The 57,671-nt window shown below is 44.2% G+C and carries 45 protein-coding genes and 2 tRNA genes (1 of these 47 running past the window's edge); 25 read left to right on the top strand and 22 right to left on the bottom strand.

All coding sequences use genetic code 11. The features are described from left to right. The 6 genes from JFC07_RS07195 to JFC07_RS07170 all read right to left on the bottom strand — a co-directional run. Nucleotides 1–1,646, bottom strand: partial view of an ABC transporter permease gene (locus tag JFC07_RS07195; protein WP_068404604.1) — the 5' portion only. 37 nt of this gene lie to the left of the window's left edge; only the first 1,646 of its 1,683 coding nucleotides appear in the window; the start codon lies at nt 1,644–1,646; its stop codon lies beyond the left edge, outside the window. A 97-nt stretch (nt 1,647–1,743) separates the two neighbouring features. Next, entirely contained in the window at nt 1,744–2,883 is a 1,140-nt protein-coding gene (locus tag JFC07_RS07190) for a Fe(3+) ABC transporter substrate-binding protein (protein ID WP_198328742.1), read from the bottom strand. A gap of 217 nt (nt 2,884–3,100) precedes the next feature. Further along, complete coding sequence (locus tag JFC07_RS07185) at nt 3,101–3,862, bottom strand: 16S rRNA (uracil(1498)-N(3))-methyltransferase (protein ID WP_198328741.1); 762 nt, start codon at nt 3,860–3,862, stop codon at nt 3,101–3,103. 20 nt (nt 3,863–3,882) lie between these two features. Beyond that, nucleotides 3,883–5,493: a 3-deoxy-D-manno-octulosonic acid transferase gene (locus JFC07_RS07180; RefSeq protein ID WP_198328740.1), complete on the bottom strand. Its 1,611-nt coding sequence runs from the start codon at nt 5,491–5,493 to the stop codon at nt 3,883–3,885. Between the two features lie 187 nt (nt 5,494–5,680). Further along, nucleotides 5,681–7,159 carry a tetratricopeptide repeat protein gene (locus JFC07_RS07175; RefSeq protein ID WP_198328739.1) on the bottom strand — a complete coding sequence of 493 codons (1,479 nt, stop codon included), beginning with the start codon at nt 7,157–7,159 and terminating at the stop codon, nt 5,681–5,683. 113 nt (nt 7,160–7,272) lie between these two features. Then, on the bottom strand, nt 7,273–8,925 hold the full coding sequence (locus JFC07_RS07170; RefSeq protein WP_198328738.1) for a cardiolipin synthase: 1,653 nt from the start codon (nt 8,923–8,925) through the stop codon (nt 7,273–7,275). Between the two features lie 291 nt (nt 8,926–9,216). Between JFC07_RS07170 and JFC07_RS07165 the strand changes: the two genes are divergently transcribed. Together JFC07_RS07165 and JFC07_RS07160 are read left to right on the top strand one after the other, a co-directional pair. Then, a tRNA-Val gene (locus JFC07_RS07165) sits at nt 9,217–9,292 on the top strand. 51 nt (nt 9,293–9,343) lie between these two features. After that, nucleotides 9,344–9,420: transfer RNA gene (locus JFC07_RS07160), tRNA-Asp, on the top strand. A gap of 146 nt (nt 9,421–9,566) precedes the next feature. Here JFC07_RS07160 and JFC07_RS07155 read toward each other — a convergent pair. After that, complete coding sequence (locus JFC07_RS07155; protein WP_068407421.1) at nt 9,567–10,004, bottom strand: CopD family protein; 438 nt, start codon at nt 10,002–10,004, stop codon at nt 9,567–9,569. Nucleotides 10,005–10,064: 60 nt separating this feature from the next. Between JFC07_RS07155 and JFC07_RS07150 the strand changes: the two genes are divergently transcribed. Continuing rightward, nucleotides 10,065–10,544: a hemerythrin domain-containing protein gene (locus JFC07_RS07150; RefSeq protein ID WP_068407424.1), complete on the top strand. Its 480-nt coding sequence runs from the start codon at nt 10,065–10,067 to the stop codon at nt 10,542–10,544. A 174-nt stretch (nt 10,545–10,718) separates the two neighbouring features. On the opposite strand, the gene orn is transcribed toward JFC07_RS07150, so the two are convergent. Beyond that, the gene (gene orn, locus JFC07_RS07145; protein ID WP_068407427.1) at nt 10,719–11,306 is read right to left on the bottom strand and encodes an oligoribonuclease; all 588 of its coding nucleotides are present in this window, start codon (nt 11,304–11,306) and stop codon (nt 10,719–10,721) included. 227 nt (nt 11,307–11,533) lie between these two features. On the opposite strand from orn, the gene rsgA reads away from it, so the two are divergent. The 4 genes from rsgA to secB all read left to right on the top strand — a co-directional run bounded on the left by rsgA (nt 11,534) and on the right by secB (nt 14,471). Then, nucleotides 11,534–12,637: a ribosome small subunit-dependent GTPase A gene (gene rsgA, locus JFC07_RS07140; protein WP_068407430.1), complete on the top strand. Its 1,104-nt coding sequence runs from the start codon at nt 11,534–11,536 to the stop codon at nt 12,635–12,637. 164 nt (nt 12,638–12,801) lie between these two features. Continuing rightward, nucleotides 12,802–13,257 (top strand): rhodanese-like domain-containing protein, encoded by a 456-nt coding sequence (locus tag JFC07_RS07135; RefSeq protein ID WP_068407433.1) that lies wholly within the window; start codon nt 12,802–12,804, stop codon nt 13,255–13,257. A gap of 293 nt (nt 13,258–13,550) precedes the next feature. Next, nucleotides 13,551–13,814 (top strand): glutaredoxin 3, encoded by a 264-nt coding sequence (gene grxC, locus JFC07_RS07130; protein WP_068407436.1) that lies wholly within the window; start codon nt 13,551–13,553, stop codon nt 13,812–13,814. A gap of 204 nt (nt 13,815–14,018) precedes the next feature. After that, nucleotides 14,019–14,471 (top strand): protein-export chaperone SecB, encoded by a 453-nt coding sequence (gene secB, locus JFC07_RS07125; RefSeq protein WP_068407439.1) that lies wholly within the window; start codon nt 14,019–14,021, stop codon nt 14,469–14,471. A gap of 207 nt (nt 14,472–14,678) precedes the next feature. Here secB and adk read toward each other — a convergent pair whose 3' ends face one another. From adk to JFC07_RS07095, 6 genes are all read right to left on the bottom strand, one after another. Continuing rightward, the gene (gene adk, locus JFC07_RS07120) at nt 14,679–15,335 is read right to left on the bottom strand and encodes an adenylate kinase (protein WP_068407441.1); all 657 of its coding nucleotides are present in this window, start codon (nt 15,333–15,335) and stop codon (nt 14,679–14,681) included. Nucleotides 15,336–15,563: 228 nt separating this feature from the next. Further along, complete coding sequence (gene ccmI, locus JFC07_RS07115; protein ID WP_068407443.1) at nt 15,564–16,844, bottom strand: c-type cytochrome biogenesis protein CcmI; 1,281 nt, start codon at nt 16,842–16,844, stop codon at nt 15,564–15,566. Continuing rightward, nucleotides 16,841–17,395: a cytochrome c-type biogenesis protein gene (locus JFC07_RS07110; RefSeq protein WP_227678272.1), complete on the bottom strand. Its 555-nt coding sequence runs from the start codon at nt 17,393–17,395 to the stop codon at nt 16,841–16,843. Before JFC07_RS07110 ends, ccmI begins: the two co-directional genes overlap by 4 nt. Before the next feature lie 86 nt (nt 17,396–17,481). Continuing rightward, nucleotides 17,482–18,150 carry a DsbE family thiol:disulfide interchange protein gene (locus JFC07_RS07105; RefSeq protein WP_102077371.1) on the bottom strand — a complete coding sequence of 223 codons (669 nt, stop codon included), beginning with the start codon at nt 18,148–18,150 and terminating at the stop codon, nt 17,482–17,484. Between the two features lies 1 nt (nt 18,151). Continuing rightward, entirely contained in the window at nt 18,152–20,161 is a 2,010-nt protein-coding gene (locus JFC07_RS07100) for a heme lyase CcmF/NrfE family subunit (protein ID WP_102077370.1), read from the bottom strand. A gap of 249 nt (nt 20,162–20,410) precedes the next feature. Continuing rightward, nucleotides 20,411–21,745: a DUF445 domain-containing protein gene (locus tag JFC07_RS07095; protein WP_068407450.1), complete on the bottom strand. Its 1,335-nt coding sequence runs from the start codon at nt 21,743–21,745 to the stop codon at nt 20,411–20,413. Between the two features lie 592 nt (nt 21,746–22,337). Here JFC07_RS07095 and mrdA point away from each other — a divergent pair. The 8 genes from mrdA to scpB all read left to right on the top strand — a co-directional run bounded on the left by mrdA (nt 22,338) and on the right by scpB (nt 30,435). After that, nucleotides 22,338–24,329 (top strand): penicillin-binding protein 2, encoded by a 1,992-nt coding sequence (gene mrdA, locus JFC07_RS07090; RefSeq protein ID WP_198328737.1) that lies wholly within the window; start codon nt 22,338–22,340, stop codon nt 24,327–24,329. A gap of 79 nt (nt 24,330–24,408) precedes the next feature. Further along, entirely contained in the window at nt 24,409–25,095 is a 687-nt protein-coding gene (gene rsmD, locus JFC07_RS07085; protein ID WP_198328736.1) for a 16S rRNA (guanine(966)-N(2))-methyltransferase RsmD, read from the top strand. Nucleotides 25,096–25,306: 211 nt separating this feature from the next. Then, a complete protein-coding gene (gene rplM, locus JFC07_RS07080; protein ID WP_068407459.1) occupies nt 25,307–25,735 on the top strand; it encodes a 50S ribosomal protein L13 in 429 nt (142 codons plus the stop codon). A gap of 10 nt (nt 25,736–25,745) precedes the next feature. Next, a complete protein-coding gene (gene rpsI / locus JFC07_RS07075) occupies nt 25,746–26,132 on the top strand; it encodes a 30S ribosomal protein S9 (RefSeq protein WP_191689735.1) in 387 nt (128 codons plus the stop codon). A 533-nt stretch (nt 26,133–26,665) separates the two neighbouring features. Further along, entirely contained in the window at nt 26,666–27,652 is a 987-nt protein-coding gene (locus JFC07_RS07070; protein WP_444428285.1) for an LpxL/LpxP family acyltransferase, read from the top strand. Nucleotides 27,653–27,810: 158 nt separating this feature from the next. Next, nucleotides 27,811–28,890, top strand: coding sequence for a tryptophan--tRNA ligase (gene trpS, locus JFC07_RS07065; RefSeq protein ID WP_191689739.1), 1,080 nt, complete (start codon nt 27,811–27,813; stop codon nt 28,888–28,890). Between the two features lie 126 nt (nt 28,891–29,016). Further along, the gene (locus JFC07_RS07060; RefSeq protein WP_191689792.1) at nt 29,017–29,865 is read left to right on the top strand and encodes a segregation and condensation protein A; all 849 of its coding nucleotides are present in this window, start codon (nt 29,017–29,019) and stop codon (nt 29,863–29,865) included. A gap of 24 nt (nt 29,866–29,889) precedes the next feature. Further along, complete coding sequence (gene scpB / locus JFC07_RS07055; protein WP_191689741.1) at nt 29,890–30,435, top strand: SMC-Scp complex subunit ScpB; 546 nt, start codon at nt 29,890–29,892, stop codon at nt 30,433–30,435. A 119-nt stretch (nt 30,436–30,554) separates the two neighbouring features. Here the strand turns inward: scpB and lolA are convergent, their stop codons facing one another. From lolA to rplU, 3 genes are all read right to left on the bottom strand, one after another. Further along, nucleotides 30,555–31,256, bottom strand: coding sequence for an outer membrane lipoprotein periplasmic chaperone LolA (gene lolA, locus JFC07_RS07050; protein WP_198328735.1), 702 nt, complete (start codon nt 31,254–31,256; stop codon nt 30,555–30,557). A 341-nt stretch (nt 31,257–31,597) separates the two neighbouring features. Then, nucleotides 31,598–31,855 (bottom strand): 50S ribosomal protein L27, encoded by a 258-nt coding sequence (gene rpmA / locus JFC07_RS07045; RefSeq protein WP_055123782.1) that lies wholly within the window; start codon nt 31,853–31,855, stop codon nt 31,598–31,600. A 91-nt stretch (nt 31,856–31,946) separates the two neighbouring features. Further along, on the bottom strand, nt 31,947–32,258 hold the full coding sequence (rplU, locus tag JFC07_RS07040) for a 50S ribosomal protein L21 (protein WP_144297745.1): 312 nt from the start codon (nt 32,256–32,258) through the stop codon (nt 31,947–31,949). 743 nt (nt 32,259–33,001) lie between these two features. Between rplU and JFC07_RS07035 the strand changes: the two genes are divergently transcribed. The 5 genes from JFC07_RS07035 (at nt 33,002) to hemB (ending at nt 42,360) form a co-directional block, all read left to right on the top strand. Further along, a complete protein-coding gene (locus JFC07_RS07035; RefSeq protein ID WP_198328746.1) occupies nt 33,002–33,931 on the top strand; it encodes a polyprenyl synthetase family protein in 930 nt (309 codons plus the stop codon). Nucleotides 33,932–34,614: 683 nt separating this feature from the next. Next, nucleotides 34,615–36,009 carry an efflux RND transporter periplasmic adaptor subunit gene (locus tag JFC07_RS07030; RefSeq protein WP_068406062.1) on the top strand — a complete coding sequence of 465 codons (1,395 nt, stop codon included), beginning with the start codon at nt 34,615–34,617 and terminating at the stop codon, nt 36,007–36,009. A gap of 34 nt (nt 36,010–36,043) precedes the next feature. Then, entirely contained in the window at nt 36,044–39,292 is a 3,249-nt protein-coding gene (locus tag JFC07_RS07025) for an efflux RND transporter permease subunit (RefSeq protein ID WP_198328734.1), read from the top strand. Further along, on the top strand, nt 39,289–41,100 hold the full coding sequence (locus JFC07_RS07020) for an efflux transporter outer membrane subunit (RefSeq protein WP_198328733.1): 1,812 nt from the start codon (nt 39,289–39,291) through the stop codon (nt 41,098–41,100). Before JFC07_RS07025 ends, JFC07_RS07020 begins: the two co-directional genes overlap by 4 nt. Nucleotides 41,101–41,352: 252 nt before the next feature. Beyond that, the gene (gene hemB / locus JFC07_RS07015) at nt 41,353–42,360 is read left to right on the top strand and encodes a porphobilinogen synthase (protein ID WP_102076928.1); all 1,008 of its coding nucleotides are present in this window, start codon (nt 41,353–41,355) and stop codon (nt 42,358–42,360) included. Nucleotides 42,361–42,453: 93 nt separating this feature from the next. On the opposite strand, the gene JFC07_RS07010 is transcribed toward hemB, so the two are convergent. Next, a complete protein-coding gene (locus JFC07_RS07010; protein ID WP_198328732.1) occupies nt 42,454–43,431 on the bottom strand; it encodes a glutathione S-transferase family protein in 978 nt (325 codons plus the stop codon). Nucleotides 43,432–43,856: 425 nt separating this feature from the next. On the opposite strand from JFC07_RS07010, the gene JFC07_RS07005 reads away from it, so the two are divergent. Beyond that, complete coding sequence (locus tag JFC07_RS07005; protein ID WP_180952535.1) at nt 43,857–44,630, top strand: sulfite exporter TauE/SafE family protein; 774 nt, start codon at nt 43,857–43,859, stop codon at nt 44,628–44,630. Between the two features lie 37 nt (nt 44,631–44,667). On the opposite strand, the gene JFC07_RS07000 is transcribed toward JFC07_RS07005, so the two are convergent. Further along, nucleotides 44,668–45,393, bottom strand: coding sequence for a GntR family transcriptional regulator (locus JFC07_RS07000; RefSeq protein ID WP_068406079.1), 726 nt, complete (start codon nt 45,391–45,393; stop codon nt 44,668–44,670). A 297-nt stretch (nt 45,394–45,690) separates the two neighbouring features. Here JFC07_RS07000 and JFC07_RS06995 point away from each other — a divergent pair, with 297 nt between their 5' ends. The 4 genes from JFC07_RS06995 to JFC07_RS06980 all read left to right on the top strand — a co-directional run bounded on the left by JFC07_RS06995 (nt 45,691) and on the right by JFC07_RS06980 (nt 50,399). Further along, nucleotides 45,691–46,980 (top strand): SLC13 family permease, encoded by a 1,290-nt coding sequence (locus JFC07_RS06995; RefSeq protein ID WP_198328731.1) that lies wholly within the window; start codon nt 45,691–45,693, stop codon nt 46,978–46,980. Between the two features lie 300 nt (nt 46,981–47,280). Next, nucleotides 47,281–48,318, top strand: a complete 1,038-nt coding sequence (locus JFC07_RS06990; RefSeq protein ID WP_068406035.1) for a Bug family tripartite tricarboxylate transporter substrate binding protein — start codon at nt 47,281–47,283, stop codon at nt 48,316–48,318. A 117-nt stretch (nt 48,319–48,435) separates the two neighbouring features. After that, nucleotides 48,436–48,891 carry a tripartite tricarboxylate transporter TctB family protein gene (locus tag JFC07_RS06985; protein ID WP_068406033.1) on the top strand — a complete coding sequence of 152 codons (456 nt, stop codon included), beginning with the start codon at nt 48,436–48,438 and terminating at the stop codon, nt 48,889–48,891. A 5-nt stretch (nt 48,892–48,896) separates the two neighbouring features. After that, complete coding sequence (locus JFC07_RS06980; protein WP_068406030.1) at nt 48,897–50,399, top strand: tripartite tricarboxylate transporter permease; 1,503 nt, start codon at nt 48,897–48,899, stop codon at nt 50,397–50,399. A gap of 1,169 nt (nt 50,400–51,568) precedes the next feature. Here JFC07_RS06980 and JFC07_RS06975 read toward each other — a convergent pair. The 3 genes from JFC07_RS06975 to JFC07_RS06965 form a co-directional block, all read right to left on the bottom strand. Continuing rightward, nucleotides 51,569–51,991 carry a rhodanese-like domain-containing protein gene (locus tag JFC07_RS06975; RefSeq protein ID WP_227678270.1) on the bottom strand — a complete coding sequence of 141 codons (423 nt, stop codon included), beginning with the start codon at nt 51,989–51,991 and terminating at the stop codon, nt 51,569–51,571. 91 nt (nt 51,992–52,082) lie between these two features. Beyond that, nucleotides 52,083–52,433, bottom strand: a complete 351-nt coding sequence (locus tag JFC07_RS06970) for an IS630 transposase-related protein (RefSeq protein WP_198328729.1) — start codon at nt 52,431–52,433, stop codon at nt 52,083–52,085. 311 nt (nt 52,434–52,744) lie between these two features. Further along, on the bottom strand, nt 52,745–57,671 hold a 4,927-nt coding region (locus JFC07_RS06965; protein WP_198328728.1), incomplete at its 5' end, for a BapA/Bap/LapF family large adhesin.

Genomic DNA, 57,671 nt, shown 5'->3' with positions numbered 1-57,671 from the left:
ACAGGAATAAGACCAACCAGTACAATCAACAAACTTGGCAAGGCGGCGCGTCCCCACATGCCTTCACTGGTCATCTCAAACACTCGTACTGCCAGTGTATCCCAGCCTTGTCGCCGCGTCATCAAAGTAATCGGCATCTCTTTCATAACTTCGACAAAACCCATTAATAACCCAGTTAACACCCCAGGGCTAAGTACGGGTAGCATCACTTGCCGCCAGCGCTGATATGGGCTATCACTGAGTAATTTCGCTGCCGCTTCTTGATTGACGGTCAAGCGTTGTAGCTGACGGTCGACCGGCTGAAAGCTTACTGTCATAAAGCGTGTCGACAAGGCGAGCAGCATCACAATCACGCTGCCAGAAAAAAACTGCGTTGAGGTAATACCAAAAGCTATCAGCTGATTATCAAGCCACGCAATCGGAATAAATATCCCAACCGCCAAGACCGTACCCGGCACCACATAGCCCAAATTGGCTAAAGTAGTCATGAGTTTGGTCGATTTATCCGGATATTGACGCTTGACCCACGCAATAATAATCGCCAAAAATGCGATAAATATCGTCGTCATACTGGCAACCATAAGACTATTGCTAACAAAATCAATATAACGCGCGTCAAAGTCTTGCTGGAAGTTTAAAGCGGTCCAATAAAGCAGCTGCAAAAATGGAATCAAAAACGCTATTAAAAATACCAGCGTACAAAGTAGCGCCATGCCCCACTTCGCAGGTTTACTGGCTTCAAAACGCTGGCTACTACCTTGCGTCACCGTATTACCACGCTTGGTTTGCCAATACTGCTCAAACAAGACGACGATAAAAACCACGCCGATTAATAATGCGGCCAACTGCGCGGCAGTGGTTAGACTAAAAAATCCAAACCATGCTTTATAAATCGCCGTGGTAAAAGTATCGACATTAAAGACCGATACCGCACCAAAATCTGCCAGCGTTTCCATGCTAGCAAGCAGCAAACCACCAATGACCCAAGGCAGCGCCTGTGGTAATGCCAGCCGAAAAAACACCTTACTACGAGTTAAGCCAAGCATCTGCCCCGCTTCAATCGCGCGCCTGCCTTGCGATAAAAACGCTTGGCGTGCCAGCAAATAGACATAAGGATAAAATGCCAACGACAATACCAAACCTGCGCCCCAAACATTACGTACCGAGGGAATAGCGGTGGTAAAACCAAACTCCCTTAACGCCGTTTGCAGCGGTCCACTAAAGTCAACGATACCGACAGTGACAAATGCTAAGACATAAGCGGGCATCGCTAATGGCAGCATCAGCGCCCACGCAAAAAACCGCTGTCCCGGGAAGCGGTACATACTGGTCACCCACGCAAGTGCCGTGCCGATAATGCCAGAAATCAGTGTCACCATCAGCAATAAAATGACGGTATTTTTTAACACTTGCGGCAACACATATTGACGCATGTGGGTCCAAATATCAGCGACCGGCTGCGTCCACGATAATAGTACGATTAAAATCGGTACTAGCATAAACAACGAAATCAGTCCTAAGACTGATTTCGAGATAATACGTTTGCGGACGACATGGTCTTGACTGATAGACGGGCTATTATTGTCGTTATTAGCTTCATTGACAGTATTGTCTTGTTTAGCAGACGCTTCTGGCATTGTTATCATAAATTGTTACCGAGTCATACGCATAATGACGCGATTAGATGCTAGATGACTAAACATCTAATCGCTAAAAACCAACCGCTCAGCGACTTGTAGCCTGTTATTTATAACCCGCTTTATCCATCATTTGAATGGCTTGGGTTTGTAGCTCACCAAACTTCTGCACGCTGATACTGTCTTGTTTAAACGGACCCCAAGATCTGAGTAGCTCTGACTCATCGATACCTACTTTTACAGGATACTCTTTATCAGAACTGGCATAAAGACCTTGCGCCTCATCAGAAGATAACCACTCCATCAATTTAAGCGCACCATTTGGATTGTCTGAGTTAGCGATAACCCCAGCGCCAGAGATGTTGACATGAGTACCAGTCGTACCTTGGTTCGCCCAAAATATTTTTACAGGGAAATTTGGTTTTTCATCAAGCAGGCGACCATAATAATAGCTGTTAGCAATACCCACTTCACACTGACCAGCGGCAATCGCCTCTAACATACTGGTATCATCACTAAAGACGTCTGTTGCTAAGTTAGCTACCCAACCACGAATAATTTCTTCTGTTTTTTCTTCGCCCAGATTTTCCATCATGCTTGCAACCAATGATTGGTTATAAACAGCTTTTGATGAACGCAGACAAAGTTTGCCTTTCCATTTTGGATCGGCCAAATCTGCATAAGTAGATAGTTGGTCGGCGCTAACTTTGCTTGGATCATAAAAAATTGTACGCGCGCGCAAAGACAGACCTGTCCACTGACCTTTTGGATCACGGTATTTAGCAGGAACATTGGTTTCTAAAATAGTAGAAGACACAGGTTGCAATAAGCCCTGCTCCGCTGCTTGCCATAAATTACCCGCGTCAACGGTTAATAACATATCCGCAGGCGTGTTTTTACCTTCCGCTTGCAGACGCGCCATCAATGGGCCGGTTTTATCGGTGACCAGCTCAATTTTAACGCCTGTTTTTTCGGTATATTTATCCAATAACGGTTTAATCAACTGCTCATTACGTGATGAGTAAATAGTAACGGTTTGCCCACCAGCGGCCGTTGCGTCATCATTTTTCGCCACTTCTTGCTCAGTGCCAGATTGTTCAGCAGTGGTTGTAGTGTCAGCATCTACGTTTTCTTCTGGCGTCGATGAGTTACTACAGCCCGCAAGACCCAACATCATGCTAAATACAGCAATAGGTAAAGTAAGCTTACTAGAAGATAGATTTGCACTGATAGCAGTTAATGACATGGCATTCCCCATAATGGTGCTACGGATAAGTGAGATAAGACGACATTAAAATCATTAGAAAATGATTAAACAGCGGGATTAATAAGACCTTAATATCTAAGACACATTATACTAATAGAAATGAGATTAATTATCAATACATTTATCTGGCCCTGCTGTGCCGATAAACTGGTCTAATTTTTAACAAGATATCAATGATTTATGTATCTGCCTGAGCTTAATCTCGACCTTGTAGCAGCCATTGTCCCAAAATGACATTGACCGCCGCTTCGGTACGTAAGATGCGTGGCCCGATATTAACTAGCGTACATCCTTGCTCAGCAAGCAACTCAATCTCATAATCATTCCAGCCACCTTCAGCACCGATAAATACCATACTTGGTAAAACCGATTCATGAGCTGTCTTAGGTTTTGCCAGTGGTTGCTGGACATATTGCGCAAATGACAGCGCGCTATAAGGATGAGCAACGATAGCGCGATTGGTGATTAAACTTGCAAGCTTATCTTCGACAAAGGGTTTAAAGCGTTTTTGCAGGCTAATGCGCGGCGCAATTGTGTCCACGCCTTGTTGCAACCCTTCTAACACAAACTCGTCAAGGCGAGCTAGCATTGGACTTTGCCAATAGCTTTTTTGCGTACGGTAGCTATTGATAAGAATAATATCGTTAACGCCGAGTGCGGTCATATCCATGATTAGGCGGCGTAACACCTTTGGCCGTGGCAATGCCAACACCACCGTAAGATTAAGCTTTGGTGGCGGATTGATGATCAGCTTTATATCACTTAGCTGAATACTGTCAGGCGTAATATTTTTAATGATAGCGCTACCAAGCTGACCACCAAGCTGACCAATTTTCAACCTATCGCCTACTTGGGCATTTAGCACTTTATTCACATGAGCAATTTGCGCCAAATCACTGATATACGCAGACGCGTTATCATGTTGAAAGTTGGTCGCTGGTAATAATATACAGTTCATAGCGTCACTTATATCCGCTGTTAATTCACGTCTTGGCTCAGGTCTTGCTCAAAAGATGGTTGAGCGTATTGTTCAATAACACCTTCAATCATCGATAGCTGCCGATGCAAGACTGCTTGCTGCTGCTCGGTCATTGCTGCACCCGCTCGCCCTGCCTGTTTTGCTAAGGATAGATGACTGAGCCAATACTTTAGCTGCTGATAAAGAAGATTGTCATCATCATCTGAAGAAGATTGTTTACTCTCAGAGCGATGCGGCTGTAATAGCGGCTGAGATACTTGGCCATTCGCACTAATCGCGCTATAAAACACATTATTTGGTTGATATAACGCTCCAACGCTAGCAAGCTTATCAACCACACTTTGACAAGATTGGGTATAAGCACCCATCAATACTGGCGTTGCTACGCTTGCCGGCTCAACGGGATTATGTCCGCCAATATCGACTAATGAGCCGCCTACCAATGCCACATCGGCAAGCGCATACCAGCGCATCAACTCACCCATACTATCAGCGAGATAGACTTGAGTATTTGCGCTAATGGCATCTTCAGCACTACGCCGCGCCATCGCCAATCCTGATTTTTCAATCAGCTCTGCCACTTCATCAAAACGCTCTGGATGTCTTGGCACGATAATCAGCAAACTATTAGCTAATAAAGGGTTAGATAGGATTTGCTGCTGCCATGATAATACGATCTCTTCCTCACCGCTATGGGTGCTTGCTGCCACCCAAATCGGACGATCTGCTATGCCTAAATCTAAGTCCAAGTCTGCGCCATCGTTTATTATTTCAGCTGTTTTTATATTATCGTCATTGTTATTGTCATTTTTTGGCTTTGGCGTATTGATTACCCATTTTAGCGAACCTGCCACCCGAATTTGCGCGCTATGAGCGCCCAATTGCCGAAAGCGTTTTGCCGATTCATTATCCTGCGCAATAATCAAACTCAAATTCTTCATCATACTGGCACTGACAGCGCCAATTTTTTGATAGCTTTTAAAAGAAGACGCCGACAGCCGTCCATTGACCAAAACACTTGGAATATGATGCTCGGACAGTTTGGTTAAGATATTGGCCCAAAGCTCGGTTTCTACAAACAGGGCGGCGACGGGTTGTACATGTCCTAAAAATGTCTCAATCACCGCAGGGCTATCGACAGGAACATAGCTATGGCTTAAGCGACCTTGGGCAATATCATCGGCAAAGCGGCTGGCACCGCGCGCATATCCAGTCTGCGTGGTATTGGTCAACCATATCTGATAGCCTTTTGCCAATAGCGCATCCAGCAAAGGCGCGACAGTATTGGTCTCGCCTAAAGAGACCGCATGGCACCAAATGACTTTTTTGCCATTGCTCTCTTTAAGATTGCCATTTTCGTTGGCAGTCGCATTAGGTTTAACTTTGGCATTAGGTACAGGCGGCGCAGGATAGCGCTTACCAAAACGCTGCTCGACTTCTTGCTGATAATTATCACGCTTATGCGAGCGGCGCCATACTTGCAGACGATAGAGCGGTTTTAGCAACCCAATCGTTACTTGGTAATAAACAGGCGGCTTATAAACAGCTCGGCTTTGTATCGGCTGAGTCGACTTATCAAAAGAGGGTAAGGAATTATCAGAAGATGGCATGAAGAAGCCCAGATTAGTAATGGATCGGACGATAGGAGGTGACGTTATAAAATGACAATAAAAAATGCCAATAAAAAACGCGCCAATTCTACCTGAATTTAATGCTAAACAATAGTTTTAAAGCACTTGCTATCAGAAACAAAGATTTAAAAACGAGGATTTAAGAGCTAGAATTTAAAATAAGTATTTAGACAATAATGAAGATTAATATAGCAATAACAATGATTACCGCAAACAATAGCTGATAACGTTTGAGGCTATGCTGCTCTTGTTTTTGTGTGCTGATTAACGTTTGCGCTTGCCGCCATTGGCTCATCAAACTGGCCGCTTCTGGATGACCATTTTTGGCCGCTTGCTCAAGCCAGTATTTCCCATTAGTCATATCTTGCGGCACGCCAAATCCTTGATAGTAGAGCTTACTTAATAGGCGCTGGGCACGGCTGTCGTTTTTGCTCGCGGCTTTCTGAACCCATTCTACGCCTACTTCCATACCAGCCACTTTATCCGTATTTATTCCTTCACTAAGCAGCTCATACATCGCCAAACGTAGCATCGCCGCGCTATTACCTGCATGGGCAGCGTCTTGCAATCTTGTTAGGGCTTGCTGCTTTGCTACCAAATGCTTTGCTGAAAACATAACTTGCGCGCGCGGTTTCTCTTGCTTAGCAATATGCTGCTCAAATTGATCTAAAACTTTACGGGCTTGCTCATACTCTGTCTTGCCAGCGCTTTGGGCGACGTCTATTTCATCAAGCTCTATCAGCAATTGAGTAAAAAGTTCTGGAGTTGGTGCGGGTTTTACTGTTGGTTTTACTGCAACTTCTTTTAACGCTGCTTGTGAAGATGCTACTGACGCAGTTTCTGCCGTTATAGTTTGTACAGTGGAGCTTTCTAATGAAGCGGTCGATAAATTAGGCTTTGCTGATACCGCCTCTGTTTGGACAACTTCAGGTATTGTTTGCAGCCCGTTATCAGCATTACTATTAACACGATTTGTATAAATGTCTTGTCTGTTATGCTGAGTCGTTCCTACTTCAGTCACGTTTTTATCAGCAGGTGGTGCGCTGTCTACGGGTAATATATGGGTATTATCAATGGCGTTTGGTAGTCTTGCACTCACTGCTTGATATAGCCCGCTTGCCACTTGACCACCTTGCACTGCTTGAAACGCTCTATCAATATGACCAAACAGCCGCAGTCCTATCGGCTCTAAAGCAAAAAATAGCGAGTCAGTCATATTAAACTGATTATTAACCTCACCATCATCGCGATAAACCACGGCCATATGCTGATAAAAATCATCGGTCAGTAGCGGTAAGGCCGGATAGCGCTTACGTAGCTCAAACTCACCGAACCAATGCGGCGTATTTTGCCATTGCTGTGCCAATACGCGCCCGGCATAAAATGCCAAAAATACCATAAAATTACGATAGCGCTCATCTATTAATAGCGCCGCTTCATCCCAGCTGCCCGACCTAACCATATCGCGGCGTATCTGCGACAGCAAAGTATCTACGCGCTGTAAACTTGCCAGCGACTCATCGAGTGTGCATCGATGCAATTCCGTTTCATAAGCCATGCCGCCGGCAACAAAACGGCCAGCTAAAAAATCTTGCCAATAGCCTGCTGCGATGTAATCAAGCGGTGTTAAGGGCGATGCAGACATAAGGCGAGCCTATCTTTTAAAGTTGAGCGTTTTGAAAACCAACATTTCAAATCATAATAAAAATAAGATGGTAATAAAAATAAGTAGTTTACCTTAACCTAAAATCAAAAGCGCTACAATAAAGGACTAAATAAGCGCACCACATTATCAAATAAGCGCTCTGCCCCGTGGCGCTCTTGCCATTCTTCTAAGCTTAAAAACCGACAACTCTGCAAGTAAACTTCTTGGCAATCAGCAACCTGCGCGACCATTTCTGGCGTATAAATCGCTAAGCTGACCTCCATATTTAAATAAAAACTGCGCATATCAATATTTACCGTACCAAACAGACAATAATCATCGTCAATAACCACGGTTTTAGCATGCAGCAGTCCACCTTTAAATAAAGCAATGGTTACCCCGGCTTCGAGTAGCTCTTGATAATACGCTTGCGAGGCATGCTGCACCAAAAATGAATCTACCTTTTCGGGCACAATAATCGTCACCTCAACCCCACGTTTAGCCGCCGTAGTCAACGCCCCTGACAAGGCTTCATCGGGGACAAAATACGGCGTGGTAATGCGAATGCGTTTATTGGCGCGATGAATCACCGTCATCAAGGTATTATAAATCACGTGCGCCGTCACTTGCGGCGCCGAAGGTATCAGCTGCGCTAACACATTCTCAACGACTGGCATACGCGGTATCACAATCGATGTCGACCCAATCTCGGGTAGCTCATCTGTATCGCTAATCTCGTCTAATACTTTAACGCGGCTATTGATATCATTAATAGTCGGACTCATGACATAAAGCTTACGCGTATAGTTATTCACGCGGTGATTGAGCGCATCGAGATTGTCTTTATTTTCTGCGCCAATATCGGTGACCACTACTTTTGCCATCGCTGTGGCAATATTTATCGGCTCTTGACTGACGCTGCGTATCGCCACATCAATCCATTGACCGACATTTTTATTTTGTTTAAAAAACTTTGGATCTACCAAGTTAAAGCTACCGATATAGCCTATATGTTCGTCAATGACGATAATTTTGCGATGATTACGCAAATCTGAGCGTTTAAATAGGGTTTTAAACAAACCAACCGGTAGCGACTGATGCACAAAAACCCCGGCTTCTTCTAACATGCGATGCTGTTTACTATTAAAAAAGCTAAAACTGCCCACACTATCCGCCAAAATATGGCACTCTATGCCGCGCCGCGCCGCTGCCATCAGCGCATCCATGACGTCGAGTATCTGACCTTTTGGATAAATAATATAAAACTCCATCAGGATAATGCGCTGAGCGGCATTAATATCTTCAATCAAGCGCCCAAAGATCGCACTCGGTGTGGTCAATAATTGCATTTGATGGCCGGGAAACACCCCAAAACCTGTCCAGCGCGTACCGATTTTACTGACCCCACGATAATTATCGGGTAGCAGCTCTTGACCTTCATCAAACACCATTTGCTCACGCTTAGCCATATCATTCATTAGTAGCCGCGCCTGATTCATACGCGCACGATAACGCCGCCCAATCATCGGCTCACCCAATAAGATATAAGCAATAAAGCCAACCAAAGGCAAAGTATAAAGCACGGCAACCCAAGCAATCGATACCCCGATATTGCGCTGTACCGAGACGATACGCAGGGTCATGACGATCATCAAAATCACGTGCAATATCAAACCCAATCCCGCAAAGTCTCCTACCGACCATGTCGTAAAGTAGTCTTCAATAGACAGAGCTTCTATATTAAAATTATCTATGCTCACCTCCATGACCCTATATCACTCAAATCATTCATCTATTAATTAGTTATTAGCCCGCTGTTTTATTAAGTAGACGCCCTATAAGTAGACGTATTGTTCGTTAGATGCAAAAAGCTTTATCAGTATAGTGGCTTTTAGCGAGCACGCAATAGCCAACTATGTAGCGGTTATATGGTCTATAAACACCCTAATTACGGCTTAATGTGACGGTTAATAAAATTTATTAGCCATAATTTTAAAAATACTTAAAATAATATTTGACAGCCATGTGTAAATGTATATAATACACACCCACAGCAAGGGTGATTAGCTCAGTTGGTAGAGCGTCTGCCTTACACGCAGAATGTCGGCGGTTCGAATCCGTCATCACCCACCACTCATTTAGCGAGTGGGTCTTTTAGAAGACGACATGCTAAAGACGACCTAAGCAGCGGTAGTTCAGTTGGTTAGAATACCGGCCTGTCACGCCGGGGGTCGCGGGTTCGAGTCCCGTCCGCTGCGCCATATTTAAAACTTGGTTTTTAATTGCATTATTAAGTACAAAGTTTCAACCTCAAGTATTCATTTACTTGAGGTTTTTTTGTGTTTGTTGATTTGTATTAGCTATTAATTGCTACTTAGCCTATATCATTTTATCTAAAAACTTCTCTTTAAAATCCCGTACGGAACAGCGTACCAACCACGACGAACGCCACTGAAAATAACGTCACCAGAATAATATTGATGGCAAACCCATTCAAATTATTAGCGGATAAGCGTGGTATGACCCAAAAGCGCGCATGCATCGCGACTAGTGCCGTCAGTAATAACAAACTCAGCTTTATACCAATCAAGACACTGATGTCATTATCAAAGGCAAACCACATCTCTATGTTAGGTAATATCTTATATACCATCCATAATCCAGTGATGATTTGAATGGCTAATGCCGGCATACCAATTTTTTCAAACTGCCCCTCAAATTGTAACAATGCGTCTAAATTACGTGAAGATAGCACTTTTGGCAACACCACTAATGCTAGTATTAAATGACCACCTGTCCAAATTGCAGCCCCGAGTAAATGCAAAATTAAAAGATAGTTGAACATAGAGTATTACTCCAAATAATTAATCAATCATGACTTCTCGAAGCATTAAGGTATTTAATTATGAAACGCGCCAATCAATTGCAGCCGCTGTCACGCCAACACCATCTTGGGCTTAATCTGTCTCGCCATGCCAAAGAAAGCTTGGATGAACCCAAAGAAATTGCCAAACATTGGGACAATCTCACCTCTTATATTAACGATATGGCTTATCACTTCCAAATTGAAGACAATTTAATTGCTAATGCGCTAGAGCCGTACCGCGCTACTGAATCCGATGTGGCGTCAGTACTCAATACCCTTGATGGACAGCATAAGCAATTACATCAACTGATAAATATGGTCGAACAATCGCAAAAATCTGGCAATAAAGAGGTCAGCGTGGCACAAGTTCATGAGCTTGGCACCCTATTATACGACCATATTCGCTTTGAAGAGCGCGAGTTATACCCGACGGTAGAAAAATATTTGTCGGAAGCAGAATTAGATGCGGTTTATGAAGCCAGCCCTGATAGCATTAAGCGACCTGATGAGAGTCGCTAATATACTCTTAAAGGATTATCCCAATAAGCTTTCATTCAAAGTATCATTGAAACAAAAAGCCCGCAAAGAAACGAGCCATATTTCGGCTTTCGTTTCGTTAACGGGCTTTTTACTTGTTCTTAAATGGTTATTTCTAAAGATTGATTTTTAAGGCACCAATCTTTAAACATGACGTTAAGGCATCAACTTAAAGAAATGCTGACGATAATGTTTTAGTTCGCGAATAGAATCGCGAATATCATCTAAGGCTAAATGGCTGCCGCCTTTTTCAAAGTTCCTTAAAATATCTGGACGCCAGCGGAAACACAGCTCTTTAATCGACGACACATCAAGGTTGCGATAATGGAAGAAGCGCTCAAGCTCGGGCATTTGGCGGGCTAAAAAGCGGCGATCTTGGCAGATTGAGTTACCACACATCGGCGACTTGCCACTATCGACCCATTTATTCAAAAACTTAATGGTTTCCGCTTCTGCTTCTGCTAAGGTCACGGTACTACGGCGCACGCGGTCGACCAAGCCTGACTGGCCATGCTGCTTGGTATTCCAGTCATCCATTTTATTTAACACTTGATCGGATACCTTGATTGCGAAAACAGGTCCTTCGGCAAGGACGTTTAAATCCTCATCGGTCACTACGGTCGCAATCTCGATAATCTCATCATTTAAGGTATCAAGTCCGGTCATTTCTAGGTCAATCCACACCAACCCTTTTTTACCTTGGTTTTTGATTTTAATTTTATTGGGATGGTCGTCGGTACTCATAAAATATCCTATGGTCAATAAACTTTGGCACAACTTATGAGCCTTGTTAATCAATTAAACTGACTCTAAATGGTCAGGCTAAAATCATATGCTTTGCACTTGGTTGGCTATAATGCCTAATAAAACGAAAACATTACAAAACCACTATCTGCTAGCGGCGCTTTAGGCTGTATGTTAGCAAATTTTCACGCTACACTTAGCAATATTTTTCTAATAGGTCACAACCCATGGCATTAATCCGGCAACGCAAACTGACTAAACAACAGATTCGTCGCATCGACAAACAACAGCTTGATAGCCAAGACAGCATCGATGACAGTTTGATGGATGGCGTGGTCATGGCGCATTATGGTAAGCAGCTAGAAGTACAAGTGACCAGCTTGCCGGCAGTAATTCCTGTGCAGCCGGAGATTGCGCCTGATGATCCTGAGCCGTTTTGGCAGGAATTAACGTTAGGCGATATTTGGCGCTGTCATGTGCGTACCAATCTGCCCATGCTAGCAGCGGGCGACCAAGTACGCTGGACTGCAGACCCTAATACCGGCTTTGGACGTATCGAATCCGTCAAGCCCCGCACCTCGCTCGTTTCGCGTCCTGACCGTTATCATAAGCTCAAACCTGTCGCCGCCAATGTTGATATTTTGGCCATTGTATTTGCACCCTTGCCTGCCGCTGCGCCGACATTGATTGATCGCTATTTGGTCGTTTGTCATCATGCGGGCGTAAAGCCACTATTGGTACTTAATAAAGCTGATCTACTGGCGCAAGAAAACGGCGTCGATACCAGTGAATTATTGGCACAATACGCGGCGCTTGGTTACGAGAGCGTACTGACCTCGGTTGCATGCCCTGAAAACATCGCTGATAGTGACGAGCAAAAAGGGCTTGATGAGCTAAAGCGCTATATCGATAAAAAACTGGTTATTTTTGCTGGTCAGTCAGGCGTCGGTAAAAGCAGCTTAATTAATGCCTTATTACCTGAATCAGCACAAAGCGTCAATATTATCTCTGAAAACTCAAAGCTCGGTCAACATACCACCACCACCAGTCGCTTATTACCATTTAATCCAGATGACTTAACCCAAGGCGGCATTGTCGACACCCCTGGTATTCGTGAGTACGGTATTTGGCATTTAACGCCTGATGATATTATCTCAGGCTTTATCGAGCTTGCGCCACTGGCAGGTGATTGCCAGTTCCGCGATTGTCGCCATACCCATAACAGTAAAGGCTGCGCCTTGTGGCAAGCGGTTGCGGACGGCGAAGTGTTGCAGCGCCGGGTCGAAAACCTTGTCACGCTAACAGAAGAGGCGGATACTAAGCCTTATTAGCAGATATGTCTAAAGGTTACTGATAAAGGAACGACGAGATAAAGTAACGACGAAGCCATCGCCCGTTTACTATAGATGACCTTATCGGTATAATAGCGCCTTGTTCACCATCGTTGGGCTGTTATCTCAGTTTGACCGAACACTTATATTTTTGGAGGTATGGTTTGGATCGTGCGCTGGAATTTGTGGGCAACCACCCGTTTTTATTTGGTATATTAGCCGTGCTTGCCGTGCTGTTTTTTGCTATTGAAAACAAACGTAGTGGCAGAAAAATATCGCCCAACACCTTGGGTATGATGGTCAACTCGCAAAATGCGCAGCTGATCGATATTCGCGCCAAAAAGAAATTTGAAACTGGTTATATCCAAGGCAGCCGCAACATACCTTTTACTGAACTCAAAGACCGCATTGAGGAAATTCGTGCGATTGAGCAGCCAGTCATCATCGTCTGTGATATGGGTATCCAAGCAGGTGCTGCTGTCCAAATGATTGGCAAAGACAATGTCTATCGCCTAGAGGGCGGTATCGGCGGCTGGCAAGGCGCTGGTATGCCATTGGTTGGGTTAAAAGATACTAAGTCTAAAAACAAAGGCAAAGCCAAGCCAAGTTTGCATAAGTAAGACAATATTAATAGCTGGTCTTATTGACCAGCAGTACCAATTAAAAAGACACCTCTTTATCAGGTGTCTTTTTTTATACGCTAACTATGCTACCGTCAGCACTTTTTAACCAACACTGCTTGAATTTGCCATAGCCATCCCCATTTTATACGGAGCAGCAGCAAATATAGGGGTTATTTACGTATTGATAACGGATTATATTAATGACTACCCTATAATTTTTTTATCTTACTATTTATCCTATTACTTATAACAAAATTGCTCCCCCATAAATTTATAAATAAGGAATGACCATGACTGTTTCTGTGCAAGTTTATACCACTCCAATGTGCCCATACTGCTCAAACGCTAAGCAATTATTACAATCTAAAGGCGTTGATTACGAAGAAATCGGCATGCATGACATCAGCCGCGAAGAGCGCCAAGCTTTGATGCAAAAGACCAATAACTATCGCACTGTGCCGCAAATTTTCATCGGTGATACCTTTGTCGGTGGTTTTGACGAGCTTAACCAAATGAACCAACAAGGCAAGCTTGACGAGCTATTAGCCGGTTAATTTGCTATTGTCCTTTTCTGTCTATTTTTATTGTGTAAAAATAGACAGCGTTAAGAATAAAGCGTTGTGATAAAAAACATTTAAAAAAACTGCGTAAAAGACCTTGAGATAAATCTCAAACCTTAGTCTGCATTTATATTACAATGATATGTTGTTACAATGACAATCTGCCCCATTATTTGATTAACTTTTAGAGGAATGACCATGGCTGAAGAACAAGCACAACCACAATTGGCACTAGAACGCATTTATGTAAAAGACATGTCACTTGAAGTCCCAGGCGCCGCTGTATTTACTAAAGAATGGAACCCTGAGCTTGATATCAATCTATCAAGCAACGCTGAAAAGCTTGATGACGATCATTATCAAGTAGTATTGACGGTCAGTGTCAACGCCAAAAACGCTGAAGAAGCGGCATTTATCGCCGAAGTGCATCAAGCGGGCATTTTCTTATTAAAAGACATTCCAGAAGACCAAATCGGTCAAATCTTGGGTGCTTATTGCCCGAATGTATTGTTCCCATATGCACGCGAAGTGATTAGCGACATCGTTACGCGTGGTAGCTTCCCGCAGTTATTGCTTGCACCAGTCAACTTTGACCAAGCATACGCGCAAAGCCAGCAGCAAGCGCAAGTTGATGCCCAAGGTAACGCGTAAGTTTTAATCTGCTAAAGTATGAGCTAAGCTGCATTTAAACAATAGTATCTAAAAGCCGTTTACTGAATTTAAGTAAGCGGCTTTTTTATGGACGTTTTTTAGTATTTGCTTTTACGCACTAAAAAACCCTGCTGCTATTAATAACAAGCGGCAGGGTTTTGAATATAACGGTTAATCAACACGTCTATCGGCGACGTTTAAAAAACTTTAGCCTTTTAGTGCCGATAATATTTGCTGCTTAACATCATCAATGCCTTGGGTGCCATCGAATTTGTCATATTTAGGAGCATCGCCGCCCTCAGCTGCTTTTTCTTGATAGTAACCAACCAAAGCAGAGGTCTGCTGTTGATAGGTCGCTAAACGATCACGAATGGTCGCTTCTTTATCGTCCTCGCGTTGAATCAACGGCTCGCCCGTCACATCATCGATACCTTCGACCTTAGGTGGATTGTGGTCGATATGATAAACACGACCAGAACCAGCATGCTGACGACGGCCTGATAGGCGCTTAACGATTTCATCATCAGGCACGCTGATTTCAATCACATGGTCAATCGCTACGTTGGCATCAGCAAGCGCTTGGGCTTGTGGAATGGTACGCGGAAAACCATCTAAAATACAGCCGTTGACACAATCAGGCTTGGCGATGCGTTCTTGCACGAGGTTAATGATAAGATCATCAGAAACCAAACCACCAGCGTTCATCACATCTTTTGCTTGTTTGCCAAGTTCAGTACCTTCTTTGATGGCGGCACGTAGCATATCACCTGTTGAGATTTGCGGGATATCATACTCTTTAGAGATGAACTGGGCTTGGGTACCTTTACCGGCGCCTGGTGGACCTAGCAAAATAATACGCATCATTATACGACTCTCCTTAATAGATAGGATTTTGGGACTAATAAAACTTAGGGATTGGTGGGTTGCAGAGCTTACCTTACCTTGTGGCTTTCAAAAGCTCAAGTATTTTTAGTCTTGATGCGGCAAGTTACGATGACTTATCTGTTCATCAGATAAGATTGTGCGGGTTGTGCGCCGCCAAAAGTATGACGGCGCACATTTACTAAGTATTCAATTTTTACAATATATCTATCAAGGAACTTGTTGATTAATCGCCACATTGACCTGATTTTGGTCAGCGCTAATGACAACAGGATTACCGGTTAAATCACCGGATTCAGCATCGGCGGTGCCGCTATGGCTAATACGCGCAATGACAGCAAGCTGGACTTTATCGCCTCGAGCAGACGCAAGCGTACGTTCAGGCATCATGGCGTCTAAATCACTTAGGCTAATAGTCGCCTCTCCCTGTTTAATGACGCTAATCGGTAAACGCTTGGCAGCGAACGGTGGCCCACCTTTGACATCACGAATAGCGACAAATAACACATCGTCTGCTTTTACTAATGGTAGCAAACTTGCATTAATAGAGACCGTAACCTCAACGCCCTCAGATGCCTGCTGCTGCTGAGCGCTGACATTGGCGCTCAATTCATCAAGGCTTGCCAGCGCTTGGCTATGGTCGCCCGGTTTGGCGGCAATACTGGCGCGCAAACGCTTAATCCATCCTTGTGCTTGCTCAAAGTTATTGCCACGCGCCTCACCCATTGCCATCAGCATTTGGGCGCCTTCATGCTGTGGATTTTTTGCCAGTACGTCTTGTAAGACGCGGCGGCTATTGGCATCGAGCTGGCCTTTATTGGCAAAAAAGCTGATTTGCGCATAAGTGGTGGCGATCTCTTCATTGCCTGGCGACAAACGATAAGCACGCGATAAGGCTTCAAGCGCTGAGTCGGTTGCTTCTAATGATAAAAACAGCTCAGACAGACGCATCCAGCGATCAGGATCATCAGCATGACGATAGACGTTGGTCTGCATGGCACTGATAAGCTGCGTACCGTCTTCAATCGCCCAAGCAGGCGGCTGATCGATTTTACCAGTCAATAAGTCATCTGCCACTTGTCCGACTTTATCTTCAGCCACCCATAAGTCAAATACTGACGTACGGTCACTGATTAAAAAATAAGCCAATCCTGCCAATACCGGCACCCATATCATGATAATCAAACGACTTTTGTAACTTGGCGCTACCATGGGCGTGACTGTGCGCTGCGCGTCCAGTAATTGGCGCTCAAGCTCGAGCTTTTGATTGCGGTAATGGACGTCATCGATGGTGCCGCTGTCTTTATCGGTTTGCAGCTCTGTTAGACGCTCACGGAATACGGCAACGTTGATGTCTAGCAGTTGGTTGTCAACGGGCTTGTCGCGCAAGCGTGAGGCGCGTAGCCATGGCATGATAGCGATAACGGCCAGTAGCAGCGCAATAAATAAGCTTAGGGCAATAAATAAGCCAAAAGTAGAAGATAGGGTCATTTTTTGTCCTCTGTACTGGTGATAACAGCTTCGCTTTTAGCATTGCTATTGCTATTGCTATTGCTACGCGACAATAAACGATCAAGCTCCGCTTTTTCTGCCGCCGATAACGCTGCGGCGCTGTCTATATTAATCGCACTTTCACCGCGCGCCACGCGCTGGCTACGTTTACTTTGCCAAAACCAGCCAATGATTAGCACAATCAATAATAATGGCGGAAAAAACCACAGTATCCAAGTCGATGGGCGCACAGGCGGCTTGTAAGTAATAAAGTCGCCATAACGCTCTTGCATATAAGCGCGTATCTCAGCATCACTACGACCCTCTTTGATCATGTCGTACGTTTTTTGCTTTAAATCTTGTGCGATGGGCGCATCAGAACCTGCCAAATTTTGGTTTTGGCATTTGGGGCAACGCAGCTCCTCGATAAGTCCGCGATACTGCGCTTCTTGCTGCGGCGAATCGAAGTCATAAACGTCAATGGCAGCATGCGCACTGAAACTGAGGATAAAACTAAGCAAGCACGCAAGCATTAAGCCGGCTAACTTTATTATAAAATTTGCTGGTTTTATGCTTTGTGCTGACAGGCTTTTTGATGACGTGCTTTTTGATGACATCACTGTTAAAGGTATGGCGTTCATTTACACACCTCCTGAACCTGACTAGGATCGGGACTGACATTTTTCTTATCCGCTTCATTGAGCACCATCAGACAGGGCATGATGCGGCTTTGCCAGTTGCTTTCATTAATCTCACCAACAATATGCTGACGAATAATACCTTGCCCATCAACCACAAAGGTTTCAGGCGCGCCAGTTAAGCCTAAATCTAAAGCAAATTGCCCAGATAAATCCTGAATAGACATGGAGAATGGATCGCCGCCACGATTTAAATATCCTAGCGCATCACCGATGTCATCTTTGTAATTAACGCCAACCAAATTGACCCCGCGTTCCTCTAATTGCATTAAAAAAGGATGCTCAATGATACAAGTTGGACACCACGAGCCCCAAATATTCATCAAAAATGGTTGTTCGGGCAAATTGTCATTGGTCATCATACGGCTAGTATCGGACAATAATGGCAACTCAAATGACGGTACCGGCCGCTCAAGCGCAGTATTGGTGACGATATCCGTCGGCTGACCCAAACGCAGGTACAGCATAATAATAAAACCAACAAACACAATCAGCGGAATCAAAAACCATATCTTTATTTGGCTTTTTTTCATGGTCTTGGTCGTTTTGTGGTTTGCATCACCTTTATTGTCAGGCGCTTTTTGGGAAGAATTATTTGACTGACTCATGTTACTTCTCCCCTACGTGAGCTTCGGTAATAAATCCTGCTTTGTTGGCTGCCGTTTGCGTTGATGCCTTAGCCTTTTTAAAACGATAACGGCTATCGAGCATACTTAGCAGACCGCCTAAGGCCATGATAATCGCCCCAAGCCATATCCAGCGCACCAGCGGCTTGACATAAATACGTACCGCCCACTTATTACTGTCTTCTGCGATAGGCTCGCCCAGCGCTACATAGACATCACGCATGAGACTGGCATCAATTGCCGCCTCGGTCATTGGCATACCACTAATAATATAAGTACGTTTTTCCGGATACAAAGTTGTCACCGCGCGACCTTCTTTGGTCACCTCAACCTGTGCTTGCATACCATCAAAATTGCTGCCCCTGACTTCATGAAAATCTTTGACCTCAAAGTCGTAGCCTTGTACGTGCACAGTTTCATTTTCACCCAATGCCACATCGCGCTCGACACTCAAGGTGCTGGTAAACGCCACCCCGATGACGGCGACGATTACGCCAATATGAGCAGTTTGCTGCCCCCAGTAGCTCAAACGTAGCTGACGTAGTCCTTTAAAGAAACTTGGGGCGTTTTTGGTTTTGTCTTTAAAATCGACTGCCATCCAAAGTAAAACCCAAAAGCTAACCGCCAGCGTCACGCCAATATTTAACATATCAGACGGGCTAACAAAGTAGGCAATAATCGCTGCTAATAATAAACTGCTGACCGCAATGACCATACCGGCGCCTAAGAGCGGACGGCTGTCTTTTTTCCAGCGAATATTAGAACCCATGCCCATCGCTACTAATAACAGCCAAGCCAAAGGTACAAATAGCGCATTAAAGTACGGAGGACCAACAGAGACCTGACCTAAATTAAAGGAGTCAGCGATGATAGGATATAGCGTACCAAGCAGTACGACTAAGGTTGAGATTAAAATAATCACGTTATTAATGACTAAAAATGATTCACGCGATATCAGCTGATACTGACTTTCAACCGTCAGACGCCAACCGCGTACGGCAAACATCAACAGCCCGCCACCGACGATAATACCCAGAATGACTAAAATAACCAGACCGCGCGTTGGGTCGGCAGCGAACGAATGCACCGAAGTAATGACGCCTGAGCGCACAAGGAAGGTGCCCAAAAGACTCAAGGCAAAAGCAAAAATGGCCAGCATAATGGTCCACGCTTTAAAGACCCCGCGCTTTTCGGTCACGGCTAATGAATGCAGTAAAGCTAAGCCAGCTAACCAAGGCATCAATGAGGCGTTCTCTACTGGATCCCAAAACCACCAACCGCCCCAGCCAAGCTCATAATAAGCCCACCAAGAACCAAGTGCGATACCAACGGTCAAAAAGCCCCATGCAGCCAGTGCCCATGGACGCGACCAGCGGGTCCAGACAGCGTCCAAACGTCCTTCCCATAATGCTGCCATACAAAATGCAAATGGCACAGCCATACCCACATAGCCCATATACAGCATCGGCGGGTGGATAACCAAACCAAAATCCTGTAGCAGAGGGTTTAAATCGGCGCCATCGACGGGTAAATTTGGTAAAGTGCGATCAAACGGTGATGAGGTAAAGATTAACATCGCCAGCATCATCACTTGCACGCCAGCCAATATTACCAGTACGCGGGCGCGCATGGTCAATGGTAAGCCACGGCTAAAGTAGGAGACCAGCGCACACCAAGTGGCCATAATGGTCATCCATAGTAGCAGCGAACCTTCATGTCCGCCCCATGTCGCCGACAATTTATAATACCAAGGTAACAAGGTATTAGAGTGCTGGGTGACATAAACCAAGCTAAAATCATTAAAATAAAAGCCTGCCATCAATGACCCAAACGAGACAATCATGGCCGCAAACTGCGCCCACGCTAAACTCGGAGCAAGGCGCTGCCAGGCAACGTGGTCGTTCATGACACCCATGGTTGGTAATACCACCTGCAAAATCGCCAATACAAAGGCGGCCAGCAAGGCAAAATAACCCAATTCTGTGATTAACATACGGTCTAACCTTGTTTACCTTAATACGGTCATTGTTTATTTTAGAAAGCAGTATTTTTAATGCGTCTGAGAATAGTCAATAGTCGTTACTTTTAGACATTACGCCGTCATTGTCATGCTTTTTTCTGCATCTGTAGCTATCAGCCATTGTAGCTTAGAAGACTTACAGCATGGTACATTAGCGTCAACTTGTCACGTTTCTGTATCCACTCTGTAGGCGATATGTGTAAAGAACATAAAAACCCTTTCTCACTGCATGGCAGGGAAAAACACCAAGACCAGATGCAACCAACCTGCCAAGAAACCTGTCAAACCGCCGAGTATAATCAGCGTCATCTCATCTTCGCGAAAAGCGGGACGCAATAGGTTTTGAAACTCATCAGGGGATAGCGCGCGAATACGATCGCGAAATAGCCCAAATATTTTACTGGCACGGCTTTCATTAAGTTCAGGGTCTCGCAGTGGCACCATAGTCGCGACGATGGATTTGTCGATAATGGTATTTTTCAATTGCCCAAACTCGCGGCGACCCAGTCCAACCCGCAATGTGGTACTAATGACCGGCGATTCTAACACTTTATACAAATGCGATTTCATCAACTCACGCGTTTCGGCGGCGCGGTCACCATACATCATCTCATTCATGATGTTTTCTAAAGTGACCAAATCTTTGACCACAATCTCAGCAAAAACCTCAGACACTTCCTCTTGGCGCTTCATAAAACCGCCTTGGAAACGGTACTGCGCGATATGCGGCAGTTGCGGCTTAATAAATGGGAAACGGCTTTGTAGCACAAAAAACTTCACATACGGAATAAAACGTGGCTCAACTGGGTTAAACACCATCCAAATCGCAATCCAGTTGGTCAAAAATCCCCAAATAGCGGCAAAAAACGGTACCGTCCAATGCTGCGGTACCACCAAAAATATAAACATTTGGATAATACCGAATACAAGGCCAATCAAAGCACTGATATGCCAGATAAAATCAATCTCTTTTTGCCCAACTTTTAAAAACATATTGACCATCAAACGCCGGTCACTTTCCATTTTATTGACAATCATTTTGCGCATATCGACCAAATCTTCGACGTGATAGGTCAAATCGGTCACCAAGGATTGCATGATATTTGGCAACTCTTGATGCGCTTGGGCATAGACGCGGCGCTTTAACGCATAAGGCAGATTGCCCCACAGCGCTGGCGAATGGTCAAGCATAATCTCATCAATCAAACTCTCAAGGTTTTCATCGACCGTATCGGTGATAAATACCGCCATCTGTTCTGGCTCCATCGCCTGAAAAAACTCATCGAGCGAACCCAGCTTTGAGAGCGTCTGATCAACAATCACGCCCGATATCTTGCCTGCCTTACGTGGCACAATCCCTTGCCAACCCAATCCCGGCAAACCAAAGAATGGAAAGTTTGGAATCCGAATACCCCAAAATTTAATCGGATAAAATAGCATCTTGAGTGCCATCCACACGTGTATCCAAGTGACAAATGCAGTCACTGGTGGAATGGTCAACATAGCAAAAAACTCGGGGTGTTCCGCTATCGTCTGCCACAATGAATTTGCATCCATGACTCTAATTATCCTTGAGGTGATGATGGTCGTTGTTAAGCAAATATCCTTAGTCGATTAAGAACGCTCAATAAAAACGCTCTATCCTCAATAACCACTAAATTAAATAACGCTATAGATGCGATAAGTGGCTAAAATAAATCGCCTGATTTTAGCATACTTGCTATTTATTAGCACATATCAAGCCTTGGCAAGTTGTGACTAGCGATGACACGTTTTGCGCCCTACTCACCACCCTAAACCTTTACTATCATTTAATGATGTTAAAAATGGCTAAAGAACACTGTCGATCATGGCAATAACGATCCTCACAAAATAGACGACTGCCTACTGCGCGCAAGTGTTTGTTCTGTTATAATTTGCGGTTGCTTAATGCTACTGGCTAGCTGAAGACGGTAAGTAAATTATTTGACCTTTTTATTGATAAATCATCGCGCTATGTTATTGAAATACTTTGTCTTATCCTTTATGCTCACCCCGCTTTAGATAAACAAAAAAATGACTGTATCTTTCTTGGCTTTATTTATCTGTGCTTAATCAACCATCACTTTATCAACGACCGTTTTACTGATCGTCTGGGTACTGACTTTATATGAACAAACCGCTCGCGTCCGATACTGAACAGGTCAATCGTATTTTTACCAGCCGCATTATTATCCTTGGGCTGTTTATGTTTGTGGGCTTGTTGGGTTTGATCGCGCGGTACGGTTATCTGCAAGTGTATGCTCATGATAAGTACACTACCCAAGCCGATAACAATCGCATCAAGCTCATCTCTGCGCCGCCCAGTCGCGGTTATATTTACGACCGTAACGGTGTGATTCTCGCTGACAATCAGCCCGTATTTACCGCTATGCTCAGCCCTGACGAAGTCGAAGATCCAGAGCGCACGCTAAATCTGCTCGCGCCCATTTTTGATCTTACCGAAAAAGACATTACCGATATTTTGGCACGGGTTAGCAAAACCAAAAACGACCCGGTGACCATCAAAATTGATTTGACCGAAGCGCAATTGGCGCAGTTTAGTGAGCGTCAGCCTTTTTTTCGTGGTATCAGTATTCAGAGTAAACTCACGCGCTCGTACCCTTACGATGAGCTATTTGCCCACGTGATTGGCTATGTCGGACGTATTAACGATAAAGAATCCAAGCAAATTAATAAGGATCGCTACGCGGGCACCGATCTTATCGGTAAGATTGGTATTGAAGATTTTTATGAAGATATCTTGCTCGGACAGCCCGGTTATCAGTCGGTAGAAACCGATGCCCATGGCAATATTCTACGTCAACTTGATACCAAAGCGCCCATTGCGGGCAATGACATCACGCTTAGTCTAGATTATGGCTTACAAACCATTGCGCAGCAGCAGCTTGATGGTCGCCGCGGCGCGATCGTCGCTATCGACCCAAAAAACGGCGATGTTTTGGCTTTTGTTAGTAACCCAAGCTACGATCCCAATCCTTTTATTTCGGGCATCTCTTTTAAGGACTACGGCGCTCTGCGTGATGACCTTGATCAGCCTCTTTATAACCGCGCGCTACAAGGGACGTATCCGCCCGGCTCGACCATTAAACCTTTTGAGGGTTTGGGCGGTATTCATTACGGCCTACGAGATTGGGAAACGACCATTTATGACCCGGGTTATTTCAGTCTACCCGGCGATTCGCACCGTTTTCGCGATTGGAAACGCGGTGGCCACGGTACGGTAGATTTAAAGAAATCCATCATGATGTCGGTCGATACCTATTATTATAAGTTGGCGTATGAGATGGGCATTCAGCGCCTTCATGACTGGATGGTGCGCTTTGGTTTTGGTGAGCAGACCGGTATTGACTTACCCAATGAAAAACCAGGCGTTATGCCGTCACCAAAATGGAAAAGAGACACCTATGATAAAGGCTGGTTACCGGGTGAAACCATCTCTGTCAGTATCGGCCAAGGGTATTTTTTAGCGACGCCATTACAGATTGCCAATGCCACCGCCATGACCGCCAATAAAGGCTATCACATCACCCCGCATTTATTAAAAAGCAGCGATGGCGCGGCGGCCGTTAACGTGATTAGCAAGCCTGATGGCAAAATTGACTACAATGGCAAACCTTCTGACTGGACGCGTATGCACGATGCGATGGAACAAACGATCAAGGCGGGTACAGGGCGTGGCATTTATACCCCGCGCTATCGCATCGCTGGTAAAACCGGTACCGCACAGGTCAAATCAATTGCCCAAGGTAAAAGCTATAATAAAGCGGCCCTCGATAAACGTCACTGGGATCACGCTTGGTTTAATGGTTTTGCGCCTGTAGAAGAGCCAGAAATCGCCCTGTCGGTACTGGTCGAAAATGGTGGCGGCGGTAGTGCTGTCGCCGCGCCTATTGGTCGTGCCTTATTTGATTATTGGATGCTACAGCGTAAAACCGACCCTATTTTGCCGCCAACCGCCGATGAGTTAAGAGCTATCAAGCGCCAAAAGGCCTTTGAAAAAGCCATGCGTGACGCCCTACGTGATAAAGAACAAGCACTCGCTGAGCAAAAAGAAGCGCAAAGCGCGGCAGCCACAACCGGCGCTGCCACTGCTGAGTAATGACAAAGCTAAACAATAAAAAGTTCAGCAATAAAATACTTCAGAATAAATGAACGAAAGGCAATACCTAAAAAACATTATGAAAAAATCTTCAAAACATCGTGAGCAAAAAAACAACCATCATGCGAAACAGGCCGCAGCAGGCGACGTACGTATCATTGGCGGGCAGTTTAAACGCCGCATTGTGAGTTTTATCGATGCCGAAGGTTTGCGCCCGACACCAGATCGCCTGCGTGAGACCTTGTTTAATTGGTTGATTGCCGATATTCATGACGCTCAAGTACTTGATAGCTGCGCTGGTAGCGGCGTTTTAGGCTTTGAAGCGTTATCACGTGGCGCCGCGCACGCTACCTTTATCGAAGTAAGTTCGGCGCAAGTCACTATGCTGCGCAAAAGTGCGGAGAACTTACGCTTAGACGCCCGTAACTATCAGATTATTCAAGGCACCGCCGAGCAAGTACTGACGCAAAACCAAACGATAAAGCAGCATTTTGATATCGTCTTTATCGACCCGCCGTATGCGCAAGATTTATGGCAGCCGATTTTGACAGCACTTATTAAACAGTCTTTAATCAACACAAAAACGCTGATTTATTTAGAGGCGGATAAAGATTTAACCCTGCAACTGGATCAATTGGTAGCAAGTATCAACGAAAGCGCTGAGCCGCAAATAGAGATAACGCAAGGCTTGATACGTTTTGAGTGCCTAAAACAAACCAAAGTTGGGCAAGTTGTCGCTGGACTTTATCAGCTTTCAGCATCATAATTGTCGGGTTAATAAAAGCCATTAACAAATTTCATCAATGTTTAAAACCGCTAAAAAACTGGCCAACGCTGCAGTTTAATGTATATAAGGCGAAAATAAACCCCAATGCAGCTTGCAAGCGTAGGCGCTACTGCTTATAATGTGCAGTCTGTTTTTTGAGAGCCCCGTTCCCAGCTAAACTCTCAACGAATTCTAATTTTAAGGTTTTATCATGAAAACACTTAGTGCAAAACCAGCTGAAGTGACCCATGACTGGTATGTCGTAGATGCTGACGGCAAAACCCTTGGTCGCTTAGCTACTGAAATCGCTAGTCGCTTACGTGGCAAGCACAAGACTTGTTATACGCCGCACGTAGATACTGGTGATTTTATCGTTGTTATCAACGCAGAAAAAATCGCGGTAACGGGCAAAAAAGCGCAAGACAAAAAGTACTATCGTCACAGTGGTTACCCAGGTGGTATTAAAGAAACCAACTTCACCAAGCTGATTGCACATAAGCCTGAAGATGTTCTACATAAAGCGGTTAAGGGTATGCTTCCAAAAGGTCCTCTTGGCTACGCGATGATCAAAAAGCTGAAACTATATGCGGGTACAGAACATCCACATGAAGCTCAGCAACCTAAAGAACTAGACATCTAAGGATATACTTATGGAACGCAATTACGGAACTGGTCGTCGCAAAACTTCTACCGCTCGTGTCTTTTTAGCGAAAGGTACTGGTACTATCGTTGTTAACGGCAAACCACTTGATGAGTACTTCAGCCGCGAAACATCGCGCATGGTTGTTCGTCAGCCTTTAGAACTCCTTGAATCACCTACTGCTTATGACCTATACATCACTGTAAAAGGTGGCGGTATCAGTGGTCAAGCGGGCGCAATCCGTCACGGCATCACGCGTGCATTGATTGAGCTTGACGAAGCCAACAAACCTGCTCTAAAAGCAGCTGGCTTTGTTACTCGTGACTCACGTCAAGTTGAACGTAAGAAATTGGGTCTACGTAAAGCACGTAAACGTCCACAATTCTCAAAACGTTAATCAAAGCTATCTCTTTGGCTTTTACTGCTGGCGTCTTTTTCTCAGAGTCGCTGCAGCCGTATTAAGCAAAAGAGTAGATTTGCAAAACCTTATAAGCTGGTCACAGTTTATAAGGTTTTTTTATGGCTGTTTTTTAGCGCTGCTGTTTTAATTCTATAGTGAGTGAAAAGTAATATCGATACATCATGCCCTGCTGATATCAATTTTTCTTGCTTGCTGTGCCTGCGCAGACAGAGGCTAAAAAAAATTGATATCAGCAGTACCGTAGTGTTTTTAGGATATTTTGACTATATTGTTTAAATGCCTAATAGTTTAAAAGTCCTTAGCTCTCGTTGTCGTTAGTTTATTAAAACTTGCTTGCAAACTTGGACGCGCTCCCCCATCATAATAATAACTTTTATTACACTGTGCTCATTATGAAAGCCCCCGAACAATACGATCCTAGTAACCCATCAAAAATGGGTATGCCGCCGCCTACAGGTAAGCATGATAAACAAAACGACATGGTTAAGTCGCCCGCCATTCCTGCTGGCATGCCTACAATTACGCAAACGCATAAGCAAACAGCGCAAGCAGAAAAAAAACCCTTTCAGTGGCAGTTTTTATTGCCGCAATATTGGGGCATCTGGCTGTTATTGGCAATTATCATGCCGATGATATATCTGCCGCTGCGTTGGCAGTTTTGGTTGGGTCGTAAACTGGGTATTTCAATCTATAAACTGGCCGGCTCGCGCAGACGTGATACCTTAATTAATTTAAGATTGGCTTTTCCAGAAAAGACCGAAGCTGAGCGCGAGTTGATGGCAAAGCAAGTGTTTGTCAATCAAGGTATCGGTGTGTTTGAAACCTTGTGCGCTTGGTATCGTCCCAATATTTTTACCCGTACGGTGTCTATCTCGGGCTTACAGCACCTAGTGAATGCCCAAAACCAAGGTCGTCCAGTGATTTTACTTGGGGCGCATTATACAATGCTCGATCTTGGCGGCATGCTCTGTACGCAGTTTTTTGCCACCGATTGTATGTACCGCCCGCAAAACAATCCGCTTCTTGATTGGTTCATTTATAACGGACGTACTAAGATTTTTGGCAAGCAGATTGCCAGCCGTGACATGCGTAGCCTTGTTAATTCTATTAAAGCTAAGCACGTGATTTGGTACTCACCTGACCAAGATTATGGTTTAAAACAAGGTGTCATGGCGCCGTTCTTTGGTGTGCCCGCTGCTACTATTACCGCATCTCGGCGGATGGCAAAATTGGGTGACAAGCAAAACCCACCCGCACTCATGGCGCTGCATACTTATCGGCAAACACCTGATAACCTGCCCAAAGGCAAACGTCCGCATTATCATCTGACCATCACACCAGAGCTAGACAATTATCCAAGCGATGATGAGGTTGCTGACGCGACCCGCGTTAATGAGGTGCTAGAAGGCTTGATTCGTATCGATCCTACCCAATGGATGTGGTTCCATCGTCGCTTTAAAAACGGCCCTAACGGTCGTACCGATATTTATAAGTAGGTTTTGATTCCCCAAAAAATAGCTGCGAAATTTGCTATACTTTGCAGCTGGTATTTTATCAGCCCTATTACTTACCTCGATAACTTATTAATAACTCACTCATATCAATAACTCATCTGCATAAATAACGATGTGAGAAATAAAATAACGGATTTTTCATGAGTACTCAAACTGACGCAGCTGTAGACAGTTCTAAACAAGAAAGTAAACGTATCCTAACCGGCATCAAACCGACGGGCATTCCTCATTTAGGTAATTACGTTGGTGCTATTCGCCCAGCCATTCAATCTATTCAAGATAGTAATGATGAGGCGTTTTTCTTTTTGGCCGATTATCATGGCATTATCGGCTGTTATGACCCTGCTGTCATTCATGAATCGACCAAAATCATTGCCGCGACTTGGATTGCTTGCGGTCTTGACCCTGAACGTGTGACCTTTTATCGTCAGTCAGATGTGCCAGAGATTCCAGAATTGGCTTGGATTTTAAATTGCTCATGCGCCAAAGGGCTGATGAACCGCGCGCACGCTTATAAGGCGGCAGTCGATATCAATACCGAAAAAGCCGACGTTGATCCAGATCAAGGTATTAATATGGGTCTATTTGGCTATCCAGTGCTGATGGCGGCTGATATCTTGATGTTCAATGCGACTCATGTACCCGTCGGTCGTGACCAAGTACAGCATATCGAGATGGCACGTGATATCGCTGGTACATTTAACCATCGTTATAAACCTCTCTTTACGTTACCGTCAGCGGTTGTTGATGAAGATATCCCACTATTAACAGGGCTTGATGGCCGTAAAATGAGTAAGAGCTATGGCAATACCATTCCTTTATTTGGTGAGCCTAATCCGCAAGTCAGCCCTGAAAAGCAGATGTATAAAGCCATCATGAAAATTGTGACTAACTCGCAGTTGCCTGCTGAGCCAAAAGACCCTGATGATTCTGCCCTCTTTGAGATTTATAAAGCTTTTGCGACGCCTGCAGAGATTATTGATATGCGTGATCAATATGCAGCTGGCATTGGCTGGGGTGATGCCAAGCAAGCATTGTTTGATAAAATCAATAGCGAGATTGCCCCATTCCGTGCTCGTTACGAAGCGCTAATGGCCAATCCAAAAGAGCTAGAAGAAATCTTACAAATGGGCGCAGAAAAAGCCCGTCGCCATAGCCGTAAACAGCTCGATAAAACTCGCCGTGCTATTGGCATTCGCCCCCTCGCTAAGCTTAAGTAAGTCTTTGATTGCTTTTACTCACAGTAATCAGGGCGGTTGCTAAAGGTGCAGACAGTATTGAAAAATAAAACAGCGGCTTTACCAAAGGCCGCATTTTCCGTAAGCGTGGATGAAAACGCTAAGTTTATGGATAACAATAGCAAACATCGTATTTCAATCAATAATGATATGGCGCTGCGTATTTATCAGACGCCGGTGCAGCATCTACCAGAAGATCTCTATGTACCACCGCAAGCCTTTGCCATTTGGCTTGAGCAATTTGCTGGACCCTTAGATTTTTTATTATATCTGGTCAAAAAGAACAATGTCGATCTCACCCAAATGCCGATATTGCCGATTACTGAGCAGTATTTGGCTTATATCGGTGAGCTGGATACCGAACATTTTGAATTGGCCGGTGACTATCTGCTGATGGCGTCGACCTTGATTGCCATTAAAACCGAGCTGCTGCTACCAAAGCCTGAAACGCCAAGCGATGAGCGCGACCCAAAAGCTGAGCTGATTGAACGCCTTGAAGAGTATGCGCAAATCAAAGTGGCCAGTCAGCGTTTGGACAATCTCGTGCGTCTTGAGCGCGATGTATTTTTAGCGCTGGTCAGTATGCCAAGTCAAGACGTTATGAATGCCGAATTACCCAATTATTCGCCAAACCTTTTGATTGATAGCTTATTTAAAATGCAGCTACAGCCCGACTATCAAATGCATACCATTAAAGTTGATGCCGTACCCCTTTCTGATCGTATCGCCAGTATTAGCAGACAACTAAGCACGGATGGTGCGCGCTCGTTTTATGAGCTACTGGATAAATCCCAAGGTAAAGTAGGCGTCGTAGTCAGTTTTGTCGCGGTACTTGAGCTAATGAAACGGCAGTTGGTTGGTGTCGTGAATAATAACCCAGAAAGCCAATCAGCTGCCCATAATGAAACCGCAGCAGACCGCCATATAGGACAATTAACGTTACAGTGGCTAGCTTAATGGTTTTAACAGAGAATACGTGCAATGACAGATAAGCAAAATCAAGATTTAGAAGAAATCAGCAAGCATATCGAAGTACTCCTGCACGCTTCAGAAGCGCCTCTGACTGCCAGTATTTTAAAAAAATATCTGTCATTAAACACTAAAGAGCTTACGCAAGCGTTAGCGCTATTACAACAACGTTTAGATACTGGTGTGCTGACCTTACATGAAACGGCTAGCGGCTATCGACTGCAAGTTGCCGACGACTATAGTGCATTAATCCAGCGTGTCTTTCCTCAGCGTCAAGAGCGCCTGAGCCAAGCCCTGCTTGAAACCTTGAGTGTCATCGCCTATAAGCAGCCGGTGACCCGTAGTGACATCGAGCATGTGCGCGGTGTGACGCTATCAAGTAATATCTTGCGTCAACTGTTTGATAAAGGCTGGATTGAAGAGAAAGGTTATAAAGAAACCTTGGGACGCCCTGCATTGCTACATACCACAGCGCAATTTTTAGATGCGTTTGGATTGACCAATTTAGATGAGCTACCGCCACTGCCCGATATGGAAGCCATCAAAGCTTTGTCTTAGTACCAAGTCGTTATTTCCTATTGATTAAAGTAAAATCTGTATATCTTGGACTTATAGCAATAAAAAAGGACAGGCTTTATAAGCGTGTCCTTTTTTTATAGGCTTAATCAGTAAAAGAATTATTGATTAATAATATCAACGCCCTTTGGCGGCGTGAATTTAAACTGACTGCTATTGATACTTGGGTTCATTTTAATACCGCTAAACTTAATCGTCGTGGTCTGTCCTAGCGTATCATTCAGCACCATCATCACAGGTTTGCCACCACTAAAGCTCATCGATAAGCTCTTAAAGCTGGCGCTATCTGATTTTGGATAGAGCACATAGTAGTTTTTATTGGCATAAGGTTGGGTGATTTTAAAGTTTTTATCAATCTTACTTGGGTCACCTGATAACAATAACGCTGGCGTGTTACCTACTTGGCTATCGACATTTTGCTTGGTCGCTTGTTCCAAGTCTTTGTCATAAACCCACATTGAGCTGCCATTCGCTACAATAAGCTGCTCTGACGGTGATTTGGTTTCCCAGCGGAAGTTATTTGGACGCTGAACACTCATGGTGCCACTAAAAGTACCGCTATTCGCACCTTTGGTGGTTTGGCTAAAATTAGCAGACATGCTTTTGGTGTTGCTTAGTAGCTTATTTAAGCGTTTAGCAGCCGTTAAATTATCCGCAGGAGCAGCGCTTGCTGTTTGGGTCAATGCTACCATCGGCGCTGCCACCCCAAGTGCAGTCATCAATACGCCCGTTAAAGCACCGCCCATTAATTTTTGTTTTAAAGTGATCTTTTTAGTAAGTGGCTTTTTCGTTAATACAGTCATTATAAATCCTCTCTCAAATGCAAAGTTGCATAAAAATAATACGTGTTAATTAAATTTTTTGTTTTCAATAAGTGCTTATCTCGCGCCAAAAAATCGACGTCAGTAAACAATGCAGACAGTGTGCCAGTTTTTTTATTACACGCCTAGTCATGATTTGCAATCATTACTACCGCTGCCATACACGCTTGTAACCGATAGCGTTACACGGCATATGGCGCTGTTTATTCTTTACTTTTCGTATAAATGAGCGCCATAAAAAAGCCCTTACTACCAAAGGGTAATAAGGGCTTTTTTAGTCATCGAATTATTGTAGTGAATAACTACATAACCTAGATGGGCAATTATGCGCTTTCAACCATAACATAACGACGGTTGAATTTACCTTTGGTCGCAAACTTTACCACACCGTCATTTAGTGCAAATAAAGTATGGTCACGACCCATGCCAACGCCTTCGCCTGCGTGGAATTCTGTACCACGTTGACGTACGATGATGTTACCAGCTGTGATAGCTTGGCCACCAAAGATTTTAACGCCTAGCATTTTTGGGTTTGAATCACGACCATTACGGCTCGAACCGGCAGCTTTTTTATGTGCCATGAGAAAATCTCCTTGTTAATGTGACTTATCGCTAATGCGACAACTCTTAAGCATTTAGTGCGCTATTTAGCAGTAATTGCTAAGTGAATAATTAGGCATTAATGGCTTTGATTTTTAACAAGGTATACCATTGGCGGTGACCTTGCTCTTTGTGATAATGCTTACGACGGTTGTGCTTGATGATACGGATTTTTTCGCCGCGACCATGCTCAACCACTTCAACTTCTACGCTAGCGCCTTCAACGACAGGCTGACCGATTTTGACAGTTTCACCGTCAACAACCATCAATACGTCTTCAAATTTGATTGTTTCGCCTTTTTCTGCTTTTAGTAATTCAACTTTTAAAAGCTCATCGACCACAACACGGTGCTGTTTACCACCAGTTTTGATTACTGCGTACATTGTCTGACTCCGTTTAACCCGTGTGCCGTGGCTGATATTATATCAACGCTTCAATAACGAACACGACAGGGAAAAATTAAAGGCAAGATTTTACGGCTTTTTACTCATAAAAGCAAGCCGCGCCTCTTGTTTTTGCAAGGTGGTAATAACAATCATAGCGATTGATATACGTCTCTAAAAAAGCGATAGATTTCACTGGCAAAGGTAGTGACTACCGATGTTAAGATAAACCGCTCTATGTAGATACACTATATCAAACGCGAATGGGTTAAAATCCAACAGCCGCTATTATAGCTTATATAATCAGTAACTTACAGTTTTTTGTAAATATAAACCTTATTAACGACTATTATTAATAAAATATTGCTAATGTAAGTGGCTCATTAAAAAAATCTAACCAGTTAACTTTTAAAAATGATAGAAATCAAAAGGACAACACGTCGCTATATTAAAAGTCCTAACTTACTTTCTGCTATACTTAAATCAACCATTGACCTAAACAGCTATGCTATTATGCGTCAAACGCTAGCCTAACTATTATTTGCTGCAAGCATTATTATAAATAGACCGCTATCTAAACCCATTTTTCATTAGTATGACGACTTATTATGACCAGTAATTCTTTATCGAACGCCGCCGCACCCTCGACCACGCCATTAAACGTTCTAACCAGTACGCCAAGCTCTGCTGATACGCTAAGCTATGCTAATATCCAAAGTATCGTTGCTAACGATTTTGAGATTATGGATAAGCAAGTCTTTGGCAGTTTGAATTCTAAAGTGCAACTGGTAATGAGCGTCTCGCAGCATGTAATCAATGCTGGTGGCAAACGTATGCGCCCGCTGATTACCTTATTGTGCGCCCGTATGTTTAACGACGAGCCATCGCAGCAAGCGATGCATCTGGCGGCGATTACTGAGATGCTGCATACGGCAACCTTGGTACATGATGATGTGATTGATGAGTCAGGTCAACGCCGAGGCAAACCAACGGCTAATGCCACTTGGGACAACGCCACTGCTGTGCTGGTCGGCGACTATTTGATTGCTCGCGCTTTTAATCTGTTGGTTGGTTTTCAAAGCTTGCCGTTATTGCAGGTCTTCTCCGATGGCACCTGTGATATTGCTGAGGGCGAAGTCTTACAGCTACAGCATCAGCATAACCCTGCAGCCACTGAACAAGACTACCTCAATATTATCGATGGCAAAACCTCGCGCTTATTTATGATGGCGACCCAAGGCGCGGCTATTTTGCAAAATAAAACCGAGCACTTGCAAGCATTGGCTGATTTTGGTCAACACTTCGGTAACGCTTTTCAAATCGTCGATGATGTACTCGACTACAGTGGCGATAGTGAAGTGATGGGCAAGAATTTGGGCGATGATTTGGCAGAAGGTAAACCTACATTGCCAACCATCAAGGCGCTTGAATTATTAAAAGACAGCGATAAAGCAGGCTATAAGCAATTACGACTTGCAGTGCAAACGGGTAAAACGCCAAACGCTGAGCAGCTTATCGAGCTCGTCCGTCAGTCAGGTTCGCTTGAATACTGTAAAAAGCGTGCTTTGGAAGAAACCAAACTGGCTCAGCAAGCGCTAAGCAGCTTACCTGACAACCGCTACCGTCAAGGGCTATATCAGCTGACTGAACTTGCCAGCGCGCGGTTAGTGTAAATATTGCTAGCCTATATATTATAGATGCTTAAAAATATTATTGATGCTTAAAATGTTTAGGCATCAATAAAAAAAGTATGTGACCATTTAATTTCTAGTTAAGTTGTACTTTATAATAACAAAATAAATAAAATGAGAAAATAAGGTTGCTATACACGCAGCTTTCTCATTACCCATCGCTTTCTTCGTTCAATTGTTCTTATTTTTCCCTGAAATTTTAGCGTTCACACTTAAGTATTGCTAAAACACCGTTTTTCTGTACATGCCATTTTCTACTGTATTTTTATATGGTTTTCTTGCTACTATCCTTAAATCGTATTTAAAAAAACAAAATTTAACAATATTTTGGCACGGTATTCATTACCAATCTTACGAAGTATTTAGATGGTTACGCTTGTATTATCAATGGTTGTTAAATCTTTATTGAGAAATGAGCTTATCACAAGGTAGATGAAGGTTTTTTTTGCATCTTGACTGTGGGGTATACCCTATAGTTTATAATCATGCATTACTTTAAATCTGCTTAGCCGATTGTTCTGTGTTTAGTTATTATATTATCTATTTAGTAATGAACTCTAACAGCGGTAAAGACATATTACGTTTCATATTTACTTCGTTAAGATTTATCCATAAACTTTTTAAACTGTAATTATTATATGATATTTATATTGCCGAGGACATTGATGAAGCACTCTACTCTTGCGCTTGTAATAGCATCTGTACTATCTGGCGCTGTATTGGTCGGCTGTGATAAAAATGAGGACGCAGCTGGGGCAGCGGCGCAGCAGCAGATGCCACCTGCCGTCGTCAACGTTCAGACTGTCACTCTAGATACCGTACCGCAAGTACAAACCTTTGCTGGTCGTACCGCCGCTTACCAAACCGCCGACGTTCGCCCACAAGTAAACGGAATTATTGACGAGGTGTTGTTCCGCGAAGGCAGCAACGTCAAAAAAGACCAACCTTTATACCGTATCAATACCGATAACTACGCGACGTCTATCACCAGTGGGCAGGCGGCCATTCAACAAGCTGAAGCCAATTATCAGACGGCGTTAGCAAACAACGCCAATGCCAAAGCTGAGCTGGTCAGTCGCCAAGCGTCTTTATCGCAAGCACAAAATGACTTAAATCGCTTGCAAGGCTTGATCGAAATTGATGCCATCTCAAAGCAGCAATACGACCAAGCGGTTACCCAAGTTCGTACGGCGCAAGCAGCAGTCGAAAGCGCGCGTGCGGCGATTGGGCAAACCGAAGCGGGTATTGAGAGCGCTAAAGCTGGTATCCAAACGGCAAAAGCAAACTTACAAGCCAGTACACTAGACCTTAATCGTACTATCGTACGAGCGCCGCTCGCAGGTCGTACTGACCGCTCTAGCGTTACTGCTGGTACCTTGGTTAGCGCCGGACAACCAGATCCTTTAGTGACCATCTCGCGCTTAGATCCTATCTATGTCGATATCAGCCAGTCATCCTCTGAGCTGCTGAAACTACGCCAGCAAATTTCTGCTGGTAAAGCACAAGCAGGTATGAATTCGGTTGAGTTGGTATTAGAGGACGGCTCAACGTATCCGGTACGTGGCGAGCTGGCATTATCAGAAGCAAAAGTTGATGAATCAACAGGTGCTGTGACCTTACGTGCAGTCTTCCCTAATAAGAATAATATCTTGTTGCCGGGTATGTATGTCAGTGCGCGCTTGACTCAAAGCGTCATCACTAACGCCGCTTTAGTGCCACAAAGCGCAGTAATGCGGACACCGAAAAGCGAAACACAAGTTTATATCGTTGATGAAAATAACAAAATCCAAGTACGTCCTGTCACTATTAATGGCACCTACAAAGATCAATGGGTCGTCACTGATGGCTTAAAAGCAGGGGATAAAGTGGTGGTGATCGGTGGCTCAAAAGTCAAACCTGAGCAAGAAGTCGTCGCCAAACCTTTAGAAAATCCAAATGCTGCCCCTGCTAAGCCGGGCGCGCCAACTGCTCAAACGCCGCAGCAAGCCGCAAAAGCGATGGATAAGCCAGCTAGTAAAGATACCTCTGCTAAAAAACCAGCAGAATCTACCGCTAACTAATTCCATTCAAAGATAGGAAGACTAGGAATATACTATGTCACGTTTTTTTATTGATCGCCCTATTTTTGCTTGGGTGATGGCTATTTTGGTCATGCTCATCGGGGTAATATCGGTTATTAACCTACCGATTGAGCAGTATCCACGCATTGCACCGCCAACCATTTCGGTGAGCGCAAGCTATCCTGGTGCGAACGCGCAGACCGTTGAAGATTCAGTGGTTCAGATTATCGAACAACGTATGAAAGGGCTTGATGGCTTGTTGTATATGTCATCATCGAGCTCGTCAAATGGTGGCGCATCTGTAACGCTTACCTTTGAAAACGGTACCGATCCTGATACCGCACAGGTACAGGTACAGAACAAACTGCAAGCCGCGATGAGCTCACTCCCTGAGTCCGTACAGCGTCAAGGCGTCAACGTCAATAAATCCTCTAGTAGCTTTTTAATGGTACAAGGGTTTATCTCTGAAGACGGCAGTATGGATAACAGCGATATTGCTGACTATATCAACTCAAACGTCGTTGACCAGCTCAGCCGTGTCGAAGGTGTTGGTGAAGTGCAGGTGTTTGGTTCAGCCTATGCCATGCGTATCTGGCTTGATCCTTCGCTGCTACGTAGTTATAACTTGGTGCCAGCTGATGTGGTCAATGCCGTACGTGCGCAAAACGCGCAGGTGTCTGCTGGCCAATTAGGACAAGCGCCTGCAGATACGGATCGACAGGTTATTAACGCCACGGTTACCGTGCAAAGCTATTTACAAACCCCTGAAGAATTTAAAAACATCTTATTAAAAACCGATACCTCTGGGGCAAAGGTTCGCCTAGGTGACGTTGCAAAAGTTGAAATCGGCAGTGAAAACTACAGTGTGACTGCGCTTTATAATGGGCAGAGTTCCGCTGGTCTCGGTATTTCCTTGGCGGGTGGTGCAAACGCGCTTGAAACTCGTGAAGCCGTTGGCGCTCGTATGGCGGAGCTTGAACAGAACTTCCCAAAAAATCTGACGACCGTTGTCCCTTATGACACCACGCCATTTGTACGTTTGTCTATTGAGCAAGTGGTCAAAACACTAATCGAAGCGATTGTTTTAGTCTTTATCGTCATGTTCATTTTCTTACAGAACTGGCGCGCGACCATTATTCCAACGCTTGCTGTACCCGTGGTATTACTAGGTACTTTTGCCGTCTTATATATTGCTGGCTTTAGTATCAACGTATTGACCATGTTTGCTTTAGTATTGTCCATTGGTCTACTGGTCGATGACGCCATCGTGGTCGTCGAAAACGTTGAGCGTATCTTGGAAGAAGACCCTCATATTTCCATTAAAGACGCGACCATACAATCGATGGGCGAGATTAGTAAAATCGTTGTCGGTATCGCCTTGATTCTATCGGCCGTTTTCGTACCGATGGCCTTCTTTGGTGGCTCAACCGGTGTCATTTATCGTCAGTTCTCCATTACCTTGATTACCGCCATGGTACTGTCAGCATTAGTGGCGCTTATCTTTACCCCTGCCCTATGTGTGACCTTGCTAAAACGTAGTAAGAGCCACGAGAAAGGATCTACTGAAGAGCAAAAAGGTTTCTTCGGTTGGTTTAACCGCTCTTTTTATAAAGTCAGCCGTAAGTATGAAAGTTCTGTCGGTAAAAGCTTTAAATTTAAGTGGTTATACTTAATCGGTTATGCCGCCATTATCGGCGTCATGGCCGTGGTATTCTTACGTATTCCGGGCTCGTTTTTACCCGAGGAAGACCAAGGTATTATGTTTACCTTAGTACAGCTTCCTGCTGGGGCGACGCTTGATGAAACGGAAGCGGTACTAGAAAAAGTCACCAACTACTATGAAACCCAAGAAAAAGACAACGTGGCGTCTGTGTTCTCTGTGGCAGGCTTCAGTTTCGCCGGTCAAGGTCAAAATATGGGTCTGGCTTTCGTACGTTTGACAGACTGGGCAGAGCGAAGCGGCGATGAAAATACCGCGCAAGCGGTCGCTGGTCGAGCGATGGGTTATTTCTTTACTCAGTTAAATGAAGCACAAGTCTTTGCAATTGTACCACCAGCTATTACCGAACTAGGTAATGCCAGTGGTTTTGATTTGATGATTCAAGATACAGGTAACGTCGGCCATGAAGGCTTACTCGAAGCACGTAATATGCTGCTCGGTATGGCTGCGCAAAACGATCAAGTAACGGGCGTGCGTCCAAACGGCCAAGAAGATGCGCCGCAGTTAAAAATTAATATCAATCAAGAACAAGCCGCTGCTTATGGACTGTCATTGGCTAATATTAATAGCGTGATTTCTACCGCTTGGGGTTCAAGCTATATCAATGACTTCGTTGACCGTGGTCGTATTAAGCGCGTGTTTGTCCAAGGCGAGCCAAGCAGTCGTACCAATCCTGATGATATCGGCAAATGGTATGTACGTAATGATGCCGGTGAAATGATTCCATTTGATGCGTTCTCAAGCAGTGAATGGCAATCAGGCTCACCGCGTCTGACCCGTTATAACAGCTTACCGTCAATGAATATCCAAGGTAGCGCCGCCCCTGGTCTTAGTACGGGTGAGGCGATGAGCTCGATGGAAGCGATGATGCAAAAGCTACCTGAAGGTATCGGCTACGAGTGGACAGGTATGTCACTTGAAGAGCAAAAGTCAGGTGCCCAAGCGCCGATGCTTTATGCCCTATCGATCTTGGTGGTATTCTTATGTCTCGCCGCTCTATATGAAAGCTGGTCTATCCCCTTCTCTGTACTATTGGTCATCCCGCTTGGGGTGCTAGGTGCGGTGATATTTACCTGGCTACGCGGCTTTAATAACGATATCTACTTGCAAGTTGGTCTACTAACGGTCGTTGGTCTATCAGCCAAAAACGCTATCTTGATTATTGAGTTTGCAAAAGAGCATCAAGAAGAAGGTAATACGCTAAAAGAAGCGGTTATGATAGCGGCGCGTCAACGTCTGCGTCCAATTATCATGACCTCACTTGCGTTTGGACTTGGTGTTGTGCCATTATTCATCGCCACAGGTCCGGGCTCAGGCAGTCAAAACGCCATTGGTACCAGCGTGGTAGGTGGTGTTGTCACCGCAACTATCTTAGGTATCTTCTTTATTCCAATGTTCTTTATTTGGGTACGTAGTTTATTCCCTTACAAATATGAGAATAATAAACCGAACGATAGAGATGATGGTAACGACGGCACACCTGGTCCGCAAAATCCAACACCTTCTGACCCAATGCCTTCTGATAGTTATCAGCCTGCAAGCTTTGGAGATAATATACAATGAGTGCTCAAAAAAACTTTACTTTAAACTCAGCAGCGGTAGTCTCTATAGCTACCACTGCCCAACCAGCGCTAGCAGTACTGCGTAAAAATGGCGGTCGCCTCATTGGCCTTACCGCCTTAGCGTTGAGCATGGCTGCTTGTAATACCATTCCAAAAGCGGATATGCGCCCTGTGCTTGCTGAACCAAACGTGCCTATCGAGCAAACCTATGGCGCGTTCGACAAAGAAACGGTCAGCAGCGCCAATCAGGCCAGTATCGCTGGGCAGCGCTGGCAGGAGTTTTACAGCGACGAGCGCTTAAAAGGTCTGATTGCGTTAGGTTTAGAGAACAACAAAGACTTTGAAAGTGCGCGTTTGGCCATTGAGAAAGCACGCGCGCAATATCAAATTACCGATCTCAATGACCTGCCTAGAATTGATGGTAGCGGTGGTTATACGCGCCAAGCGCAAAACAGAACGGATAAAAACCCTAACAGCTCATATAATGTCAATCTTGGCTTGGCCAACTATGAGTTAGATTTTTGGGGTAAAATCGCCAGCTTAAAAGAGCAGGCGTTACAGAACTTCTTAGCGACTACGGCAGCGAAAGACACTACCCAAATCAGCTTGATTAGTAATATAGCTCAAAGCTATGCCAATTTGAGCTATAGCCTTGCGCAGTTAAAACTGGCTGAAGCAACGGTCGAAAGCCGTGAGAAGTCTCTATTTATCGCTGATAAACGCTTTGAAGCTGGTATTGACCCTAAACTGCCGTCTTTGCAAGCCAGTGCGTCACTAGAGAATGCCAGACTTGCCGTTTTACAGGCGCAAAGCAGTATTTTAAGATCGCGTAATGCGCTGCAGTTTTTGGTCGGTGGACCCATTCCAACCAATCTTATTCCAGCGCCTGCAGTTAGCAATATCACAAGCCAGCAGATATTTAGCGCTGGCTTACCAAGTGAATTGCTGCGCTATCGCCCTGATGTATTGGAAGCAGAGTACAGTCTAAAAGCCGCTGGTGCCAATATCGAAGTAGCGCGAGCCTCTTACTTCCCATCTATTAGCTTAGCCAGTAGCGTGGGTGTGAGTAGTGGCAGTTTGGATGACCTATTCAAGAGTGGTTCGGTTGGCTGGTCATTTGGTCCAAGTATTAGCGTGCCTATTTTTGATGCGGGCCGTTTAGATGCCAATTATGATGTGGCGAAAATTGAGCGCGAACAGACGCTGGCAAACTACGAGCGCTCTATTCAAACCGCTTTCCGTGAAGTATCGGACGTCCTAGCGACACGCGCGACATTGGGCGACCAGTTGGCCGCGCAGTACCGTCTGCAAGACAACTTTGAACAAACGTATCAGATTGCCGATGCGCGCTTTAAAGCGGGTATTGCCAACTACCTAGATGTACTCGATGCGCAGCGTTCGCTATTCTCAACGCAGCAAGGTATCTTGGACTTAGAGCTACAAAAAATCATCAGCCAAATCGAGCTTTATCAAGTGCTAGGTGGCGGTGCTAATCTTGATGTGCCAACCGTCATTCCTGTACCGCATAAAAACTTAGTGCAATTGGTCAATCTACCGGCCAATAGCAATAAAGCCAAAGCGGTCGATGCTATCGAAGCTGCCAGCTCAGCTCGCGTGGCTTCTGCACAAGAAGCGCAAGCAATTAAGCAGGCACAGCCAATAGAGAAAGCAACTTTTAACCCAACGGCTGTTGTCGATGTCAATAATGATGGCAAGACAGACGCTGCTGTAGGCGTGGTCACTGAAAAAACCACTACGAAAGAGGCCAATGTTGAGCAAGTACCGGTCACGCAGATTAATGAGCGTTAAGTAGCTCTAAAGGTTGTGGGAAAATTTTCCTCACCTTGATAGTCGATATCTACAATCAGCCCTACCGACTTGGTAGGGCTTTTTGCTTTCGATAGTCACTATTGGTTATAGTAGTGCCAGTTATCGTACAACATTATACCAACGGCCTTTTTATTCTCTTAATGATACCAATCTTATAAAAACCAGTCTTTAAAACAGCTTGCTTAATAAAGCTTATAAATAACCATGCTTAAAATCAAATAAGGAAACCTCATGACTTATACTTTTAACCGTCAATTCCCTGAAACCCGCTTGCGTCGCTTGCGTTATAACGATAACGTCCGCGCGATGATTCGTGAAGTTGAGCTGCATCCTAAGCACTTTATCGCACCCGTATTTGTTTTAGAAGGCGAAAACAAGCGCGAAGCCATAGCTAGTATGCCCGGCGTTGAGCGCCTATCGATTGATCTGTTGATTAATTATGCCAAAGAATTATTAGCAGAGGGCGTCACCACTATCGATATCTTCCCTGTCATTGATAATTCATTAAAAACGCCTGATGGCAAATCGGCTTATGATGAAAATGGCTTAAGCGCGCGCGCCGTCAAAGCAGTCAAAGATGCCGTACCAGAAATGGTGGTAATGACTGATGTGGCGCTAGACCCTTATACCTCTCACGGTCAAGACGGTCTGCTCGATGACTCAGGCTATGTGGTCAATGATGAAACGGTCGAAGTCTTGGTCAAGCAAGCGCTTGTACATGCCCGTGCAGGCGCTGATATCATCTCGCCAAGTGATATGATGGATGGGCGTATCAAAGCTATGCGTGATGCCTTTGAAGCTGAAGGCTTTGTCAACACCGCTATCATGGCCTACTCTGCCAAATATGCTTCTGCTTACTACGGTCCGTTCCGTGATGCCGTTGGGAGTGCCGGCAACTTAAAAGGTGGGCATAAAAAGCAATATCAGATGGACTTTGGCAACCGCGCCGAAGCGCTGCACGAAGTTGCCATGGATATCAATGAGGGGGCTGATATGGTGATGATTAAACCGGGTCAGCCGTACTTAGACCTAATTCGTGAAGTTAAAAACACCTTTGGCGTACCAACCTTTGCGTATCAAGTGTCTGGTGAATACGCCATGCATATGGCTGCTATTCAAAACGGCTGGCTAACCGATGCGGTGATTTTGGAATCCTTGATTGGTTTCCGCCGTGCAGGCGCTGATGGGATTTTGACTTATTTTGCCCTAGAAGCGGCTCGTCAGTTGAATAACGCTTAATATAAATTAAATCGTTTTATACAAAGAACCGCGCCAGCTTATATACAAGCTAGCGCGGTTTTTTTTAGCTTAATTTAAAAAGCTCAATAAAAGCTAGAAACGTGCACGGTCATGAGGTTCGTTAAAATCAAGCACGGGACCGACAGGGATAATACGCGTGGGATTAATGTTGGCGTGACTGGTATAATAATGCGCCTTGATATGCTCGATACTGACCGTCTCGGCGATACCGGGCACCTGATATAAATCACGCAGATAACCCCAAAGATTGGGATAATCAACAATACGGCGGATATTACATTTAAAATGCCCAACATATACCGCATCGAACCGTACTAGCGTGGTAAATAAGCGCCAATCGGCCTCAGTAATCGTATCACCGAGCAAGTAACGTTGGTCAGCCAAACGTGCCTCTAACGTATCAAGCGCGTCAAATAGCGTCACTACCGCTTCTTTGTACGCAGCTTCGGTTGTGGCAAACCCTGCTTTATACACGCCGTTATTCACCGCTGAATACACGAATTCATTAATCGTATCGATTTCTGCGAGCAACGCTTTTGGTAAAAAATTAACGTCCGTCGCCCCTGCTTCATCAAAAGCAGAATTTAACATCCGAATGATTTCAGAGGATTCATTACTGACGATGGTATTGGTTTTTTTGTCCCATAATATTGGCACTGTGACGCGTCCGGTATAATCAGGCTTGGCAGCGACATATACTTCATATAAATAGCTGGCATTGACAATCGGATCGGCAATCACGCCAGCACCTTCTGCAAACGTCCAACCTTTATCGCCCATAAACGGATGCACAACAGACAGCGAAATCATATCTTCCAAGCCTTTGAGCTTGCGATAAATCGTGGTGCGGTGTGCCCAAGGACAGGCAAGCGAGACATATAAATGATAGCGATTGGCTTCGGCTTTAAAGCCACCCACGCCGGTTGGGCCTGCACTACCGTCCGCTGTTACCCAGTTTCTAAAACCAGCATCTTCGCGTACAAAGCGTCCACCGCTCGCCTCGGTGTCATACCATTTATCTTGCCATTGACCATCGACCAATAAGCCCATGTTTTGCTCCTAATTATTTTAGTTTTAAATGAATGGATACTAAAAACGACTGCTAGCAAACAATCAGCATTAAATAACTGTCATCGTTATTAGCTTTAAGAGTTATAGTAACATTTCTATGTTGCCTAGCCATTAAGCTTTGTTCGTCTCTCAAACAAAGCTTAATGGCTAGCAGGTCTGGCGGAACAACAATGAGCAAGCGTTGGTGCCACTATACTTTATCAAAGATTAAGATAATGTAAGTCTCTTCCAAACAGCATTAAATACCAGTTATTTTGAACTGAGCTATTATTAGTTTTACGGGGTATTGCCGCAGTTTGCATTTTAGAGGCCTTAATAAAGTAGATTACTAGATTAAACACCTCGACTACTCATACTATCAGTCATTTAAGATACTTTAGAATTTGATGGAATAGGATTTTATAGTGACCAGTGTTTTAGAGCTATTGCACACCATCCCGAATTGGCACTTGGCAGGCTTATTTGTCGCTGGCATGGTCGCTTTTATCATCTCTACGGTGTCTGGCGGCGGCGGGGCCATGCTATTGATACCTGTCACCTCTTCAATGATAGGAACAGCCGTTACGCCTCCCGTGATCAATTTGGCCACGCTTATTAGCAATGCCTCACGGCTCTATCTATTTTGGCATGACATTGATTGGTCCTTGACCAGATACTATGTTCCTAGTGCCATTGTAGGGGCATGGCTTGCCGCCTTGGTATTTAGTCGCTTGGATGCAGGGTGGATTCAGTTATTGGTTGGCGTATTTTTGGTATCGACCATTTTCCAATATAGGTTCGGTAAAGTCGATAAAACCTTTGATATGCCAAAATTCGGCTTTATACCTTTGGGTTTTGTCATTGCTTTTATGAGTACTTTGGTCGGTGGTCTCGGACCTATACTCAACCCTTTTTATATGAATGCTGGGCTAGAAAAAGAAAACCTGATTGCTACTAAAACTGCCAACTCCTTTTTTGTGGGTATCATGCAAATCGGCGGCTACGCTTTCTTTGGCGTATTCCCTGCCAGACTTTGGCTATATGGACTGGTACTAGGGTTAGGTGCGGTCGTCGGCAATATCATTGGTAAGCATTTTTTAGCGGGAATGACGATTAGTCAGTTTAGAATAATGCTACTCATACTCATGGTTATTAGTGGGCTGATAATGATAATAAGAAACGTCAATGTGCTGTTTTAATAAGTCATTTGGTTTTATTGACGGTCTATCATAATGATTAAATGATATTGATTTCATAACTAAATTTCCCTGCCAGTCCATATGACTCCCTATACTCGATAGGGTCACCCTCTAAATTTTTGGCAATACGGCATACTTTAACCAAACTTTCTTGTTTATTATTGCCTAAATAAGGGTCTATATGATTGGTTATAAAAAATAGCGTCTCGACGGCAGACGACACAAACTGACCACATTTTGTATAATAAAAAGGATAAAGAAGATTCTCAAAATCTTCAGGCGCCAAGTTTGCAAAGGCTTCGTAACAGTTTTTAGGAAGCCATATCTTTTCACTCAGTAAGACTTTATCTTCGACAATACGAACCCGCTCTATATAAATGAGCGCTTCATGTTCATCTATATCTAATTTTTGGTTAATATCATCAATCGCGTCTATCACTGAGATTTTTTTAATTATTCCCGTTGGCGTAACATAACCAGATTCTTTATCACGAAATTTAAAAAACCTTAATAATGAGCTATTAAAATCTGGACGCTTTAAAAACGTCCCTCTGCCCTGCTGTTTTATTAAAACCCCTTCCTCCACCAGTTTTTCAACCGCTTTACGCACGGTGCCTACCGATACCTGATATTTATCAGCAAACTCTTGCTCGCTAGGTAAAGGTGTGTTTTCATCCCACTTGCTCTCTGTCAGTAAGGTTTGTATGTGCCATCTTACCTGCTCATATCGTGGCATTTTAAAGTTTTTGAAATTGTCTATCATTGTTTCACCGTCATGGAAAATTTTTAATAACTCGATTTTTTTAAGCGACATTATTGCCGTAAAAGTAAGACTATTCTAATCGTTTTAATAGGTATTTTTGATCCGCTTGTTATTATCAACCTTATCTAATTCATATGAGTTTTTTTGCTATCATTCTACTTAATTAGAGGCGCTGCTAAGGCTTATTTGACTTATCGTTTATAAAGTTATTTTTCGATATTAGCGTACTGCTTTTTACTCTATAAAAGCTGCTATGGCTTTTTATAGAATTCATACCGTTAAAATCAAGGGGCAGTTGTGACACTTTATATTCTCGCAGCCATCGTAATATGCATTATTTTAGGCTATACCACCAAAATCAATATCGGCTTGTTTGCTATTGCGTTTTCGTATCTGATTGGTTGTTTCGGTATGGGTCTAAAGGCTTATGAGATTATTGAGCTATGGCCGCTAAAAATCTTCTTTGTTATTTTTGCTGTGACGCTTTTTTATAACTTCCCTCTCGCAAACGGTGCGTTAGAGAAATTATCGAATCATTTAATCTATAGGTGTCGTCATTTTCCAGCATTTTTGCCATTGATTATCTTTTTTGTTGCTACAGTTGTCGCAGGCTTAGGCGCAGGCTATTACACCGTTTTGGCGACAATGGCACCGATGATTCTGCTTTTGTCTAAACGTACCAATTTAAACATCGTTATTGCCACCTTATCTGTCAATTATGGCGCGCTCGCCGGTGCTAACTTTATTACCTCACAAAGCGGCGTTATCTTTAGAGAGCTGATGCGCGGCGCAGGCGTTGCCAATGATAATAGCTTTACTTATATTTTAGGGGTTTTCGCTGCTACTTTTGTCATACCTGTAATTCTCTTAGGTGGCTATAGCGTGTTCAATGCCAAAAATAGCAAAATCTCGATTGAAACGACAATGCCAGAGCCTTTTGATAGTAAGCAAAAACAATCTATTATGCTGATTTTTATCATGATGGCGACTGTACTGATTGTCCCTGTTTTAAATCTGCTCATGCCGCAAATATCAGCGATTGAGTTTTTGAACGCTCGGATCGATATTGGTTTTATCGCGGTTATTTTTGCTTTAATCAGCCTATTTTTAAAGTTAGGCGACGAAAGAGCAGTGATAGCACTCATACCTTGGAATACGCTTATTATGATTTGCGGTGTCGGTATGTTGATTCGCCTCGGTGTAGAGGTAGGGGTCATTTACGAGCTCACCGAATGGCTCAGTACCAACGTCCCTATCTGGTTGATACCGACGCTAGTCTTCGTTATCAGCGCAATCATGTCCGTATTTGCCAGTACACTTGGCGTCGTCGCCCCTACTTTGTTTCCTATAGTGTTACCCCTAGCCGTTGCCTCTGGCATAAGTCCTTTATTACTCTTTACCTGTATTGTTGTGGGCGCGCAAAGCTCATCACTGTCACCTTTTTCATCAGGTGGTAGTCTCATGTTAGGCGCCTCTCAAGTCGTTATAGAAAAAAATAAGCTCTTTACTGCTCTGTTATTCAAAGCTGTGCCCTTAGACATCTGTGTTGGGATAATAGCAATCTTAGTGATCCAACTTATCTTTTAATGCCTTATAAATAAGAGAAAGCTATAAAAGTGTTTGTTATTTATAACTGAAAGCTAAGCATAAGAATAATAGTCAATACCCTTATGCGTCTCTATAGTATAATAAAATTCATACAGACATACATATGTTTCTTGTCATTTACAAAATATTCTGTTACTTTTATACAGTGACAAAAAAACATATTTTGATGAAATGCAGAAACTTCGTTAGTCTGATCGTAGCTTCAAACATTAATAACGGGTTGCGCCGATCAGAATTCTATTGAAACTTTAGTACAAATATACACACAAGGAGTGTCGTGTGAAAAAACTTTCCTATCTGGCTCTTGGCCTATCTATTCTATCTTTGACTGCCTGTAACAACGCTAATGAAACGACCAGTACAGATGCAGCCGCGACAGATGGCTCAAGTGAGCTGACTGCTCCTTCACGTCCTGAATGTATCGCACCTGCCAAGCCAGGCGGCGGCTTCGACTTGACTTGTAAGCTTGCTCAAGCGGGTTTGAAAGACACTGGCATCTTAAAGGATCCTATGCGCGTGACTTATATGCCAGGCGGGGTTGGTGCGGTTGCTTATAACAAAATCGTTGCCAATGATCGTGATAATGGTGATGCCATTATTGCCTTCTCAACCGGCTCTATTCTTAATTTATCACAAGGTAAATTTGGTAAATTCACTGAAAAAGATGTGAAATGGCTAGCCGGTGTCGGCACAGATTATGGCGCTGTCGCCGTCAATGCGGATTCAGACATCAAAACTTTAGATGATTTGGTTAAGGTTCTAAAAACAAATCCAAAATCAGTCAGCTTCGGCGCGGGCGGTAGTGTCGGTGGTCAAGATTGGATGCAAACTGCCATATTGGCCAAAGCCGTTGGCGTCAATCCTAACGACATGACGTATGTGGCGATGGAAGGTGGCGGTGAAGCAATCACAGCGGTCATGGGTAATCACATCACCGCCGTTAGTGCTGGCATTGCCGAGCTTATGCCGCAAACCACTGCTGGCAAATTGCGCGTCCTAGCCGTATTTGCCGATGAAAGGTTGGATGGCACTATGAGCGATATTCCTACTGCTAAAGAGCAAGGCTATGATGTCACGTGGCCGGTCGTTCGTGGTTACTACATGGGTCCAGATGTGAGCCCAAGTGCTTATAACTGGTGGAAGGACGCCTTTGATAAGATGCTTGCCGATCCAAAATTTGCTGAGCTACGTGAACAGCAAGAATTATTGCCGTTCTCTATGACCGGTGAAGAGCTACAAGAGTATGTTTATAAGCGTACGGGCGAGCTTCGTGAGTTGTCTGCTGAATACGGTCTTGTTGAGGCTGAAGCCAAATAGTGAGCTTGGTGTTCAATCACGTTATTGATTGAATACTAAAGTTTAATCGTATTCTCAAAAGGCTGGCAGAAAATAGAGATGCCAGCCTTTTTGCCCTAACATTCTAGGAGTCCTATTATGACTATGGAACGTCTGTTTTCTGGGCTAATGGCACTGGTGAGCTTATTTTTGATATACCTAGCCATTGGCTATGTCGCCCCTATTGCCTACGATCCCATCGGCCCTCGCCCTTACCCGATTTTAATTTTTTCATTGCTGGCATTTGGCGCGCTAGTTGTTGCTTTTCGTCCAGCAAGCTTTACCAAGCCGATAGAATTAGGGCTCACCAAACCAATCATTAGAAACTTAGTACTTTGTGCGCTTGCGTTACTTGTCTATGGTTTGATTTTTGAGGTACTGGGCTTTATTGTTGCCACCATTCTGATGTCCTTTGCCGTAGGTTTACTATTTGCTGGCAACCCGCTTAAAAGCTTTATCTTTTCAGTGTTAATCAGTATTGGCTTATACGTCTTATTTGACATACTTTTGGATGTCAAATTACCACTTGGATTGTTATCAGGGATAATAGGATAGCCAGTATGGATACTTTTGATTTTTTGATGCATGGTTTCGCTATTGCATCTACCCCAGAGAACTTACTGATTGCACTTATCGGTGCTTTTTTGGGTACCATTGTCGGTATGTTGCCTGGACTTGGTCCTATTAACGGTGTGGCGATATTACTGCCTTTCGCCTTTGCTTTAGGATTACCACCAGAAAGTGCGCTCATCTTACTTGCCGCCGTCTATCTTGGTTGTGAATATGGTGGTCGTATCTCCGCCATTCTTATCAACGTACCAGGTGATGCTGGCGCTATTATGACGACGTTAGATGGTTATCCATTAGCCAAACAAGGCAAAGCTGGTATTGCACTGTCTTTATCCGCCGTTAGTTCCTTCATTGGTGCAACGATTGCCACGATCGGTGTGGTTTTATTTGCCCCGTTATTAGCCAAGTGGGCCATATCATTTGGGCCCGCCGAATATTTTGTATTGATGGTATTTGCTATTACGTGTCTAAGCGGTTTGGTCGGTGATCAACCGGTTAAAACTGGTATTGCCGCTCTAATCGGTCTTGGTTTGGCGACGGTTGGTGTCGATGCGGTTACAGGGATTTACCGCTTTACTTTTGATTCGGTCAATCTATCTGATGGCATCCAATTTACCACCATTGTAATTGGTTTTTTCAGTGTCAGTGAAATCTTAATCTTACTCGAAAAAACTACTACTGGACACAAGGTCATTGAGCAAGGTAAGCGTAGTTTATTAAACCTTAAAGAGTTTATGTTTACCTTGGGCGCGATGTTACGTAGTGGTTTAATGGGCTTTGTCGTTGGTATCTTGCCAGGTGCAGGGGCTACTATTGCAAGCGCCATGACTTATGCCAGTGAACGCAAAATCGCTGGTGATAAAGGTACGTTTGGCGACGGTGATCTGCGCGGTGTTGCATCGCCAGAGGCAGCGAATAATGCCTCAGCTTGTGGCTCGTTTGTGCCTATGCTGACTTTAGGTGTGCCAGGTTCAGGTACCACAGCGGTCATGATGGGCGCATTGACTCTATATAACATCACACCAGGTCCGCAGTTATTTACCGAGCAGCCTGATATCGTTTGGGGTCTGATTGCCTCTTTATTTATCTGTAACGTTATTTTGCTGGTAATGAATATTCCATTGGTTGGCTTATTTGCAAAATTGCTAAACGTGCCAAATTATATCTTAGTACCAGCAATTGCTGCGGTCAGCTTTGTTGGCGTATACTCGATTCATAGTACGACTTTTGATCTGGTCTTTATGGTCGCACTCGGGGTGTTCGGTTATTTCTTACGTAAGTTAAACTTCCCATTATCAGCGCTTATTTTAGGTTATGTTTTGGGCGAGCTGATGGAATCTAACTTAAGACGCGCGCTATCTATTTCTCAAGGTGAGCTAAGTATTCTGTGGGGCAGCCCTATCACTATGGTGTTATGGTTATTGGCTATTTTAATGGTGTTTATGCCAGTGTTGCGAAGTATCTATCGTAGAAAATTTAAGCCTGCTGTTTAGTTTTTAGCGATTCTGTTTTTGAAACACTCTGCTGTGGTGGTTGTACTTTAAGTATGATCACCATTTTTTTATGAAAATTAGCGTCTATCGTCTAATTTTCCTACAAAAAACATAACCATTGCATTAGCTAATGTCGTCTTTTTGAATCGTGCGGAGCTGATTATCTAACTGTGTTTATAAAATGTTTGGTGCAGATATTTCCTGCTACAACGCTTGTAAAACGGGCATAAAAAAAGCCCCAATCATCAAGATTGGGGCTTTCGAATCTGGTAGGCGTAACTAGATTCGAACTAGCGACCTCTACCATGTCAAGGTTGGTCGACTAAATAATATAATACGATATTATCTTACATATACTTATTCTATTGACCTACAGCCACAATACAATTATAAAATAACTAAGTCATTCGTTGTAAAATAAAGTTTAACACATTTTTAGGCACCGTTTTTTTTAGTCTTTTTACCTCCACTCCATCGCCAGTTAAGACTATTCCTTGTAAAAAATATCTTTGTTTAGCTTATTATTTAGGCTGCTCTACTGTTATTTGTATTCGTATACTGAATCGCCTTGGGATTCTCGGAGACTCAAAATTCCGAGAGAATACGACAATGCAAAGATAAACTCATACTCCTGAAATTAAAGATCGAGCCGTTCGCATATTGATGAAAGCAACATAAGACTATCCCTCCACTTAGTCAGCTGACAAGAGCTTATGCTTACTTGAAGAAGGAAAACAGTATTGCCCAAGAAAATTAATATTCTCGAGAATTCCAAGTTAGTCAGACTCTCCTGACAGCGGGCGACTGTTGAAGGGCTACAGTTGGCGTATCGTGCCGCTCATGATACCAAATGACATGCTGTTTCATTTGGGTCAGAGATTCTATTACACCAACAAAATATTCGCTGAATTCGTGCAATTTATGATGGTATGACACAAAGTATGGCAGAGGCGGCAACTATTGGAGCAACATCCCAACTGATACTTCATTTATAAGCTTTAAAGCATAATAGATGCCAAATGGTGATTTTGGAAGTATGTTGCGTCTAAAATTGTCTTTATTGATTACGAATAGAGCCATTAACAAACCGTCAGACCGCACCGTGTTAACGACTATTTGTCATTACCTAAAGAAGAGAAACGGTAATTCAATTTAACACTGATAATAAATCAAGGTTTGTTGATCTTGGTAGCATCAATCTTTGGTGACCACGGCAGTTTAGAATTTTGCCACCCATTTATTATACGAAATCCCTTCATGACACCTTCCTTTACTGCACTACCTTGAAAACCATGATCGATATACTTCATGTTTGAAAAGCCTTGAGTGAGCAGGTAATCGGCGCTAGACTTGCCACATTCAGAGCCTGAGCGACACATGGTCACTATCAGAGCATCTTTATCAAGACCTTTAGCCTTAAGAGCCTTTTCAACTTCGCTAGCAAAATTCGGATTGCTCTGCATCATAAAAATAGCCTTATCTTCATTAACCTGCTTGCGATCTACCAGCTTGAAGGGAATATTGATATTCACAGCATCGGTAGACCCGATAAACATAATTTCCACAGGATCTCTGATATCAATGAACAACATCTAGTCAGGATTTTTTTGTACGAGATTTCAAACAGATTATGGGGTTACTGATAGGGCATCTTCCGCAATAGCAGGAGCAATAAAACCGAGCTTACTGTGGTATATCGCTCTTTTGATCGGACAGGCTTTTGGATGTTCCAAGGTCTTTTTTTTGACTGATACCAAGACGCTTTAAAGCATTAAAGATATCTGTCTTACTACAGTTCAAGCGACGAGCTCTTTCATAGTTATAATCATCTGGGTATCTTTTTACGTCTTCAATCAATGCGTCATCAGGTATTTTAGTTGGGGCTTTATTTCTGGTTGTTTTAGGAGCTAAATTCTTCTGCCAGCTGTGAATGGTGCTGGTGCTAAGTCCATAAAATAGCGCAGCTTCTCTTATGGTCATACCATCAGCGTTACTAGAAAGTACCTGTTTGCGATAGTCGATTGAATAAGTCATCGTTTATTTTATTAATTAAGATTGTTATAAATATTGTATCGGTTTTATTTGGATTAGAATATGTTTAGAAACTTTATAATCCTCTAGAAAATAAATTATATTTATAATAAAAAATCATACTTTAGTTTATTATATATAAATTTAAATTTACTATAGAAAAGGATTGGTTTTTATCTAGATTAGTACAATTTTCTCTATTAATAATCTTGATATCTGAATATTCAAAAAACCTCATCGCTATTAACAAAATAAAAAACGCTTCCCTTTTGGAAGCGTTTTGAATACAGCATATGATTTGATACCAATAACGATTAGATAATATTTTGCATATCTGTGCCGATATCATTTGGTAAGCTTGAATAATTGCTTGGCTGCCAAGCATCATATAGCGCTGCTTGATTATCTGTCGCAGATTGCTGGCTTCCCTGCAAACCATCTACTGCTGAGCCCTCAGTATTGGTGCTCATACTTTGCACCTCTATAGTTTCGTTTTCGAAGATATCTGACAAACCGATAGAAGTCTCTGAATCCATCATCATGGCTTTAGAGCCCTCGCTAGCGTCGATAGATAAGCCATTAAGCGCATCGAGATTAAATTCAGCGATACCAGCAGCGCCAGCCTCCCACTCTATACTACCCAACAACTCATCTAAGTCGGTCGCCGTCACTTCTAACAGCCCCTCAAACTCAGCGTTGCCGTTGCGGTCGACCATGAGGACACCATTTTCATAGGTCAGGTAGTCACCGATATTTGCTGCCGTTTGGTTGCCATCGAGCAGTCCTGTCACATCGATCGTATCGCCTTGAACAGCGCTAAAGTCATTCCAAGTATCCAGACCGTTATTACCATTGCCGCCGTTTTCTGTCCCTAGATTACCAAAGACTAAAGTATCAGCGCCTTCGCCCATGATGAAGCTATCATTAGCGGCGGAGCTGATGGCAACATCATCATAAATAGAGGCCGTAATGTTTTTGCCAACATTGATCTCTAAGGTTGCAGTCTCTTTGACACCTGTCACAGAATTAGTCTCATAAGTAAAGCGCTCAATCCCAAAGCTTTCACCATTTGGCAAATAGCTATAACTACCATCTTTAGAGACAGTCAAAGTGCCATACAGGCCTTTGATATCAATCGATTGTGCACCTTGATTAGGGTCGCTAATGAAGACTGACTTACTGTCAACTTTTAGCTCGGTAATGTTATCTATGCCTTGGTCATTATCGTTACCAGCAATCAAAGAGCCACTGATAGCCATCACATCACTAGCGGTATAATCCGCTGAATGAATGACTGTGGTGTCAAAACCGATACTCTGCAAGTTACCTTTGTTTGTCGTAATGGTCAGCTCATAATTGCCTGCAGGCAAATCAGGTAATGAGTCGCTCAAGGATGCTCCTGCCTTTGTCCCTTCCACTGAGCCCACAAAGCTCTGACCAGTTGTGGTATTTAGCAAAGTATAGGTAATGGTGACATTATCACCAAAAGCGATATTAGTAGATCTGGCAGTCGCTTCTATGATAACCGGAGCGGCGGCATCATGTTCAGCGATCTCAAACTCTTTAGTGTAAGACTTGCCATAATTACCTACTTTATCTGGCTCATTAAAGTTGATGTTGGTGACGGTATTTTGCATTTGTACTGCCACTTCATTAAAATCATCAACCGCCGTATGCGTGCTAATCTTGATGTTTAAGGTTTCGACAGCCGCATTACCATTTGCGTCCTTAGTCACCAGTCTAAATGAGTCGACCTCGCCATAGGGCGGCTGCCAGTTAGGATCACTAGCGTTGTTGTTTACGCTATAGGTGTACTCGCCATTGGCATCGATGACTAGCTGCCCGTACTTGCCCTGATAAGTCATAGGAGCGTTTGAGGTGACCGCCTCTTCGCCTACTTTGAGTATCACAGTACCCACATCAGGAGTGGCATCTCCTGTGATCTCACCTGTAAATTTCGAGGGCTGGTCATAATCATAGATGGTGTCATGATCCACATACAGACCATTGCCGCTGAGCACTCCCACGCCGCCTGCGGTCAATAACACAGCCTTATAGTCACCTTCACCAAACTGCAAAGTCAACGGGTCTGACCTACCACCAAGTAATGGCGCATTAAACCAGTTTTTTTCAAAGTGAACTTGCTCATACTGTCCAGTATCTTCGTTGAGCTTATAAACTGCCATGCTATAGGTTTTTGCAATCTCTACGCCGCCTGCGCTACCATGCAAGGTAAGCTCACGCACCTGATTGTCACCCACGCTAAACTCAAGTGGCGGCTTACCGCCTAGTAGCTCAAGATCTAGGACGGACGATGAGCCAAAACTCAAATCCAAAACCCCAAAGCCGACAGCGTCTTTAATCTCAGAGTTCTCTGTGTCTAAGATGACCGTTGGCTCTGCATCGACCACAAGATTCTCATCGATCTTAACTTGTTTATCGGCGGGGAGGATGTTTAACTCAATGGTGAGATCTGCAGAGTCGGTATTACCATCAGGCGACGCAATGGTATAAGTAAAGCGCTCCTCACTGCCATAAGGCCCGCGGAAGTCTTCATTGACACTATACTCATAGCTGCCATCAGGCGCTATGGTCAAGGTGCCATATTGTCCTTGAATCGTTGTCTCGCCTGATTCAAGGGCTTGTGTGCCAGTAGATGAGGTGATGGAGGTCACCGTGGTACCAATTGGTAGCTCATCGTAACTAAAGCTCGCATCATCATCCGCTAAGAGGTCTCCTGTCACTGAGCCGCTAACCGCTGTTGCTTCGGAGTAGTCTAAAACAACATCTTTTTCAAATTGTAGCGTATAACCCGTCAATGCTGAGATACCTTCATTACCAGACATGACAAACAGCCACTGGCCTTCATCCAAGCTAAAGTCAGCCGGTTCAGACACGCCGCCTAGCAGATAAGACACTACCCAGTTTTCTTTGACTGCCTGTAGCTCCCACTCACCGGTAGACTCATTGAGTTTGTATAAATTCAGATTCATGGTGCCTGCGACCTGTACACCGCCTGCATTGCCCTTGACAGTCACTTCACGGACTTGATCCTCACCCACCTCGAGTACCACTGAGTTGTCAACGACATCAGCGACCACACCTGCGCCTAATACAGGACCTAAGCTTGCACCGACAAGAGTAAACCCTGTTTTATTCAAATCTGATGGTGTGTCGTTTACTATTTCTAATGGCGTAGCATCGAGCTGAAAATCGACAAAATTATCAGCGGCGGCGATGATCTCATCTGTATTGACAGCATAGTCTTTGGTGGTAGTGACAATGCCTGTATTGCCTGCTTCATCCGTTGCGCTAATACTGACCTCAATAGTGTTATCAGCATCTGCCACAAGCTCAGCGCCGGGCACTTCGATACTAAAGCTGCCAGCGAAATCTACAGCGCCTGCATATTCAATACCATTGACCGTTATCGTCAAGGCATCGCCCTCACTATAATCACCCGTCACGCTGCCCGTAACCGCGATATTGCCCTCAGCCTCGATAGCATTAATAACGTTGTCAGCGGTCACGTCGTCAACGACAATATCGGTCGTCGTATCATCGGGAGCGGCGGTATCAATGGTGATCGTGGCGCTAGCCGTATCAGAGCCAGAGGTCGCTGTTAGAGTCTCTACGCCCTCTCCCATAGCAGGCACTTGCGCTGAATCAATAGTAATACTCCATCTATTATCGGGACCCACAACCACAGTATCAATCAGAGCGCCTGTTTGGTTGGTCAATGTGATGGTGTCACCTGCCGCACCTGTACCTGTGACATCAAAACCAGTACCTGCTTCGTCAGCATTGACAAGGTTATCACCTGCGATTGGAGTGGTAATGGTCAACGCCGTCGCTGGCACGATGGTAATGTCGGCGGTCTCAGAGCTTACGTTACCTGCTGGGTCTGTGGCGGTGATGGTCAATGACTCTGCCCCCTCTCCCATGGCATCAATGTCTGTTTGCGTGACCGGAATGGACCATTGGCCATTGGCTGCAACCACAACGGTACCAACCAAGGCGCCCGCTGCATTGGTTAAAGCAATCGTATCGCCTGCCGTGCCAGTACCAGTGATATCAAAACCAGTAGCCGCCTCATCAGCATTGACGACGTTATCACCTGCAATGGGGGTGTCGATAGTAAGCTCAGCCGCTGTATCTACCGTAAAGTCAAAGGGATCACTCGGCGCACTGCTGTTCCCTGCTTGGTCTGTGACGGTAGCTACGATACTATAACCACCATCTTCAGTGATGCCATTTAGGTCATTGGGCATCGTAACTTCTGAGAGTCCAGTTGTCGCTTCAGTATCAGTGACAACGTGAGTAATTTGTATTGGTGTACCACCCACTGGGGTCACGGTTAAAGTAATGATATCCCCTTCTAGGGTACCTGTCGGCAACGTAACTTCGGTTTGAATGCCGTCGGCAATCTCGTCAGCATTAACACCGTTCTCAGCTTCTGCTATGGCTATGACTGGAGCAACTTGGGTGGCGCCGTCTTGTTCACCTGGGGCGGTGGTGTCGACAGTAACGTTGACCACAGGTCCACTGCCACTTACGTTTCCTGCTGCATCCTTTAGGTTATAACTCAGATCATGTGCGCCATCTGTTAAGGCGTTGTTCGGTGTCAATGTGAGGCTGCCATCAGCGTTGTCTACGATGGTTGCTTCGACCACTTCACCATCGATGATCAACTGCGCCGTTTCGTCAGCGCCTAATGTACCAGCAGGAATCGTAATACTTGGGGTGTTGTCATTAGTGACACCATCTGCTGGAATGATTTCTGGCGGCTCTAAAACATCGCCACTACCGTCATTGGCGACGTTATCTGTAATGGTGAAGTCATTTATTGGGGCGTCAGGGGCTTCGGTATCCACCACACCCACATTCTTGTTTAAGGGTTGTGACTCATTACCCGCCGCATCTTTGATAGTGGCGGTGATGTTAAGCGACTCACCCTCAGCAGGTGCAGGTACTTTGACGGTGATTTCTTTTGCGCTGATGTCATCAGGCGTTAAGGCCTGGTCTTGACCATTGACGATGACGGTGTCGCCTGCAATGGCGTTGTCTGGTAGGCCGATAATAGCGTCTACGTTGCCATCTACATCAATCTCTTCTTCGTTAAGGAAGCCGTCATCATTACCAACGATGATACTGGTTGGGGCGTTTGGGGCAGTTAAGTCTGGGGCAATGGAACTGGTTGGATCAGAAGTATTTCCTGCCTCGTCTGTCAAGGTAACGTCT

It is taken from the genome of Psychrobacter faecalis, assembly GCF_016107575.1.
Classification (GTDB): domain Bacteria; phylum Pseudomonadota; class Gammaproteobacteria; order Pseudomonadales; family Moraxellaceae; genus Psychrobacter; species Psychrobacter faecalis.
Note: the sequence above shows the minus strand (reverse complement) of the source record. Positions and strands in the feature narration are given on the sequence as shown.

Excerpts from the sequence above, each read along its gene's own strand:
- JFC07_RS07190 (WP_198328742.1), bottom strand. The coding sequence starts at position 2,883 with ATGTCATTAACTGCTATCAGTGCAAATCTATCTTCTAGTAAGCTTACT.
- JFC07_RS07185 (WP_198328741.1), bottom strand. The coding sequence starts at position 3,862 with ATGAACTGTATATTATTACCAGCGACCAACTTTCAACATGATAACGCG.
- JFC07_RS07180 (WP_198328740.1), bottom strand. The coding sequence starts at position 5,493 with ATGCCATCTTCTGATAATTCCTTACCCTCTTTTGATAAGTCGACTCAG.
- JFC07_RS07175 (WP_198328739.1), bottom strand. The coding sequence starts at position 7,159 with ATGTCTGCATCGCCCTTAACACCGCTTGATTACATCGCAGCAGGCTAT.
- JFC07_RS07170 (WP_198328738.1), bottom strand. The coding sequence starts at position 8,925 with ATGGAGGTGAGCATAGATAATTTTAATATAGAAGCTCTGTCTATTGAA.
- JFC07_RS07155 (WP_068407421.1), bottom strand. The coding sequence starts at position 10,004 with ATGTTCAACTATCTTTTAATTTTGCATTTACTCGGGGCTGCAATTTGG.
- JFC07_RS07150 (WP_068407424.1), top strand. The coding sequence starts at position 10,065 with ATGAAACGCGCCAATCAATTGCAGCCGCTGTCACGCCAACACCATCTT.
- orn (WP_068407427.1), bottom strand. The coding sequence starts at position 11,306 with ATGAGTACCGACGACCATCCCAATAAAATTAAAATCAAAAACCAAGGT.
- rsgA (WP_068407430.1), top strand. The coding sequence starts at position 11,534 with ATGGCATTAATCCGGCAACGCAAACTGACTAAACAACAGATTCGTCGC.
- grxC (WP_068407436.1), top strand. The coding sequence starts at position 13,551 with ATGACTGTTTCTGTGCAAGTTTATACCACTCCAATGTGCCCATACTGC.
- secB (WP_068407439.1), top strand. The coding sequence starts at position 14,019 with ATGGCTGAAGAACAAGCACAACCACAATTGGCACTAGAACGCATTTAT.
- adk (WP_068407441.1), bottom strand. The coding sequence starts at position 15,335 with ATGATGCGTATTATTTTGCTAGGTCCACCAGGCGCCGGTAAAGGTACC.
- ccmI (WP_068407443.1), bottom strand. The coding sequence starts at position 16,844 with ATGACCCTATCTTCTACTTTTGGCTTATTTATTGCCCTAAGCTTATTT.
- JFC07_RS07105 (WP_102077371.1), bottom strand. The coding sequence starts at position 18,150 with ATGAGTCAGTCAAATAATTCTTCCCAAAAAGCGCCTGACAATAAAGGT.
- JFC07_RS07100 (WP_102077370.1), bottom strand. The coding sequence starts at position 20,161 with ATGTTAATCACAGAATTGGGTTATTTTGCCTTGCTGGCCGCCTTTGTA.
- JFC07_RS07095 (WP_068407450.1), bottom strand. The coding sequence starts at position 21,745 with ATGGATGCAAATTCATTGTGGCAGACGATAGCGGAACACCCCGAGTTT.
- mrdA (WP_198328737.1), top strand. The coding sequence starts at position 22,338 with ATGAACAAACCGCTCGCGTCCGATACTGAACAGGTCAATCGTATTTTT.
- rsmD (WP_198328736.1), top strand. The coding sequence starts at position 24,409 with ATGAAAAAATCTTCAAAACATCGTGAGCAAAAAAACAACCATCATGCG.
- rplM (WP_068407459.1), top strand. The coding sequence starts at position 25,307 with ATGAAAACACTTAGTGCAAAACCAGCTGAAGTGACCCATGACTGGTAT.
- rpsI (WP_191689735.1), top strand. The coding sequence starts at position 25,746 with ATGGAACGCAATTACGGAACTGGTCGTCGCAAAACTTCTACCGCTCGT.
- JFC07_RS07070 (WP_444428285.1), top strand. The coding sequence starts at position 26,666 with ATGCCTACAATTACGCAAACGCATAAGCAAACAGCGCAAGCAGAAAAA.
- trpS (WP_191689739.1), top strand. The coding sequence starts at position 27,811 with ATGAGTACTCAAACTGACGCAGCTGTAGACAGTTCTAAACAAGAAAGT.
- JFC07_RS07060 (WP_191689792.1), top strand. The coding sequence starts at position 29,017 with ATGGATAACAATAGCAAACATCGTATTTCAATCAATAATGATATGGCG.
- scpB (WP_191689741.1), top strand. The coding sequence starts at position 29,890 with ATGACAGATAAGCAAAATCAAGATTTAGAAGAAATCAGCAAGCATATC.
- lolA (WP_198328735.1), bottom strand. The coding sequence starts at position 31,256 with ATGACTGTATTAACGAAAAAGCCACTTACTAAAAAGATCACTTTAAAA.
- rpmA (WP_055123782.1), bottom strand. The coding sequence starts at position 31,855 with ATGGCACATAAAAAAGCTGCCGGTTCGAGCCGTAATGGTCGTGATTCA.
- rplU (WP_144297745.1), bottom strand. The coding sequence starts at position 32,258 with ATGTACGCAGTAATCAAAACTGGTGGTAAACAGCACCGTGTTGTGGTC.
- JFC07_RS07035 (WP_198328746.1), top strand. The coding sequence starts at position 33,002 with ATGGATAAGCAAGTCTTTGGCAGTTTGAATTCTAAAGTGCAACTGGTA.
- JFC07_RS07030 (WP_068406062.1), top strand. The coding sequence starts at position 34,615 with ATGAAGCACTCTACTCTTGCGCTTGTAATAGCATCTGTACTATCTGGC.
- JFC07_RS07025 (WP_198328734.1), top strand. The coding sequence starts at position 36,044 with ATGTCACGTTTTTTTATTGATCGCCCTATTTTTGCTTGGGTGATGGCT.
- JFC07_RS07020 (WP_198328733.1), top strand. The coding sequence starts at position 39,289 with ATGAGTGCTCAAAAAAACTTTACTTTAAACTCAGCAGCGGTAGTCTCT.
- hemB (WP_102076928.1), top strand. The coding sequence starts at position 41,353 with ATGACTTATACTTTTAACCGTCAATTCCCTGAAACCCGCTTGCGTCGC.
- JFC07_RS07010 (WP_198328732.1), bottom strand. The coding sequence starts at position 43,431 with ATGGGCTTATTGGTCGATGGTCAATGGCAAGATAAATGGTATGACACC.
- JFC07_RS07000 (WP_068406079.1), bottom strand. The coding sequence starts at position 45,393 with ATGATAGACAATTTCAAAAACTTTAAAATGCCACGATATGAGCAGGTA.
- JFC07_RS06985 (WP_068406033.1), top strand. The coding sequence starts at position 48,436 with ATGACTATGGAACGTCTGTTTTCTGGGCTAATGGCACTGGTGAGCTTA.
- JFC07_RS06980 (WP_068406030.1), top strand. The coding sequence starts at position 48,897 with ATGGATACTTTTGATTTTTTGATGCATGGTTTCGCTATTGCATCTACC.
- JFC07_RS06975 (WP_227678270.1), bottom strand. The coding sequence starts at position 51,991 with ATGTTGTTCATTGATATCAGAGATCCTGTGGAAATTATGTTTATCGGG.
- JFC07_RS06970 (WP_198328729.1), bottom strand. The coding sequence starts at position 52,433 with ATGACTTATTCAATCGACTATCGCAAACAGGTACTTTCTAGTAACGCT.